Source organism: Marinobacter sp. (assembly GCF_033722735.1).
Classification (GTDB): domain Bacteria; phylum Pseudomonadota; class Gammaproteobacteria; order Pseudomonadales; family Oleiphilaceae; genus Marinobacter.
Genome location: NZ_JAWVYN010000015.1, coordinates 1 through 57,312, shown reverse-complemented (window position 1 = coordinate 57,312; position 57,312 = coordinate 1). Strand labels below are relative to the sequence as shown.

50 protein-coding genes (1 of these 50 only partly in view) are annotated in these 57,312 nt (G+C 63.0%); 36 read left to right on the top strand and 14 right to left on the bottom strand.

Annotation, left to right across the window (positions count from 1 at the left end; genetic code table 11):
- From R3175_RS12220 to R3175_RS12205, 4 genes are all read right to left on the bottom strand, one after another.
- Positions 1 to 671: the 5' portion of an ABC transporter permease gene (locus R3175_RS12220; RefSeq protein WP_318944564.1), read on the bottom strand. Its footprint begins 136 nt before the window's first position; only the first 671 of its 807 coding nucleotides appear in the window; it begins with the start codon at positions 669 to 671; the stop codon falls past the left edge of the window.
- The gene (locus tag R3175_RS12215) at positions 668 to 1,396 is read right to left on the bottom strand and encodes an ATP-binding cassette domain-containing protein (RefSeq protein ID WP_318944563.1); all 729 of its coding nucleotides are present in this window, start codon (positions 1,394 to 1,396) and stop codon (positions 668 to 670) included. The genes R3175_RS12220 and R3175_RS12215 overlap by 4 nt, the downstream gene beginning before the upstream one ends.
- A complete protein-coding gene (locus R3175_RS12210) occupies positions 1,393 to 2,367 on the bottom strand; it encodes a YVTN family beta-propeller repeat protein (RefSeq protein WP_318944562.1) in 975 nt (324 codons plus the stop codon). Before R3175_RS12210 ends, R3175_RS12215 begins: the two co-directional genes overlap by 4 nt.
- Before the next feature lie 71 nt (positions 2,368 to 2,438).
- The gene (locus R3175_RS12205; RefSeq protein ID WP_318944561.1) at positions 2,439 to 3,644 is read right to left on the bottom strand and encodes an ABC transporter substrate-binding protein; all 1,206 of its coding nucleotides are present in this window, start codon (positions 3,642 to 3,644) and stop codon (positions 2,439 to 2,441) included.
- Positions 3,645 to 3,918: 274 nt separating this feature from the next.
- Here R3175_RS12205 and pedF point away from each other — a divergent pair, with 274 nt between their 5' ends.
- The 6 genes from pedF (at position 3,919) to R3175_RS12175 (ending at position 10,731) form a co-directional block, all read left to right on the top strand.
- Positions 3,919 to 4,350, top strand: a complete 432-nt coding sequence (gene pedF, locus R3175_RS12200) for a cytochrome c-550 PedF (RefSeq protein ID WP_318944560.1) — start codon at positions 3,919 to 3,921, stop codon at positions 4,348 to 4,350.
- 47 nt (positions 4,351 to 4,397) lie between these two features.
- Complete coding sequence (locus tag R3175_RS12195; RefSeq protein WP_318944559.1) at positions 4,398 to 5,324, top strand: substrate-binding periplasmic protein; 927 nt, start codon at positions 4,398 to 4,400, stop codon at positions 5,322 to 5,324.
- A gap of 5 nt (positions 5,325 to 5,329) precedes the next feature.
- Positions 5,330 to 6,097 carry a quinoprotein dehydrogenase-associated SoxYZ-like carrier gene (locus tag R3175_RS12190; RefSeq protein WP_318944558.1) on the top strand — a complete coding sequence of 256 codons (768 nt, stop codon included), beginning with the start codon at positions 5,330 to 5,332 and terminating at the stop codon, positions 6,095 to 6,097.
- The gene (locus R3175_RS12185) at positions 6,094 to 7,035 is read left to right on the top strand and encodes a quinoprotein relay system zinc metallohydrolase 1 (RefSeq protein ID WP_318944557.1); all 942 of its coding nucleotides are present in this window, start codon (positions 6,094 to 6,096) and stop codon (positions 7,033 to 7,035) included. The genes R3175_RS12190 and R3175_RS12185 overlap by 4 nt, the downstream gene beginning before the upstream one ends.
- A gap of 176 nt (positions 7,036 to 7,211) precedes the next feature.
- Positions 7,212 to 8,984: a PQQ-dependent methanol/ethanol family dehydrogenase gene (locus R3175_RS12180; protein ID WP_318944556.1), complete on the top strand. Its 1,773-nt coding sequence runs from the start codon at positions 7,212 to 7,214 to the stop codon at positions 8,982 to 8,984.
- 226 nt (positions 8,985 to 9,210) lie between these two features.
- Complete coding sequence (locus R3175_RS12175; RefSeq protein WP_318944555.1) at positions 9,211 to 10,731, top strand: aldehyde dehydrogenase family protein; 1,521 nt, start codon at positions 9,211 to 9,213, stop codon at positions 10,729 to 10,731.
- 222 nt (positions 10,732 to 10,953) lie between these two features.
- Here the strand turns inward: R3175_RS12175 and R3175_RS12170 are convergent, their stop codons facing one another.
- Complete coding sequence (locus tag R3175_RS12170) at positions 10,954 to 11,808, bottom strand: PP2C family protein-serine/threonine phosphatase (protein WP_318944554.1); 855 nt, start codon at positions 11,806 to 11,808, stop codon at positions 10,954 to 10,956.
- Between the two features lie 244 nt (positions 11,809 to 12,052).
- Between R3175_RS12170 and pqqA the strand changes: the two genes are divergently transcribed.
- From pqqA to R3175_RS12115, 11 genes are all read left to right on the top strand, one after another.
- A complete protein-coding gene (gene pqqA, locus R3175_RS12165; RefSeq protein WP_007153157.1) occupies positions 12,053 to 12,124 on the top strand; it encodes a pyrroloquinoline quinone precursor peptide PqqA in 72 nt (23 codons plus the stop codon).
- A 101-nt stretch (positions 12,125 to 12,225) separates the two neighbouring features.
- Positions 12,226 to 13,155, top strand: a complete 930-nt coding sequence (gene pqqB / locus R3175_RS12160) for a pyrroloquinoline quinone biosynthesis protein PqqB (RefSeq protein ID WP_318944553.1) — start codon at positions 12,226 to 12,228, stop codon at positions 13,153 to 13,155.
- Entirely contained in the window at positions 13,152 to 13,913 is a 762-nt protein-coding gene (gene pqqC, locus R3175_RS12155; protein ID WP_318944552.1) for a pyrroloquinoline-quinone synthase PqqC, read from the top strand. The genes pqqB and pqqC overlap by 4 nt, the downstream gene beginning before the upstream one ends.
- Positions 13,913 to 14,176 (top strand): pyrroloquinoline quinone biosynthesis peptide chaperone PqqD, encoded by a 264-nt coding sequence (gene pqqD, locus R3175_RS12150; protein ID WP_318944551.1) that lies wholly within the window; start codon positions 13,913 to 13,915, stop codon positions 14,174 to 14,176. Before pqqC ends, pqqD begins: the two co-directional genes overlap by 1 nt.
- Positions 14,173 to 15,318 (top strand): pyrroloquinoline quinone biosynthesis protein PqqE, encoded by a 1,146-nt coding sequence (gene pqqE, locus R3175_RS12145; protein WP_318944550.1) that lies wholly within the window; start codon positions 14,173 to 14,175, stop codon positions 15,316 to 15,318. The genes pqqD and pqqE overlap by 4 nt, the downstream gene beginning before the upstream one ends.
- Positions 15,319 to 15,469: 151 nt before the next feature.
- Positions 15,470 to 17,173: a S9 family peptidase gene (locus R3175_RS12140; protein WP_318944549.1), complete on the top strand. Its 1,704-nt coding sequence runs from the start codon at positions 15,470 to 15,472 to the stop codon at positions 17,171 to 17,173.
- Positions 17,174 to 17,275: 102 nt separating this feature from the next.
- A complete protein-coding gene (ercA, locus tag R3175_RS12135) occupies positions 17,276 to 18,439 on the top strand; it encodes an alcohol dehydrogenase-like regulatory protein ErcA (protein WP_318944548.1) in 1,164 nt (387 codons plus the stop codon).
- Entirely contained in the window at positions 18,423 to 20,180 is a 1,758-nt protein-coding gene (locus tag R3175_RS12130) for a NahK/ErcS family hybrid sensor histidine kinase/response regulator (RefSeq protein ID WP_318944547.1), read from the top strand. The genes ercA and R3175_RS12130 overlap by 17 nt, the downstream gene beginning before the upstream one ends.
- 124 nt (positions 20,181 to 20,304) lie before the next feature.
- Complete coding sequence (locus R3175_RS12125; RefSeq protein ID WP_318944546.1) at positions 20,305 to 20,577, top strand: hypothetical protein; 273 nt, start codon at positions 20,305 to 20,307, stop codon at positions 20,575 to 20,577.
- A gap of 57 nt (positions 20,578 to 20,634) precedes the next feature.
- Positions 20,635 to 22,017 carry a class II fumarate hydratase gene (locus R3175_RS12120; RefSeq protein ID WP_318944545.1) on the top strand — a complete coding sequence of 461 codons (1,383 nt, stop codon included), beginning with the start codon at positions 20,635 to 20,637 and terminating at the stop codon, positions 22,015 to 22,017.
- A 36-nt stretch (positions 22,018 to 22,053) separates the two neighbouring features.
- The gene (locus tag R3175_RS12115) at positions 22,054 to 22,533 is read left to right on the top strand and encodes a CDP-archaeol synthase (protein ID WP_318944544.1); all 480 of its coding nucleotides are present in this window, start codon (positions 22,054 to 22,056) and stop codon (positions 22,531 to 22,533) included.
- 8 nt (positions 22,534 to 22,541) lie between these two features.
- On the opposite strand, the gene R3175_RS12110 is transcribed toward R3175_RS12115, so the two are convergent.
- Entirely contained in the window at positions 22,542 to 23,516 is a 975-nt protein-coding gene (locus R3175_RS12110; protein WP_318944543.1) for a metallophosphoesterase, read from the bottom strand.
- 240 nt (positions 23,517 to 23,756) lie between these two features.
- On the opposite strand from R3175_RS12110, the gene msrA reads away from it, so the two are divergent.
- From msrA to R3175_RS12095, 3 genes are all read left to right on the top strand, one after another.
- Positions 23,757 to 24,395 carry a peptide-methionine (S)-S-oxide reductase MsrA gene (msrA, locus tag R3175_RS12105; RefSeq protein WP_318944542.1) on the top strand — a complete coding sequence of 213 codons (639 nt, stop codon included), beginning with the start codon at positions 23,757 to 23,759 and terminating at the stop codon, positions 24,393 to 24,395.
- Positions 24,396 to 24,415: 20 nt separating this feature from the next.
- On the top strand, positions 24,416 to 24,841 hold the full coding sequence (gene msrB / locus R3175_RS12100) for a peptide-methionine (R)-S-oxide reductase MsrB (protein ID WP_318944541.1): 426 nt from the start codon (positions 24,416 to 24,418) through the stop codon (positions 24,839 to 24,841).
- Positions 24,842 to 25,213: 372 nt separating this feature from the next.
- Positions 25,214 to 25,978 (top strand): lysophospholipid acyltransferase family protein, encoded by a 765-nt coding sequence (locus R3175_RS12095; RefSeq protein ID WP_318944540.1) that lies wholly within the window; start codon positions 25,214 to 25,216, stop codon positions 25,976 to 25,978.
- Between the two features lie 23 nt (positions 25,979 to 26,001).
- On the opposite strand, the gene R3175_RS12090 is transcribed toward R3175_RS12095, so the two are convergent.
- The gene (locus R3175_RS12090; protein WP_318944539.1) at positions 26,002 to 26,973 is read right to left on the bottom strand and encodes a calcium/sodium antiporter; all 972 of its coding nucleotides are present in this window, start codon (positions 26,971 to 26,973) and stop codon (positions 26,002 to 26,004) included.
- A gap of 637 nt (positions 26,974 to 27,610) precedes the next feature.
- Here R3175_RS12090 and mqo point away from each other — a divergent pair.
- Positions 27,611 to 29,098 (top strand): malate dehydrogenase (quinone), encoded by a 1,488-nt coding sequence (mqo, locus tag R3175_RS12085; RefSeq protein WP_318944538.1) that lies wholly within the window; start codon positions 27,611 to 27,613, stop codon positions 29,096 to 29,098.
- 58 nt (positions 29,099 to 29,156) lie between these two features.
- On the opposite strand, the gene uvrA is transcribed toward mqo, so the two are convergent.
- Entirely contained in the window at positions 29,157 to 31,997 is a 2,841-nt protein-coding gene (gene uvrA / locus R3175_RS12080) for an excinuclease ABC subunit UvrA (RefSeq protein WP_318944537.1), read from the bottom strand.
- A 161-nt stretch (positions 31,998 to 32,158) separates the two neighbouring features.
- On the opposite strand from uvrA, the gene R3175_RS12075 reads away from it, so the two are divergent.
- Entirely contained in the window at positions 32,159 to 33,526 is a 1,368-nt protein-coding gene (locus tag R3175_RS12075; protein WP_318944536.1) for an MFS transporter, read from the top strand.
- A 78-nt stretch (positions 33,527 to 33,604) separates the two neighbouring features.
- Positions 33,605 to 34,153, top strand: coding sequence for a single-stranded DNA-binding protein (gene ssb / locus R3175_RS12070; RefSeq protein WP_318944535.1), 549 nt, complete (start codon positions 33,605 to 33,607; stop codon positions 34,151 to 34,153).
- Between the two features lie 67 nt (positions 34,154 to 34,220).
- Here the strand turns inward: ssb and glnG are convergent, their stop codons facing one another.
- From glnG to glnA, 4 genes are all read right to left on the bottom strand, one after another.
- Positions 34,221 to 35,648, bottom strand: a complete 1,428-nt coding sequence (gene glnG / locus R3175_RS12065) for a nitrogen regulation protein NR(I) (RefSeq protein WP_318944534.1) — start codon at positions 35,646 to 35,648, stop codon at positions 34,221 to 34,223.
- Positions 35,645 to 36,727, bottom strand: a complete 1,083-nt coding sequence (gene glnL, locus R3175_RS12060) for a nitrogen regulation protein NR(II) (protein WP_318944533.1) — start codon at positions 36,725 to 36,727, stop codon at positions 35,645 to 35,647. Before glnL ends, glnG begins: the two co-directional genes overlap by 4 nt.
- Before the next feature lie 333 nt (positions 36,728 to 37,060).
- Positions 37,061 to 37,585 carry a DUF4124 domain-containing protein gene (locus R3175_RS12055; protein ID WP_318944532.1) on the bottom strand — a complete coding sequence of 175 codons (525 nt, stop codon included), beginning with the start codon at positions 37,583 to 37,585 and terminating at the stop codon, positions 37,061 to 37,063.
- Positions 37,586 to 37,751: 166 nt separating this feature from the next.
- The gene (gene glnA, locus R3175_RS12050; protein ID WP_318944531.1) at positions 37,752 to 39,155 is read right to left on the bottom strand and encodes a glutamate--ammonia ligase; all 1,404 of its coding nucleotides are present in this window, start codon (positions 39,153 to 39,155) and stop codon (positions 37,752 to 37,754) included.
- 550 nt (positions 39,156 to 39,705) lie between these two features.
- Here glnA and typA point away from each other — a divergent pair.
- The 5 genes from typA to R3175_RS12025 all read left to right on the top strand — a co-directional run bounded on the left by typA (position 39,706) and on the right by R3175_RS12025 (position 45,621).
- On the top strand, positions 39,706 to 41,517 hold the full coding sequence (typA, locus tag R3175_RS12045; RefSeq protein WP_318944530.1) for a translational GTPase TypA: 1,812 nt from the start codon (positions 39,706 to 39,708) through the stop codon (positions 41,515 to 41,517).
- A gap of 149 nt (positions 41,518 to 41,666) precedes the next feature.
- The gene (gene pip, locus R3175_RS12040) at positions 41,667 to 42,629 is read left to right on the top strand and encodes a prolyl aminopeptidase (RefSeq protein ID WP_318944529.1); all 963 of its coding nucleotides are present in this window, start codon (positions 41,667 to 41,669) and stop codon (positions 42,627 to 42,629) included.
- Between the two features lie 66 nt (positions 42,630 to 42,695).
- Complete coding sequence (dtd, locus tag R3175_RS12035) at positions 42,696 to 43,151, top strand: D-aminoacyl-tRNA deacylase (protein WP_318944528.1); 456 nt, start codon at positions 42,696 to 42,698, stop codon at positions 43,149 to 43,151.
- A 555-nt stretch (positions 43,152 to 43,706) separates the two neighbouring features.
- A complete protein-coding gene (locus R3175_RS12030; RefSeq protein WP_318944527.1) occupies positions 43,707 to 44,663 on the top strand; it encodes a porin in 957 nt (318 codons plus the stop codon).
- Positions 44,664 to 44,760: 97 nt separating this feature from the next.
- Positions 44,761 to 45,621, top strand: coding sequence for a CYTH domain-containing protein (locus tag R3175_RS12025; protein ID WP_318944526.1), 861 nt, complete (start codon positions 44,761 to 44,763; stop codon positions 45,619 to 45,621).
- Between the two features lie 31 nt (positions 45,622 to 45,652).
- Here R3175_RS12025 and R3175_RS12020 read toward each other — a convergent pair whose 3' ends face one another.
- The gene (locus tag R3175_RS12020) at positions 45,653 to 46,801 is read right to left on the bottom strand and encodes an ion channel (protein WP_318944525.1); all 1,149 of its coding nucleotides are present in this window, start codon (positions 46,799 to 46,801) and stop codon (positions 45,653 to 45,655) included.
- Positions 46,802 to 46,897: 96 nt separating this feature from the next.
- Here R3175_RS12020 and glnE point away from each other — a divergent pair, with 96 nt between their 5' ends.
- The 3 genes from glnE to R3175_RS12005 all read left to right on the top strand — a co-directional run bounded on the left by glnE (position 46,898) and on the right by R3175_RS12005 (position 51,293).
- Entirely contained in the window at positions 46,898 to 49,804 is a 2,907-nt protein-coding gene (gene glnE, locus R3175_RS12015) for a bifunctional [glutamate--ammonia ligase]-adenylyl-L-tyrosine phosphorylase/[glutamate--ammonia-ligase] adenylyltransferase (protein WP_318944524.1), read from the top strand.
- A gap of 76 nt (positions 49,805 to 49,880) precedes the next feature.
- Positions 49,881 to 50,807: a branched-chain amino acid transaminase gene (locus tag R3175_RS12010; protein WP_318944523.1), complete on the top strand. Its 927-nt coding sequence runs from the start codon at positions 49,881 to 49,883 to the stop codon at positions 50,805 to 50,807.
- Positions 50,808 to 50,888: 81 nt separating this feature from the next.
- Positions 50,889 to 51,293 carry a DUF6165 family protein gene (locus tag R3175_RS12005; protein ID WP_318944522.1) on the top strand — a complete coding sequence of 135 codons (405 nt, stop codon included), beginning with the start codon at positions 50,889 to 50,891 and terminating at the stop codon, positions 51,291 to 51,293.
- Positions 51,294 to 51,691: 398 nt separating this feature from the next.
- Here R3175_RS12005 and R3175_RS12000 read toward each other — a convergent pair whose 3' ends face one another.
- Positions 51,692 to 52,750 (bottom strand): glycosyltransferase family 9 protein, encoded by a 1,059-nt coding sequence (locus tag R3175_RS12000; RefSeq protein ID WP_318944521.1) that lies wholly within the window; start codon positions 52,748 to 52,750, stop codon positions 51,692 to 51,694.
- A 158-nt stretch (positions 52,751 to 52,908) separates the two neighbouring features.
- On the opposite strand from R3175_RS12000, the gene R3175_RS11995 reads away from it, so the two are divergent.
- From R3175_RS11995 to R3175_RS11975, 5 genes are all read left to right on the top strand, one after another.
- Complete coding sequence (locus R3175_RS11995; protein WP_318944520.1) at positions 52,909 to 53,622, top strand: 3-deoxy-D-manno-octulosonic acid kinase; 714 nt, start codon at positions 52,909 to 52,911, stop codon at positions 53,620 to 53,622.
- A 35-nt stretch (positions 53,623 to 53,657) separates the two neighbouring features.
- Positions 53,658 to 54,344 carry a hypothetical protein gene (locus tag R3175_RS11990; protein WP_318944519.1) on the top strand — a complete coding sequence of 229 codons (687 nt, stop codon included), beginning with the start codon at positions 53,658 to 53,660 and terminating at the stop codon, positions 54,342 to 54,344.
- Between the two features lie 32 nt (positions 54,345 to 54,376).
- Positions 54,377 to 55,627: an O-antigen ligase family protein gene (locus tag R3175_RS11985; protein WP_318944518.1), complete on the top strand. Its 1,251-nt coding sequence runs from the start codon at positions 54,377 to 54,379 to the stop codon at positions 55,625 to 55,627.
- A gap of 5 nt (positions 55,628 to 55,632) precedes the next feature.
- Positions 55,633 to 56,949 carry a hypothetical protein gene (locus tag R3175_RS11980; RefSeq protein WP_318944517.1) on the top strand — a complete coding sequence of 439 codons (1,317 nt, stop codon included), beginning with the start codon at positions 55,633 to 55,635 and terminating at the stop codon, positions 56,947 to 56,949.
- Positions 56,950 to 57,025: 76 nt separating this feature from the next.
- Positions 57,026 to 57,312, top strand: a 287-nt coding sequence (locus tag R3175_RS11975; protein WP_413231770.1) for a cytidylyltransferase domain-containing protein, incomplete at its 3' end; no start/stop codon positions are given.

The window sequence follows — 57,312 nt, the reverse complement described above, 5'->3', positions numbered from 1 at the left end:
CGGATGGTTTCCACGGCGTGGGTGAAGGGGTTGGCCTGGCACAACCAGTACAGCCAGGGGGAGGCCTCCTGCATCTTCCACAGGGGGTACAGCGCCGAGGACAGGAAGAACATCGGGAAGATCACGAAGTTCATCACCCCGGCAAAGTTCTCCAGCTGCTTGACCCAGGTGGCGATCAACAGACCCAGGGCGCCCAGCATCAGGGCGGTCAGCATCAGCGCCGGCAGCACCGCCAGGTAGCCCCAGGCCGGCGGCTCCACGTCGATCAGCCGGGCAATCAGCAGGAACACATAGACCTGGCCTATCGAGACCAGCCCCATCGCCAGCAGTTTGGTAACCAGCAGGAACGGTCTTGGCAACGGGCTCATCAGCAACACCCGCATACTGCCCAGCTCCCGGTCGTAGACCATGGAGAGGGCACCCTGCATGCTGTTGAACAGGATGATCATGCCGCACAGGCCGGGGGCGATGTAGGTCTCGTAGGTGATGTAGGTCTGGTACGGCGGGATGATGGACACCCCCAGCACCGCGCGAAACCCCGCGGCAAACACCAGCAACCACAGCAGGGGGCGTACCAGGGCGCTGGCGAAGCGGGTGCGCTGCTGCCAGAACCGCCGCCATTCCCGGGACTGGATGGCGACAAAACAGTGTAGGTAATGCATGGGGGTCATGGCGTGGTCTCCCCGGTCAGGGCCTGGAAGGTTTCGGCCAGGGTGTGGGTGCCTTCGGACTGGCACAGGGCGTGGCCCTCGCCGTTGGCCAGCAGCTGGCCCCGGTGCAGGATCAATACGCGGTCGTCCCGCTCCACCTCCTCGATCAGGTGGGTGGCCCACAGAACCGTCAGCCCCCGGTCGCGGCACAGGTTGCGGACATGGCGGTTCAGCGCCTGCCGGCTGGGCACATCCAGCCCCACCGTGGGCTCGTCCAGTAACAGCAGGCTTGGTTGGTGGAGCAGGGCGCGGGCAATCTCCACTCGGCGCCGGTGGCCACCGTTCAGCAGCCGAACGGCGTCGTTGGCCCGCTCCAGCAGCCCGAACCGGTCCAGTTCCTGGTCACAGCGCTGACGGGCCCGGCGCCGTGACAGACCGTGCAGGCCGGCGTGGTACATCAGGTTCTGCCGCACCGTCAGGTCCAGGTCGAGGGCATTCTGCTGGAATACCACGCCAATCTGGCGCATGACCTCGGCCGGGTGCTTCTTGAGGGAACGGCCCTCCAGCAGAATGTCGCCACACTGCATTGCCAGTAGCCGGGTCAGCAGGCCGAACAGGGTGGACTTGCCGGCCCCGTTGGGCCCCAGCAGGGCGTGGAAGGCCCCCGGGATCAGCTCGAAGCTGACCTCGGAGAGCACCGGCCTGCGGCCATAGCGAAAGCTGAGGTTGCGGGCGGTGAGAGTCATGAGGTGGGATCGATCACGACGCCCCAGGGGTAGCGTCCAACCTTGATGGATTTGATCACCTTCAGGTCCTCCACATCGATCACCGACACGTCACCGGACACGCCGTTGGTGGTGTAAAGCTGGGTCTCGTCCCGGTTCAGGTCCAACTGCCACACCCGGCTGCCCACCAGCAGGTAGTCCAGCACCTCGTAGGTCTGGGCGTCGACCACCGCGACATGGTTGGCCGGCCCCAGGGCGACAAAGGCGTACTTGCCGTCGGAGGTCAGCTCGATGCCCACCGGCTGGACCTTGTCCGGGTGCACGCCACGAATGCTGAAGGTCAATTGCCTGATTTCCTCCAGGCTGTCGACATCGATGATGTGAACGGTGCCGCCAATCTCCGCCGAGGCCCAGGCGACCTTGCTGTCCCGGCTGAACTCCACGTGACGGGGACGCTGGCCTACCACGATGTTCTTCTTGATCTGGAAGTCGGTGGTGTCGATCCAGTGCAGCATGCTGGAGGTTTCGCTGGTGTTCACCGCCCACCTGCCATCCGGGCTTACCGCCATGCCTTCCGGTTCTACGCCCACATCGATCTGGGCCAGCACGTCCTTGCTGTCCACGTCCACCACGGTGACGATGGCGTCGTCCTCATTGGCGATGTACAGGTGGCGGTTGTTGGGATGCAGGGAGAACTGCTCCGGGTCCTCGCCGGAGGGCAGGGTGTCGACGATGCGGCGGGTGGCCAGGTCCAGGACCTGCACGGTGTCGTCGTCACTGGCGCAGATGTACAGCTTGCTGTGGTCCTTGGACAGCAGGATGCCCCGGGGGCGTTGGCCGACGTCGATGGTCTCCACCACCTCCAGGGAGTCGGTGTCGATCACCGAGATGCTGTTGTCCTTCTCATTGGAGACATAGGCCAGGCTGGCGGCTGCGGGGACGGACAGGCCGATCATCGCGGCCAGGGCAGTGGTTTTTACGATTGTGGTCATGGTGCGACTCTCTTTTTGTTCCAAAAAGGCGGTGGTTCTCTTTTGGGCGATGCCTCTACCGCGTACCGCGATCACCTGTCTTTGGCCGACAACGAGTTGATCCGGCACTGACTCTCGGGCTCGTCGAACCCGAGGGTGTCCATGTCCGTCCGCGGGTGCAGGAATCCTTCGATTGGCGCTTTGCCCACCAGGCCGCGGGGGTGAACCAGCGGAATGGGTTGCCGTAACTGGCCGTTCCACGACCGGTAGCTGAGCTTGCGGCCCTTGAAGGCGGCCAGCTGGAACTGCTCGGAGAACAGGAAGTCGCGGATTTGGGCGGCATCGGCGCCGTTGAGCTGGGTCACCGCGGTGCCCACCGAGCGTACCGCGGCCCAGGCGGCGTAGTCCTCGCTGTTCATGTGGCGATCCGCCAGCTCCCGGAAACGATTCTGCAGCTGGGCCGCGCCCCAGCTTTCCACCACCCGGTGCCAGGCCTCCGGGGTCATGCCCTGGGTGCCCACCACCGGCCGTGGCAGCCAGGTGTTGAAGGGCACGTACTCGCCAAAGTCCCCACGCACATCGGCCACCACCACGGCGTGGTAGTCATTGTCGGTCTGGGTAAACAGGGGCAGTTCCCGGGATGCCGTACGGCGCAGGTCGGCGTCGAAGGTCCAGGGCTTGTCGGCCACCAGCTCCAGGCCGAAGCGCTGGCTGGCGCGGCGGAAGGACTCCGCCCACTGCCGGTCCGCCTCGGTGGGACCGGTGATCATCAGCAGCCGTTTCCAGCGGCGCTGGTTCAGCCACTGGGCCAGGCCATCGGTGAGCATGGCGTAGCTGGCAAGGGTGTGCAGCAGTTGGGGACGGCAATTCTGGGTACGCAGGGCGTTTTCCCGGGCGCCGGCGTTGAACAACAGCGCGCCGTCGCCGGCCTGATCGGCCATTTGAGTCAGGGTTGCCGCCGGCACTCGCAGCACAAACAGTGCGATGCCCTGCGCCAACTGACGCTCCAGGGCGGCCATGGCCTGCGCTTCCGAGTCGGCAACGACGCTTGCCAGGGTGAAGTGCTGGCCCAGGAAGCGGCCGGTGGTGTTGTTGTCCTCAATGGCCAACTCGGCGCCCCGCAGGCCGGCATCCTCCGGTTCCGGAATCACGTTGGACAGCACCGGGCCCTGGTCCGGTGTCCACTGGATGTAGCCAATACGAACCTCCAGTTCGGCAGCCCGACCCCCGGACGACAGGAACAGTCCGAGTGCAATGGCTACGACAATGGGCAGCAGCAGGCGAAGGTTCGTGTGCATGGTGCATCCTTATTTATTTCTGGACTCACCCTGAGCTTAAAGAACGGATCTGGCCCCGGAAATATTCACAAAGTCGCAATCGGTAGGTACTAAAGAACGAAAAGCCAGTTCCTGCCACCGAGGTGATGCCTCCGGATCTACTACCAAGGAACTACTCCTAAGCCCCCAAAGTGGAATTCGATGTGCCTCTGGAGATTTCTAGACTGGGCACAGATAGCTGGCGATGTCTCAGGAGGCTCGCTCGGCACACGGATAACAACAGAGGTATCTCGCTATGGCCGTTTCATCTTCTTTTTTCAAAGCACTGGTTGCCGCTGCCCTGATGGCTGGCGCAGGCGTGGCCTGGGGCCATGGCAATGTGACACCGCAGCCGGTGGACACCGGCGCGCTGCCGGATCTGGGGACCGAGGCGCTGATGGAGAACCCGTTTCGCGAAGGTAATGAGCATGGCGATCTGAACGCCAAGGCCATCGAAATTGGCAAGAGCGGTTACGCCGGCAACTGCGCCGGGTGCCACGGCATCGAGGCGATGTCCGGTGGCCTGACGCCGGACTTGCGGGAGCTGACCGAGTGGGATGATGAGTACTTCATCGGCCGGGTGATGAACGGGACTGAGCGCGGTATGCCGTCGTTCAAGAACAGTCTGAACCAGACTGCCATCTGGTCCATTCGTACCTACGTCGAGTCCCTGCCCAAGCCGGAGTGATCCGGTTCGGCAGTGGTCCTGGCGCACATCACAGCGAGGTGATGGGTATGAACAGTCTGCGTTGCCTGTCCATTCTGGTGCTGCTCCTGTTCAGCGGGTCCGCCCTGGCGGAGCTGGTGCTCAACCGGGCGCCGGAGCGCACCCACGACATTGTGATCGACTCCGGTTACCTGAATGTCGGGGTGTATGACAATTTTCCGCCGTACTCGTTTATGCAGGATGGTGAGCCGGCCGGTGTCGATGTGGACATCGGCCGGCATATTGCCCGTGAGCTGGGGGTGGAATTCCGGGTGCACTGGATCGTACCGGATGAAACCCTGGAAGACGACTTGCGCAACAACGTCTGGAAGGGGCACTACCTGGCCAAGACTCGAGTGGCGGACGTGATGATGCGGGTGCCCTACGACAAGACCTACGCCTACATGCGCGACTCCACCGGCGAGGTGATCAACGACCAGGTGGTGCTGTTCGGGCCCTATCAGCAGGAGCAGTGGCAGATCGCCTTTGATCCCGAGGCGCTGGACGGCGTGCCGACCATGGCGGTGTTCCAGTACCACCCCATCGGGGTGGAGATCGACACCCTGCCGGACACCTACCTGACCTCGGCCTTCCGGGGCCGACTCCGCAACCAGGCCCACCACTACCGCTCCGTGGCCGACGCCTTCGACGCGATGGTGGCCGGCGACGTCAGCGCGGTGATGGGCATGCGGGGGGAGATCGACTACCTGCTGAGCCGGAACGCCGAACACGGTTTCCAGCCGGCCAGCAACGGCTTCCCAGGCATCACCAAGCAGGTGTGGGATGTGGGCATGGCGGTCAAGCACACCCATCGTCAGCTGGGCCACGCCATCGAAGCCATCGTCGACAGGCTGGTGCGAAACGGTGAAATGGCCGAGATCTTTGCCCGCTACGGCCTGCGTTACGAGATGCCGGGGTTCTACCAGGCAATTTTGAGTGCAGCCAATGAGGAGTGAATGCTGTGGGACGGATCGTTTTGCTGTTCTTTATCCTGTTGGGCGGACCGGTGCAGGGGGCGGTCCCGGAGGACCCTTTCGGTTCGCCCATGTGGGAGTACAACCTGAACCGTTACCTGGGGGAGGGCCGTGAGGTGGTCCTCGATGAGCGTGTAGTGCTCACGGTGCCGCCGTTTGCCGAGGATTCCGCCCAGGTCCCGCTGACCCTGGACCTGTCCGGGTTCCCCGGAGAGGTGGACGAGATTGTCACCTGGATCGACCTGAACCCCATTCCTCATCTGTTCACCCTGACACCGGGCGCCACGCCCACCCGTCTGATTTCCCTCAACTTCCGCGTGCAGCAGGCCACCACGGTGCGGGCGGCGGTGAGAGACCGCCACGGCGTCTGGCACATTGGCAGTGCCTATGTGGATGCGGCGGGCGGGGGCTGCACGGCGCCCAGCCTGACCGCGGCCAATCCCGACTGGGAAAGCAACTTCGGCACCATCCGCGGCGGCGCCTTCTCCCAGGTGCCCGGGGTGCGCTACAAGTTCAGCGTCATGCACCCCATGGACTCCGGCATGGTGGGAGACGTGCCCGCGTTCCATATCGAGTCGGTCAGGTTGGCGGTGCCGGGCGCCGATGAGCCCCTGTTGTCCATGACCCTGTCCCAGTCGGCGGCCGAGAACCCGATGTTCGTCTTTGAGCTGGAGCGACAGCCCGCCGGGGCCATGCTTTGGCTGCGCGACAACAACGGCAACGTGTTCGAGCGGCGCCTCGGAGGTGGGGCATGATTGTGCGGGGGCTCAGTCTGCTGTGGCTGTTGGGCTGGTCTCTCATCGGGGTGGCGGACGAACTTCGGTACGCCCTGGAGGCGACGCCGGTGGCGACCAATACCTGGGTAGTGGAGGGCAGTACCGGCAATTTTTCCCGCGACAACGGCGGCAATATCGTCAACGTCGCCTTCATTGCGACCGGCGATGGCGTGGTAGTGATCGATACCGGACCCTCCCGGTTGTACGGCGAGGCCCTGCGCGCACTGATTGAGGCCACCACTGACGAGCCCATCCGTCACGTGCTGCTGACCCATCACCACCCGGATCATGTCTTCGGCAACCAGGCCTTCGATCCGGACACCCTGTACATGCTGGACAGCGGTCGCCAGGCATTGGCCCGGGAGGGGGAGGCTTTCTCCGACAACATGTATCGCCTGGTGGGTGACTGGATGCGGGGTACCGAGGTGGTGGTACCCGCCAACACCCTGGCGCCTGGACCGCTGGTGGTGGGCGACCACCGCTTCTGGCTGATGGAGTTCAGCGGCCACACCGGCTCCGACCTGGTGGTGTTTGATGAGAACACCGGGGTGCTGTTTGCCTCCGACATGGTGTTCTACAACCGGGCCCTGACTACCCCCCAGAGCCCGGGGCTGATGGTATGGGCGAAGGAGCTGATGGCGCTGAGCGAGCTGCCCTACACCCTGGTGGTACCGGGGCACGGGCCGGTGGTGTCCGACGATTCCGCGTTCCGTCAGATGAACGACTATCTGTCCTGGCTCTACCAGACCCTGAGCAAGTCCGCCTCCCGGGGGCTGACCCTGGCGGAGGTGATGAACCTGCCGATTCCGGACCGTTTCCAGGGAATGGCCGGCACCCGCTACGAGCTGATTCGGACCACCACCCATCTGTATCCCCGTTACGAGAAAGCGGCCCTGGAGCTGTTGCCGGAACGGTAAGCCCCGGTATTGCCACTGCGTCGTCGGCGAGCGGGTCTTACTACCAAGTGATGAGAAAACCTGTGCTGGGGGGGAATTGTTGCGCAAGGCACTTCCCCCAAGAATCAGGGGCAGAGGCGGGAACACTTCCCGGTTCGTTGCTGAAACTGACAACAAGAGAATTGGAGAGCGCAACCATGAGATCGAATCGGATCGGTATGCAGTTTACTGCCAGCGCCCTGGCGCTGGCTGTCTCGTACGGGGCTCACGCAGTCACCGACGAGGACATCCTGAACGACCATTTGACCACCGACGATGTGGTCAGCTACGGCATGGGCCTGCAAGGCCAGCGCTTCAGCACCCTGGACACCCTGAACAGCGAGAATGTCCAGAACCTGCAACCGGTCTGGGCCTTTGCCTTCGGCGGCGAGAAGATGCGGGGCCAGGAATCCCAGCCGATGGTGAAGGACGGCGTTATGTACGTCTCGGCCTCCTATTCGCGGGTCTACGCCATCGATGCCAAGACCGGCGAGGAGATCTGGCAGTACGACGCCCGTCTGCCGGACGGCATCATGCCCTGCTGCGACGTGATCAACCGGGGGGTTGCCCTGTACGACGACAAGGTCATCTTCGGTACCCTGGATGCCAAGCTAGTGGCCCTGAACAAGGACACCGGCAAGGTGGTGTGGATCAAGAAAGTGGCCGACTACCAGGCCGGTTACTCGATCACCGCCGCGCCGATCATCGTCAACGGCAAGCTGATCACCGGTGTGTCCGGCGGCGAGTTCGGTATTGTCGGCAAGGTGGAAGCCTACGACCCGAATACCGGCGAAATCCTGTGGACCCGTCCCACCGTGGAGGGCCATATGGGTTACGTCTACAGGGACGGCGAAGCCATCGAAAATGGCATCTCCGGCGGTGAGGCCGGCCGCACCTGGCCGGGCGATCTGTGGAAGAACGGTGGCGCCGCCACCTGGCTGGGCGGTACCTACGACCCGGTCACCGACACCCTGTTCTTCGGCACCGGTAACCCGGCCCCCTGGAACTCCCACCTGCGTCCCGGCGACAACCTGTTCTCGTCCTCCCGTCTGGCCATCGATCCCAACGACGGCAGCATCAAGTGGCACTTCCAGACCACGCCCCATGACGGCTGGGACTACGATGGCGTCAACGAGCTGATCTCCTTCGACTACGAGGAGGATGGCGATGTCATCCACGCCGCCGCCACCGCTGACCGGAACGGGTTTTTCTACGTGCTGAACCGGGAGAACGGCGACTTCATCCGCGGCTTCCCGTTTGTCGACAAGATCACCTGGGCCGAGGGCCTGGATGAGAACGGCCGTCCGATCTACACAGAGGGCGGCCGTCCGGGGAACCCGGCCGAAGTCTCCGCCGAGAAGGGCGAGCCGGTGCTGGCACAGCCCTCCTTCCTTGGCGGCAAGAACTGGATGCCGATGGCGTTCAACCAGGAGACCGGCCTGTTCTACGTGCCCTCCAACGAGTGGGCGATGGACATCTGGAACGAGCCGGTGTCCTACAAGAAAGGGGCGGCTTACCTGGGGGCCGGGTTCACCATCAAGCCAGTGAATGACGACTACATCGGCGTGCTGCGGGCCATCGATCCCAAGACCGGCGAAGAGGTCTGGCGCCAGGAAAACACCGCTCCGCTGTGGGGCGGCGTGATGACCACCGCCGGCGACCTGGTGTTCACCGGTACCCCGGAGGGTTACCTGAAGGCGTTCGACGCCAACACCGGTGATGAACTGTACCGCTTCAACACCGGTTCCGGTGTGGTAGGCACCCCCATCACCTGGGAGATGGACGGCGAGCAGTACGTCTCCGTGGCCTCCGGCTGGGGCGGTGCGGTCCCGCTCTGGGGCGGTGAAGTGGCCCGGGTGGTCAAGGACTTCAACCAGGGCGGTATGGTGTGGACGTTCAAGCTGCCGAGTGACCGGGTAGCGAGCAACTGATCCATCCGAATCCCGCTTCAAGGGCCGCTCTGCGGCCCTTTTTTATGGGGTGTCCGGTGGGCATTTTCGTGGGTGTGAAAACTACGACCAAGGGAGGAGTTTTTCCCGTCCAAGGACCCATTGGCGCTCCCGGTGGTGGGGTCTAAAGTGGACCTGAAAGCGTAAGGGCCAGAGGAGTTTTCAAGGCTCCGGGGCCTGGCGAATACCACAACAAGAGGGCGATCTCATGATCTACGCACAACCCGGACAGGAAGGGTCCGTCGTCTCCTTCAAATCCCGTTACGACAACTACATCGGAGGCGAATGGGTGGCTCCGGTCAAGGGCCAGTACTTTGAAAACATCACCCCGGTCAACGGCGAGGTGATCTGCGAAATTCCCCGCTCCACCGCCGAGGACATCGAGCTGGCGCTGGACGCCGCCCACAAGGCCGCACCGGCCTGGGGGCAGACATCGGTGACCGAGCGCTCCAACATCCTGCTCAAGATTGCCGACCGCATCGAGGCCAACCTGGAGAAGCTGGCGGTGGCCGAGACCTGGGACAACGGCAAGGCGGTTCGTGAAACCCTGAACGCCGACATCCCGCTGGCGGCCGATCATTTCCGGTACTTCGCCGGCTGCATCCGGGCGCAGGAAGGGCACATGGGTGAGATTGACCACAACACCGTGGCCTATCATTTCCACGAGCCGCTGGGGGTTGTCGGCCAGATCATTCCCTGGAACTTCCCGCTGCTGATGGCGGCCTGGAAGCTGGGTCCCGCCCTGGCCGCCGGTAACTGCACCGTGCTGAAACCGGCGGAGCAGACGCCGGCCAGCATCCTGGTGCTGATGGAACTCATCGGTGACTTGCTGCCGCCCGGCGTGCTCAACGTCGTCAACGGCTACGGCATCGAGGCCGGTCAGGCCCTGGCCACCAGCAAGCGCATCGCCAAGATCGCCTTCACCGGCTCCACCCCGGTCGGTTCCCACATCCTCAAGTGCGCGGCGGAGAACATCATCCCGTCCACCGTGGAGCTGGGTGGCAAGTCGCCGAACATCTACTTCCCGGACATCATGAATGCCGAGCCCGAGTTCATCGACAAGGCCGTGGAAGGTGTGGTGCTGGCCTTCTTCAACCAGGGTGAGGTATGCACCTGCCCGTCCCGTGCCCTGGTCCACGAGGACATCTACGACGACTTCATGGCCAGGGTGGTAGAGCGCACCAAGGCCATCAAGCGTGGCAACCCGCTGGATACCGACGTCCAGGTCGGCGCCCAGGCCAGCAAGGAACAGTTCGAGAAGATCATGTCCTACCTGGAGATCGGCAAACAGGAAGGCGCCCAGGTGCTGACCGGCGGTGACTGTGAGCAGTTGGGCGAAGGCTTCAACAACGGTTTCTACATCCAGCCGACCCTGTTCAAGGGCGACAACAAGATGCGGGTGTTCCAGGAGGAGATCTTCGGCCCGGTGGTGGGGGTGACCACCTTCAAGACCGAGGACGAAGCCCTGGCCATCGCCAACGATACCGAGTTCGGCCTGGGCGCCGGTGTCTGGACCCGGGACACCAACCTGGCGTACCGCATGGGCCGTAACATCCAGGCCGGTCGGGTGTGGATGAACTGCTACCACGCCTATCCCGCTCACGCGGCGTTCGGCGGCTACAAGAAGTCCGGTGTTGGTCGCGAGACCCACAAGATGGCGTTGGAACACTACCAGCAGACCAAGAACATGCTGGTGAGCTACGACACCAACCCTCTGGGCTTCTTCTAAGAACCTGTCTGGGTTCCTGAACGGATTCTGAGTCAAGCGTTTATTAGGTGTTGTTGTGCCCGGGCTATCGCGGAGTCAGCCCGGTGACGAGTCGGCGCACGGACGTGCACTGAGTTCCCGGCGCCCTGCCGGGCCCGCAACGGTTCTGCGTTGCGGGGATCAATGGGTCTTCCTGCCATCGCTTACGGTCCTGTCCCAGGGCCGTTTTTTTTTGCGTATCGGTCAGGCTCTGTCCTCAAAGAATCCAATGGTGACGATGGTGCAATTGTCCTGGAAGGGCGCCTCGGCTTCCTGCAGCCGCTCGAACAGGTGATTGCGACAGTTGACGATGGCCTGGCCTGCCTGCTCGGCGTCGCCGGCCCGTGCCAGTGCCGCCTGTGACCTTACCAGCGCGGCCGCCAGTTCATCGTGAGGCAGGGTTTCCAGGCCGTCGCTGGCCAGGATCACCAGGTCCCGGTCCTGCAGGGGCAGGGGGTGATCGGAGCGGTCGACTTCCCGGATCGGCCTGCCATCCACGGCACTGAACAGCACATTGCCCATCATGCGCAGCTCGTCGGCGTGGGCGGCATCACCGGCGGCCGCATACCGCTCGGCCAGGTAGCGGCCATTGTGCTTCTCGTTCAGCGGTAACAGGCGGCCGTCCCGGTAGAGGTACAGCAGGGAATCGCCCACCGACAGCCATTCGATGGTGTCTTCGGCCTGGTGCCAGAGCAGGGCAATCAGGGTGGTCCCCATGCCGGTCTTCTCCGGTTCCCGTGTGATCAGTTGGGTCAGTCCCTGATTGGCCGCCTCCAGCGCGCGCGCCAGTCGCGCCGCCGGGGGCGTGGAGACTGGCGGCGGCTGCCGGTAACTGGCGATGAAGTGCTCCACCACCGTGTCCGCGGCCAGATCGCCATGGCCCATGCCCCCCATGCCGTCGGCCAGCAGGAACAGGGTGTCCTTGGCCGGGGTTAGCGGGGTGGGGAGCCGTCGTACGTCACCGCCGACCGTGGCGGTTTGCTTTTCCACCACGGCGTAGCGGTCTTCCTGGTACTTGCGGCGACCCTGGATCTGGCCACCGCTCCATCCGGCGATCATGGCTTGTTCTCCGTTACCACCACGGCGGGTGGTTCGCTGTCCTGTGTCGGGCACTACTATGATTAAGTCGAGGTGCCGTAAAAATTGGGCCAGAAGGCTCCGCCATAAGTTCCATGGCCCGGGACTGAAATTGCTTCCAAAGTACCATGTTGGCACCGGCACTCCGGCGTTAGCATCGAAGTTGAGTTACCGGCAGAGCCGCTAACCAAACCCTGCTTACGACAACAATGAAGAGGAAAGCAACATGTGGACCAAACCAGCGTATGAAGATTTGCGGATTGGCTTCGAAGTGACCATGTACTTCGCCAACCGCTGAGTACTGTGCCATTAGTACTTTGCCATTAGCCAAGTATCGGCCAATCGCCCACGGGTGACGGCCAGCTGTGAGGCTGGCCGTTCCCGCCCTGGAGTTCCGCCATGCACATTCACGTCCTGGGATCCGCCGCCGGTGGTGGCTTCCCGCAATGGAACTGCAACTGCCGCAATTGCACCGGGGTGCGCAACGGCACCATCAACGCGGTTCCCCGTACCCAATCCTCCATTGCCATCAGTGAAGATGGCACACACTGGATATTGTGCAACGCCTCGCCGGATATCCGGGCCCAGCTGGCGTCGTTTGCGCCCATGCAGCCGGCGCGTCGGGTACGGGATACCGGAATCAGCGCGATCCTGCTGATGGACAGCCAGGTGGACCATACCACCGGCCTGCTTTCGCTGCGTGAGGGCTGCCCGTTCGATGTCTGGTGTACCGAGCAGGTGCACGCCGACCTCAGCTCCGGCTTCCCGCTGTTTACCATGCTGTCCCACTGGAACGGCGGCCTGAACTGGCGCCCCATGCCCTGCCAGGACGATGAGTCCTTTACCATCGACTGTGCCCCGTCGCTGCGGTTCACTGCCATTCCCCTGCTGAGCAATGCCCCGCCGTATTCGCCCCGTCGGGACAAGCCCCATCCGGGGGACAACGTCGGCCTGTTTGTCGAAGACGCCCGAACCGGCAAGACTCTGCTCTACGCGCCGGGGCTCGGTCAGCCGGACGAGCGTATCCTGAGCTGGATGACCCGGGCCGACGTACTGCTGGTGGACGGCACCGTGTGGCGGGACGATGAGATGCAGCGCTGCGAGGTCGGCGCCAAGACCGGTCAGCAGATGGGGCACCTGGCCCAGAGCGGCCCCGGTGGCATGATCGAGGTGCTCGATGCACTGGATGCCGAGCGAAAGGTCCTGATTCACATCAACAACACCAACCCCATCCTCGACGACGATTCCCCGGAGCGGGCGGAACTGACCCGCCATGGCATCGACGTGGCCTGGGACGGGATGCACCTGGATATGTCGGAGGCGCCATGAACGCTGCGGTTGAGACACCCATGAGCCGGGTGGATTTTGAACAGGCCCTGCGGGCCAAGGGCGAGCTGTACCATATCCACCATCCCTATCATCGGGCCATGTACGGCGGCCAATGCACCCCGGAGCAGATCCGGGGCTGGGTGGCCAACCGCTACTACTACCAGGTGAATATCCCCCGCAAGGATGCCGCCATCATGGCCAACTGCCCGGACGCCGAGGTTCGCCGGCTATGGCTGCTGCGGGTACTGGACCATGACGGCCATGACGGCGATCAGGGCGGTATCGAGGCCTGGCTGCAGTTGGGCGAGGCGGTCGGCCTGAGCCGCGAGGAGCTGATCGACCAGCGCCATGTGTTGCCCGGCGTGCGGTTCGCGGTGGACGCCTACCTCAACTTTGCCCGGCGGGCGAGCTGGCAGGAGGCCGCCTGTTCCTCGCTGACCGAACTGTTCGCCCCCGAGATCCATCAGAGCCGTCTGGACAGCTGGCCCCAGCATTACCCCTGGATTGAGGAACGCGGTTACTGCTACTTCCGCAAGCGGTTGGCCGAGGCCCGGCGGGATGTGGAGCACGGCCTGGCCATCACCCTGGATCACTTCACCACGGTGGGCCAGCAACAGCGGGCCCTGCAAATACTACAATTCAAGCTGGATATCCTATGGTCTATGTTGGATGCCCTGACTATGGCTTATGTGCACCAGACGCCGCCGTACCATACCGTGACCGATCAGCCCGTCTGGCACCGGGGGCTGGGGCTGTGATGGGCGGGGTCCCCAAGCTCCGCCCGGGCTTCCGCTTCCAGTGGGAACCGGCGCAGGATTGCCACGTGCTGCTGTACCCGGAGGGCATGGTGCGGCTCAATGGCAGTGCCGGGGCGATCCTGGCGGAAGTGGATGGCCAGCGCTCGGTAGCCGACATCGTCCGCGTCCTGGAACAGAAATTTCCGGACGCGGGCTCCCTGGCCGAGGATGTGGAGGAATTCCTGCAGGACGCTCAACGGCAACACTGGATCTTGCTGTCATGACACCGCTAGCCGATGGACAGGACCGGGTGGGACCGCCGTTGTGGTTGCTGGCGGAACTGACCTACCGCTGTCCGTTGCAGTGTCCCTACTGCTCCAACCCGCTGGACTATGCCCACCGCGAGCAGGAGCTGACCACCGAGCAGTGGCTCAGTGTGCTGCGCCAGGGACGGGCGATGGGGGCGGCACAACTGGGGTTCTCCGGCGGCGAGCCGCTGGTGCGCCAGGACCTGCCCGAGCTGATCGCCGAGGCCCGTCAGTTGGGTTATTACAGCAACCTGATCACCTCCGGCCTGGGGCTCACCGAGACCAAGGTCAACCGGTTCCGGGACGCCGGTCTGGACCATATCCAGGTCAGTTTCCAGGCGTCCGATCCGGAGTTGAACAACGCGGTCGCCGGCTCCCGCAAAGCCTTCGAGCAGAAACTGGCCATGGCCCGGGCGGTGAAGGAGGCCGGCTACCCCATGGTGCTCAACTTCGTCATCCATCGTCACAACATCCACCAGATGCGGGACATCATCGACCTGTGCCACCGGCTGGGGGCGGACTACGTGGAACTGGCCACCTGCCAGTACTATGGCTGGGCCTTCCACAACCGGGAGGGGCTGATGCCGTCCCGCAGCCAATTGGAGGCCGCCGAGCGGGAAGTGAACGAGCAGCGGGCGCGGCTGGCGGATGCCGGCTCGACGATGAAGCTGATCTTCGTCACCCCGGATTACTACGAGGAACGCCCCAAGGCCTGCATGAACGGCTGGGGCAGTCTGTTCCTGACCGTGGCACCGGATGGCACCGCCTTGCCCTGCCACAGTGCCCGGCTGTTACCCATCGACTTTGCCAATGTCCGCGACGAGTCGTTGCGGAGGATCTGGTACGACAGCCCCGGCTTCAACCATTACCGGGGTGATAGCTGGATGCCCGAGCCTTGCCGCTCCTGCGACGAGAAGGACAAGGACTTCGGCGGCTGCCGTTGCCAGGCCTACCTGCTGACCGGCAACGCCGACAACGCCGACCCGGTGTGCAGCAAATCCCCCCATCACGATCGTATCCTGGCGGCCCGGCGCGCGGCGGATCACGCCACCGCCGGCCTGGAGGAGTTGACCTATCGCAACCCCAGCAATTCCCGGCTGTTCTACCGCAGCGGCTGAGGGAACCGTCCTCACGCCGGATCAGGCTGCGGCCGCCCAGGGCCAGCGCGAGGCCCTGCAGGTCAGTGCCGCCGGAGTCTTCTGGCTGGAACTGGATGCCTCCACTGGGGGCTGCGCCCTCTGGTGTCACCGGTCCGGGGGCACCCGCTGTGTGACCCCGGCAGGCTACAGCCTGCGTTCCCAGGTTAACGGCTACGGTGGCGGCGCGTTGTGCGCCTTCGAGACCGAACTGTTTGGTGTGAACGCCGAGACCCAGCAGATTGACCGCATCGACCCGGAAACCGGTGCCATTGCCCCGCTGACCCGCACCGACGGCGCCCGCTACGGCGGCCTGGTGGCCGACCCGGTGGGGACGCGGGTGCTGGCCGTGCGGGAATGGCTGGCAACGGCCGGCAGGGAGCCGGGTCAGGAACTGGTGGCGGTGGCGCTGGATGGTCGGGTGACCGTCTTGCACGCCGGCGCCGACTTCTATTCTGCGCCGGCGGTCTCCGCCGATGGTCGGCATCTGGCCTGGGTCAGCTGGGCGCTGCCCGCCATGCCCTGGCAGGTATCCACCCTGTGGCTGGCGGAGGTGGGTCGCCGCGGCGAGCTGTTGGCCCCCATGCCGGTGCCGACTCCGGAACCAGCCTCGGTCCAGCAGCCCACCTTTGCCGGTAGCCGGTTGTGGGTGCTGTCAGACCACGGAGGCTGGTGGCAGCCCTACGAGGTGGATGGGCAGGGGCGGGAGCCTGGCTGGTTGCCATTGACCGAACGACCGGCGGATCATGCCAACGCCCCCTGGCAGCTGGCCGAGTCCCATCACCGGGCCCTGCCCGATGGCGGCTGGGCCCGGGTGTGTTACCACCAGGGCGTGGGCGAACTGTGGCTGAGCGCTCAGGCGGGCGCCACTCCGCGTCGGGTGGCGCCGGAGTGTGTCGATTTCCGCGGCCTGCAGGTCTACCGGGGGCGGCTCTATGCCCTGGCCAGCCGCGTCGATACCGCAACCTGTGTGGTAGCACTGGACACGCGGCACCCGGATCGGCCCGAAGTGATGGTGCTGGCGGGAGGCGAGCGGCTGGTGCCGGCGACCTCGCTCAGCCGCCCCCGGCCGTTCCAGCTGCCGGGTGAGCGGGACGTCAACGGGCCGGTGGCGTCCGGTTTTTACTATCCACCGGCGACCCCGGCTTCGTCCGACCCGCCACCGCTGATCGTCAACCTGCATGGCGGCCCCACCTCGGCGGCCTACCCGGCGTTCAACCCCCAGATCCAGTTCTGGTGCCAGCAGGGCTTTGCCGTGGCGGAGGTGAATTACCGCGGCAGCAGCGGGGCCGGCCGGGCCTGTCGGCTGGCGCTGGCGGGGCAGTGGGGGTGTCTGGACGTTGAGGACGCCATCGCTGCCGCCGATCACCTGGTGGACCGTGGGCTGGCTGATCGCCGGCGACTGTTTATCCAGGGCCGCAGCGCCGGCGGCTACACGGCGCTGATGGCCATGGTCCGCAGCAACCGGTTCCGGGCCGGCGCCAGTCTGTTCGGAGTCAGCGACCCGGGCCCCTTGCGAGCGCAGACCCACCGATTCGAATCCGGCTATCTCGACTGGCTGCTGGGGGATCCGCGGCAGCACCCTCAACGCTGGCGGGCGCGAACGCCGGTATTGCAGGCCCACCGGATCCGCGGGCCGGTGGTGTTTTTCCAGGGCGGTCGGGACTCGGTGGTGGTGCCGGAGCAGACCGAACGCATGGCCGCCGCCATGGCACAGGCGGGCGTGCCGGCCGAGGTCCATCTCTTTCCCGAGGAAGGTCACGGCTTCCGTCTCCGGCGTAACCAGGCGGCTATGTTGGCGAAACTGCTGGCGTTCTACCGTCAGCAATGGGCGTGACCAATGAACCCCATGACAACATGAGTTAAACTCTGAAGGGTACCGCGCAAGGCCAGGGACTGGGGCGCATCGATTGACAATAATAATTATCAGAGAGCACCCATGAGTCACGATATCTCGTCTCTGCGCAAGTTTGTCTCGCCGGAAATCGTCTTCGGTGCCGGTGCCCGCAAGTCGGTCGCCAACTTTGCCAGCAACTATGGCGCTCGCCATGTGTTCCTGGTGTCTGATCCGGGGGTGGCCGCCGCAGGCTGGGTGGCGGAGATCGAAGGGCTGCTGCGGGAGGAGGGCTTCGAATGCACCGTCTTTACCGATGTTTCGCCCAACCCGCGGTCGGAAGAGGTGATGACCGGGGCCGAACTGTACCGCTCCAGGCAGTGTGACGTCATTGTGGCGGTTGGGGGGGGCAGCCCGATGGATTGTGCCAAGGGCGTCGGCATTGTCATCGCCCATGATCGCAACATCCTCGAGTTTGAGGGGGTGGACACCATCCGGATGCCATCGCCGCCGTTGATCCTGATTCCCACCACGGCCGGTACGTCGGCGGACGTCTCTCAGTTTGCGATCATCTCCGACCGGGCGCGGCGCTTCAAATTCTCCATCATCAGCAAGGCGGTGGTGCCGGATGTATCGCTGATCGACCCGGAAGTGACCCAGACCATGGATGACTTCCTGACCGCCTGCACCGGTGTGGATGCCCTGGTGCACGCCATCGAGGCGTTCGTCTCCACCGGCAGCGGCCCGCTCACCGACAGCCACGCCCTGGAGGCCATCCGCCTGATCAACCGGCACCTGGAACCGCTGCTGCAGCGGCCCACCGACGCCCAGCTGCGGGAACACATCATGCTGGCTTCCATGCAGGCGGGGCTGGCGTTCTCCAATGCCATTCTCGGGGCGGTGCATGCCATGTCCCACAGCCTGGGGGGGTATCTGGACCTCCCCCATGGCCAGTGCAACTCGCTGCTGTTGGAGCATGTGGTGGCCTACAACTTCCAGTCCGCGCCGGAGCGCTTCCGGCTGGTGGCCGACACCATGGGCATCGATACCCGTGGCATGAACTCTGCCGAGGTCAAGAAGCGGCTGATGGCGCGGATTGTCGAACTCAAGCGGGCGGTGGGGCTGGAAGGCAAGTTGGGGCAGTTGGGGGTGTCCAATTCCGACATCCCGTACCTGTCCCAGTTCGCCATGAAGGACCCCTGCATCATGACCAACCCTCGCAAGTCATCCCGGCGGGATGTTGAAGTGGTCTATGAAGAAGCACTCTGACGAGCACAGCGACTACGATGTTGGCGACCTGCTGGGGCTGGGGTCCCACTCGGTTCGCAAGAATTACTACCCCGAGCTGCAGGCACGGATCGACGAGCTGGAGCGGGAGAAAAACCGCTACAAGTGGCTGTTCGAGAATGCCCTGCACGGCATTTTCCAGGGCGACCTGCGCGGCGGGTTCCTGGTCCTGAACCCGGCCATGGCCAAGATTTGCGGGTACGCCGGGCCGGAGGATCTGAAGAAACGGGTACGCCGACTGCGGGAACAGCTGTTCTACACCATCGGCGAGTTTGACGGCCTGCGCGAGGAGCTGATGGACTTCGACCGGGTGGTTGCCCGGGAAGTACGGCTGCGTCGGGCCGATGGCCAGCCGGTGGATGTGGCCGTCACCCTGCTGCGTCGCCCCGATCTGGGGGCGGAAGTGGTGGAAGCCTTTGTACTCGACATCACCGAGCGGGTGGAAGCCCGCAAGCGCCTGGAACAGCTCAACGCCGAGCTGGAACACCGGGTGGATGAGCGGACCCGGGCGCTGAAGTCCGCCAACGAGGACCTGCGCTACCAGATTGCCGAGCGGAAAAAGGTCGAGCAGGAACTGGTGGTGGCGGTGGAAGCCGCCAAGGAAGCCAACCGCAGCAAGGACAAGTACCTGGCCGCCGCCAGCCATGACCTGCTGCAGCCGCTCAATGCCGCCCGCCTGCTGGTGTCATCGTTGCAGGACAGTGACCTGCCGGACCGGGAGAGCCACCTGGTGGACCGGGTCCATCGGGCGCTGGAAGGGGCCGAGGATCTGCTTGCCGATTTGCTGGACATCTCCAAGCTGGATCAGCAGGCGATGAAACCGGACCTGGTCCCTGTCGACGTTGGCGAGCTGGTGCAGGGACTGGGGGAGGAATTCGAGCCCGTGGCCCGGGATGCCGGCCTGGCCTTCCGGGTCCGGCATCGTGCGGTTACCGCCCGTACCGATCCCCGCATGATGACCCGGATTCTGCGCAACCTGCTCAGCAATGCCCTGCGCTATACCCCGCAAGGTCGGGTGCTGCTGGCCATGCGCCGACGCCGGGACCGACTCGACCTGGAGGTCTGGGATACCGGGGTAGGCATTGCGCCGGACAAGCTGGAAGACGTTTTCACCGAGTTCCACCAACTGCCCCAGGCGGGCAAAGGCCGCAAAGGCGTCGGCCTGGGGCTGGCGATTGTCGATCGCATGGCCCGGGTTCTGGGCTGCCAGATTCAGGTGACCTCGACCCCCGGCAAGGGCTCCCGTTTCCGCTTGTCCCTGCCCATAGACAGTACGGCCCAGCAACTTGCTACCCCGGCGGCACCGGCCAGGGAAGCGGTGCTCGCCCATACCCTGGAAGAGACGGTGGTGCTGGTCATCGACAACGAGCCGGATATCCTGGTGAGTATGCAGGCCCTGCTCGAACGCTGGGGCTGTCGGGTGCTGTTGGCGACCGATACCGACGAGGCGCTGACGCAGTGCCGTGACGAAAAGGTGGTGCCGGACGCCATACTGGCGGACTTCCACCTGGATAACGACCTGACCGGTTGTGAGGCGATTTATGCGGTCCGTCACCACTGCCAGACGGGCATCCCCGCGGCCATCATCACCGCAGACCGCAGCGATGCCTGTCGCCGGCTGCTGCAGGCCCAGTCCCTGCCGGTGCTGAACAAGCCGGTCAAGCCCAATCGCCTGCGGGCGCTGCTCACCAGCCTGGTATCCTCGCCAGTCGCCGCCGAATAGGCCTTTCCGGCGATATGCCGAGGTGCCCCGAGCTTCCTCCCAATTCTGACCTACACTGTAGAAACCACAGGAGCCTTTGGGGTTCCTGAAGGGTGACTGTCGAGAATGTGTGGAGGAGAGTGTAATGCCGACTTCGGAAAACGCCCTGACCAATCATGAAGTGACCGTCTGCCTGGCCGGAGGCGCTGTCCTGGGACCCTTCAACGCCACCTGGACCCGCGATTCCGGTGGTGACGTCCGGGAACTGGTGCGGGAGTATGATGCCTTTTTGCAGGGGGAGCCCCAGAAACGCTTCAAGTTTCACCTGCACGATACCTACACCAATACCGTGCATACGCTGATCCTCAATTTCGAGCAGATCACCGGGATCTGTGACCACGTCCGGCTCAAACACTAGTGTCCCCAACCCGCCATCGGGCCGACGGCGGATAGCGGTGGCGAAAGGGAGGTTGTCATGACCGATTACAGAACCGAGTCCGACAGTCTGGGGGAGGTGCAGGTCCCGGCCCAGGCCCTGTGGGCGGCCCAGACCCAGCGGGCGATTGAAAACTTTCCAATCAGCGGCCAGCCCATGCCGGCCGCCTTCATTCACGCCGTGGTGCAGGTCAAGCGGGCCGCGGCGGAAGCCAATACCAGCCTGGGCCTGCTGGATGTGGCGTTGCGGGATGCCATCCTGGCCGCCTGTGACGAGGTGCTGGAGGGCCTGCACGCCGACCAGTTTCCGGTGGATCGCTACCAGACCGGTTCCGGCACCAGCACCAACATGAACGTCAACGAAGTGCTCGCCAACCTGGCCCGGGGGCAGGGGCACAGTGTGCACCCCAACGATCACGTCAACATGAGCCAGAGCTCCAACGACGTGATCCCCACCGCCATTCACGTCAGCGCGGTCACCGAGGCCCAGCACCGGCTGCTGCCGGCCCTGTCCCACTTGCGGGGGGTGATCTACGAGCGGGAGGCGACGTTCAACGACCAGGTCAAGACCGGCCGCACCCACCTGATGGACGCCATGCCGGTTACCCTGGGCCAGGAGCTGCGTACCTGGCGGGAGCAACTGTACGCCGCCGAGAAACGGGTGGAACACGCAATCGAGGACCTGCTGGCGATCCCCCAGGGCGGAACCGCCGTGGGCACCGGGGTGAACGCGCTGGCGGAGTTTCCGGAGCAGTTTGTCCGCTTCCTGCGTGCCGCCACCGGCTTTTCCTTCTCTGCGCTGGAGCACAAGTTTGTCGCCCAGAGCGCGGTGGATGCCCCGGTGCACCTGTCGGCGCAGCTGCGGGGGGCGGCGGTGGTGATGGCCAAGATCGCCAACGACCTGCGCTGGATGAACAGCGGGCCGATTCATGGCCTGGCGGAAATCAGCCTGCCGGCGTTGCAACCGGGCAGCAGCATCATGCCGGGCAAGGTCAACCCGGTGATCCCGGAGTCGGTGGCCATGGTGGCCGCTCAGGTCATGGGGCTGGACAGCGCGGTGGTGGTGGCTGGCCAGTCCGGCAATTTCCAGCTCAATGTCATGCTGCCGCTGGTGGGGGCCAACCTGCTGGAGATGATCGGGTTGCTGACCAACGCTGCCAGCAACCTGGCGGACAAGGCGCTGCGGGATTTCACCGTGAACGCCGAGACGCTGGAGGCCGCCGTGGGCAAGAACCCGGTGCTGGTAACGGCGCTCAACCCGGAGATTGGTTATGAACTGGCCGCGGATATCGCCAAGGAGGCCTACCGGACGGGGCGGCCGATCATCGACGTGGCGGAGGAACGGTCCGGCTTGGACCGGGCTCGCCTGGAACAGTTGCTGGATCCGCTGAAGCTGACCCGCGGCGGAGTCGCCGAGGGCTGAGGTTCCAGCCGGGCTGCCAGCGCTGGAGGACTGCGGGTGTTACTGCTAACCCTGTTCGCGATGCTGGTGCTGGCCAATGGCGTGCCAGTCCTCGCCCATCGTCTGCTGGACGGGCGTTGGTCGGCGCCGTTGGATGGCGGCCGGCCCTGGCGGGACGGGCAGCCTCTGTTCGGCAGCAGCAAGACCTGGCGGGGCCTGGTCACCGGCAGCCTGGCCTGTACCCTGTTGGCCGTGCTGGTGGGGCTGGGCGTCGGCTTTGGACTGGTGTTTGGGTTGCTGGCCCTGGGAGGGGATCTGCTCAGCAGCTTCATCAAACGCCGGATGGGACTGGCCTCCAGTGCCCGCGCCCTGGGGCTGGATCAGCTGCCCGAGGCCGCCCTGCCGATGGTGTTTGCGGTGCTGGTGCTGCCGGTCACCTGGTTGCAGGCGTTGCTGGTGGTGGCGGTCTTCAGCGGCGCCAATATCGTCTTCTCGCCGTGGCTGTACCGGCTCGGCATCCGCCGTCACCCTCACTGAAGGTCTTTTCAGACTGGGCCGCGGGTGAGGGTGTGCAGGGTGATCTCCGGTGGGCAGTTGAGGCGGACGTTGACCACCGAGGTGCCGCAGCCGGGGGAGGTATAACCCTGCATGCCGTTATAGTGCCAGTAACCCCGTCCGAGGGACCGCGGACAACTGGAATCGAGGGTGACCGGTATGCCCCCGGGCAGGCAGATCTGACCGCCGTGGGTATGCCCGCACAGGAACAGGTCGTAGCCGGCGTGGGCGGCTTCCCGCCAGATTTCCGGGGTGTGGCTGAGCAGAATGCTGACCGCCCCGCTGGGAATGTCGTCACCGGCCTTGTGCAGGTTGTGCACCTTGAAGAAATGGGCATCGTCCACGCCGGCGACAAAAAGGGAGGCGCCGTCCCGCTCGATTTCCGTATTCTCGTTGAGCAGCATGCAGTAGCCCATGTCCTCCATGGGCGGCAGCATGCGGATGCTGTCATGATTGCCCAGCACGGCCAGCGGGGTACCGCGAATTGCCTCCCGCAGTCGAGCCATGCCTTCCAGGGCGGCGTCGACGGGCCCCCAGGTGAGCTTGCGGTAGTCGCCGGTGAGGACGCACAGATCGTAGTCCAACTGGCTGATCCGTCCGATCACCGCCTTCAGGTTGAGTTCGTCCATGTCGACATGGAGATCGCTGAGATGCAGGATCCGGAAGCCCTCGAACGCCGGTGGCAGGTCGGGCACCCGGAAGCCATGCTCGACCACCGTCAGCGCCCGGCTGTTGTCCTGGCCCCGGTGCAGCAGGCCGGACACCCTCAGGCAAAAACGGATCAGGCGAGGGGCTGAGGCCCAGTTTTCCAGGTGGAAAGAGTGATGGTCCTGGCCGAAGACATGGGCTTCGTACTCCCGTTCAATACCCAGACGCTGGCGGGCATGGACCGGACCCAGCCGCAAACTTAACCGGTAATCCAACAGCTCATCCTGCGAGACAGGAGACGGGGCTCGGGCAGTCATACGCATTCCCGGAGTTGCTCTGGTTCTTTTTTTAGTATGGTTGGCTCTCGCCTCGGTGCAACCGAGATGAGGGAATGTTCATGTTCCCCGGCCCAGACCGTCCGGAACTTTGCCTGGGATCGCGGGTCCTCCCTGTGAACATCGACCGGCGTGGAGCGCCCTGGGGAAAGCTGGTAAGGGGCCGTCAGGGCGTTCACACTGTCACTCCCACGATCACCCACATAGGCAAGTGAGGCGGATATGAGTACTTCCTGCAGCATTCCCGGAATGAATGTACCCCGGAGCCGGTTTCCCGACCCCGAGCTGGATCTGCCGGCCGGCTCGGGCGAAGCGCAAAGCGTGGTGCTGGCGGGGGGCTGTTTCTGGTGTGTGGAGGCGGTGTTCCTGGCGTTGGATGGGGTGGTGAGTGTCGCCTCCGGCTACGCCGGCGGCAGCGCGGACACGGCCAATTACGAGGCGGTCTGTTCGGGCACCACCGGCCACGCGGAGGCCGTGGAGGTTCGCTACGACCCGGCCGTCGTCAGCTTTGGCCAGCTGTTGAAGGTGTTCTTCTCGGTGGCCCACGATCCGACCCAACTCAATCACCAGGGCAACGACCGGGGCCCCCAGTACCGGTCTGCCGTATTCTATGGCTCGGAGGAGGAAAAGCGGGTTGCTGAGGCCTACATCCGCCAATTGGACGCGGCGGGCGTCTACCCGGCGCCCATCGTGACCAGCCTGGAGCCCCTGGAGACCTTCTATCCGGCGGAAGGCTATCATCAGAACTTCGTGGCCCGGAATCCACATCAGCCCTATGTGTTGGCGGTGGCGGCGCCCAAGGTGGAGAAGCTGAAGGAAGCCTTCGGGGCCCAGCTGAAACCGGACTTTCGAGACCAGTGAACGAACAAGAGGAGACCGATATGGCAACTTCCGCCGCAGGGTACGACCTGACGCCCCTGGATGACAGCGAGATAGCCCGACGAGCCGCCGGGCTGACTCCCGAGGAGCGGGCCGTGTTGCTCGACCACGGTACCGAGCGGCCCTTCTGCGGCACTCTGCTCGATAACAAGACGCCTGGGGTCTACTACTGCCGGCTGTGCGAGCTGCCCCTGTTCAGCTCGGAGGCCAAATTCGACTCCGGCACCGGTTGGCCAAGCTTCTTCCAGCCGTTTGACCCGGAGCACATCCGCTACCTGCAGGACCGTACCCTCGGCATGACCCGTACCGAGATCCGTTGCCCCCGCTGTGACAGCCACCTGGGCCATGTATTTCCCGACGGACCGCCGCCAACCGGCCAGCGTTACTGTCTGAACTCCATTGCCATGGAATTCCGGGCCAGCGAGTGACGGGCTGTCATACGGTTGTCATCATTGATCCCTAGTCTTGACCGTGAGTTTAGTGACTGCGTTGTTGTCGTGCTTGGCCCTCCGGGGCGCACGTTACTCAGGCAGGAAGCCTATGGACCGCCACGGATGGCGGTTTTTTCTTTATCACTTCCCCCATCCTTTCCGGTAACCCGTGGCGTTTGGCAGCGCTGAACGGCCACGAGGTAATCCTGTTCAAGAGACGATGTCCGCGCGCCTGCCGCTACCGGTGCTCCTGGCACCCTTTTCAAGTGGCGATTCTATTCGTCCGGATGATCTATCGACGTTATAATCCAGCGTATTTGCTCAGAACTGCCCGGATCTGGGCGGAAGTCTCCGAGAAAAGGGAAGTACATGAACCGACTCAATATGAGCCCGTTGGTGGAATCGGCCACGCTGTTGCGTCGTGCCGGGGTGGTGCTGGGGTCCGTTGGCCTGACCGCCCTCTATTGTCTGTTGGTGCTGTTGCGGGCGCTGTTTGGTCAGCTTAACCGGCCGATTGTGGACCAGTACTGCCGGGAATGGTCGGCGGCCCTGCTGCGGCTGGTGCGGATCAGCCTGGCGGTTCGCGGCGAAGTACCGGATTTCGGGGATGGGCGTCGTTATATCGTCATGTCCACCCACGCCAGTCACTACGATATCCCGGTCAGTTTTGTCTCCCTGCCCGGGTCCATCCGCATGCTGGCCAAGAAGGAACTGTTCCGGATTCCCCTGCTGGGGACGGCAATGAGAGCCGCGGAATTTCCCTCCATTGACCGGGCCGATCGCCAACAGGCCATGAAAGACCTGAACAAGGCGCGGACGATGATGGAAAGCGGCATCGTGCTGTGGGCTGCGCCGGAAGGAACCCGGTCGCCGGATGGGCGCTTGCAGTCGTTCAAGAAAGGCTGCTTTCACCTGGCCCTGGACACCGAAGCAGTGATTGTGCCGGTGGCCATCCGCGGGATCCACCGGGTGCTGCCGGCACGCACCTGGCAGATCAACCTGGGCCAGCCGGTGGATGTGCGGGTCGGCACGCCCATCGACACCGCCGGCAGGTCCAAGCAGGACCTGGAGCGGGTGATGACGGAGGTCCGTGACAGTATGGAAGGGCTGCTGGGCGACGGCGAGGCGGCCTGAGCTGGCCGCCCCTGCGGCAGGGCTTACAGGATGACCGTGGACACCAGGTAGCTGGTATAGCCCACATAGGTCAGTAACAACAGCGCGCCCTCCAGGCGGCTGATGCTGCGCTCCGAGCTGAATACCCGGAGGCTCATGAACATCAGCGCGGCGGTCAGCACGGTCATCAGGGTCCAGTCCCGGTAGAGGACCTCCATATCCACCGTCAGCGGGTGAATGGTGGCCGCCAGACCCACGACGGCCAGGGTGTTGAAGATGCCGGAGCCGAGAATGTTGCCCAGGATCAAATCGTGCTCATTCTTCTTCACCGCCGCAATGGACGAGGCCAGTTCCGGCAGCGAGGTGCCGATGGCGACAATGGTCAGGCCGATGATCAGGTCGCTGACTCCCAGCCCCTGGGCAATGGTGACCGCCCCCCAGACCAGCAGGCGGGAGCTGGCGATCAACAGCACCAGCCCAACCGCCAACCAGGCCAGGGCGGCGTTCAGCGCCATGGGATGTTCCACCAGCTCCGCCTCGGTTTCCCCACCGAAGGGGTCCTCCTTGCCGCGGAGGCCCTGGACAATGGACCAGCCCATCACTGCCGTGAACACCGCCAACAGGATGCCGCCGTCGAGTTGGGTGAGCTCTCCGTCCAGCAGTTGGAAGCCGGCAATGGCGCTCAATCCCAGCAGTAGAGGCAGTTCCTTGCGCAGCACCTGGGAGTGCACGGCGATGGGGCTGATCAGGGCGACCAGGCCGATGATCAGGGCGATGTTGGTGATGTTGGAGCCGTAGGCGTTACCCAGCGCCAAGCCGGGATTGCCATCGGAGGCCGCCATGGCGGACACCGCCAGTTCCGGCGCGGAGGTGCCGAAGCCGATGATCACCATGCCGATCAACAGGGTGGGCATGCCCAGGTGTTTGGCGGTTGCGGCGGCACCGTCCACAAATCGGTCGGCGCTCCAGACCAGAAGTACCAGGCCTGCCATCACGGCGGTTATTGCCAGCAGCATTCGTTACGCCTCAGTTGTGAAAGTTAGCGGGGTGGCACCCCCGGTTGCAGCGCGGGGGCCGAAATTGGTGGCCAAGATACCGCATATCGGTGGCAAAGGTCAGCCCCAAACGGGCTGTTTGCAGTCTCAAACCGCTTCTCGAGGGCCTCGTGGTGGGGGCGTGGGCGACCGTTGGCGCGATGTTGGCGAGTGGACACCAAAGTGGCAGTGAAATTCTTTGTCAGGGATGACAAAATAGCGCGCAGTCGCCTGGATGGGAGTGCTCTCCCGTAGTCCGGGCCCGGTGTGATCCGGCGTAGGGATGCTGCGAGAGTCGGTGCCTTCCCGGGTCATGCCGTTCTTGTTCTGGTATGCCATTGTCTTCATTGCCGTGATGCGAGCTAACCCTAGCGCGGCAATTTCTGCGATACTGTCCGACAATCCGACGGCAACGGCGCTGGTCCCGGATTCTCCGGATATCGGTGTACCCTCGGCATTGGGCACAGTGCTACAGGGCGATTCGCGCATGAACGCCTTGGCTGAAGACCCAATTTTATTATCTCGCCAAAAAACGGGATAATGAGCCGATTTGTTTATCTGCCCCCAACGCAACCCCCCGGGGGCGACAGGTTCAAAAACTTGTTAAGGTGAATTACCCATGGCCGCAAGACAGGCAGATGTAGTGCTGGTCGGCGGTGGTGTCATGAGCGCCACCCTCGGCATGATGCTCCGGCAGCTTGACCCCTCCCTGGACATCATCATGGTGGAACGTCTTGATCACGTTGCCCATGAGAGCACCGACGGTTGGAACAACGCAGGGACCGGCCACGCCGGCTACTGCGAGCTGAATTACACCCCGGAAACCGAGGACGGCGACGTCGCGGTCGATCGCGCCCTGGCGATCAACGCCCAGTTTGAAGTGTCCCTGCAGTTCTGGTCCTACCTGGTGGAGCAGGGCATGCTGCCCGATCCCGCCTCGTTCATCAACCGGACCCCGCACCAGAGCTTTGTCTGGGGCGAGAAGGACGTTGCGTTTTTGCGTCGTCGCTGGGAGAAACTCAAGGCCCATCACCTGTTCCGGGAGATGGAATACACCGAATCCACCGATGAGCTGGCACAGTGGATGCCCCTGATCGTGAAGAACCGGGCTCCGGATCAGCCGGTGGCCGCCACCCGTATCAAGCACGGGGCGGACGTGGATTTTGGCTCCCTGACCCGCAGCATGGTCAAGTACCTGCAGAGTCAGCCCAACTTCGAGCTGATGCTGAACAGCCCGGTGCATTACCTGGCCCAGCGCGACAATGGCCGCTGGAAGGTCCGGGTCCGTAACCAGAAGACCGGTGAGCTGAAGAAGCTGGAAGCGGGGTTCGTGTTCCTCGGCGCCGGCGGCGGTGCCCTGCCACTGCTGCAGAAATCCGGCATTGAAGAAGCCCGGGGCTATGGTGGTTTCCCGGTCAGCGGCCAGTGGCTGGTGTGCCAGAACCCGGAGGTGGTGGCCAGACACCATTCCAAGGTGTATGGCAAGGCGCCCATCGGCGCGCCGCCGATGTCGGTGCCGCACCTGGACACCCGCATCATCAATGGCGAACCGGCCCTGCTGTTTGGTCCCTTTGCCGGCTTCACCACCCGTTTCCTCAAACAGGGGTCGGCGTTTGACCTGTTCGGCTCGGTCAAGCCCACGAACCTGCGGCCCATGCTGTCGGTGAGCAAGGACAACATGGATCTGACCCGTTATCTGATCAAGGAAGTGTTCCAGTCCCACAGCGAGCGGGTAGCGGCTCTGCGTAACTTCTTCCCCGACGCGGAAGAGAAGAACTGGAAGCTGCAGAACGCCGGTCAGCGGGTCCAGATCATCAAGAAGGATGCGAACGGTCGCGGCAAGCTGGAATTCGGCACCGAAATCGTGGCCGCGAAAGACGGCTCACTGGCGGCGCTGCTGGGCGCTTCCCCCGGTGCCTCCACCGCCGCCAACGCGATGATCAACGTGCTCGAGCGCTGTTTCGCCGACAAGTTGCACTCCCCGCAGTGGGCGGAGCGCATGCGCGATCTGGTGCCCTCCTACGGCCGCTCTCTGGTGGACGACGAGGCACTGCTCAATAGCGTGCGCGAGCGAACGTTGTCGACCCTGAAACTGAACGAAGACTAGCCAGCGCTGAATCCTGGCTTTGGCCGGGGACGGAATTCGATTCCGTCCCCAAGGCTCTCTAGGCACTGACCGCGGTGCCTTTCTCCAGCATTGGCCTCAGGTAACGGCCGGTGTGGGAGCCATCAACACGGGCCACCTCTTCCGGGGTGCCCTCGGCGATGATCTGGCCGCCACCGGAGCCCCCTTCCGGCCCCAGATCGATGATCCAGTCCGCCGTCTTGATCACATCCAGGTTGTGCTCGATCACCACGATGGTGTTGCCGTGGTCTCGTAAACGCTGCAGTACGTTGAGCAGTTGCTGGATGTCGTAGAAGTGCAGGCCGGTGGTGGGCTCGTCGAGGATGTACAGGGTCTTGCCGGTGTCGCGCTTGGACAGTTCCTTGGCCAGTTTGACCCGCTGGGCCTCGCCGCCGGACAGGGTGACCGCGCTCTGGCCGAGGCGGATGTAGGACAGGCCCACGTCGATCAGGGTCTGCAGCTTGCGGGCGATGAAGGGCACCGCGTCGAAGAACTCCCGGCCTTCCTCCACGGTCATTTCCAGCACCTCGTGGATGTTCTTGCCCTTGTAGCGCACCTCCAGGGTTTCGCGGTTGTAGCGCTTGCCCTTGCAGACGTCGCAGGGCACGTAGACATCTGGCAGGAAATGCATCTCCACCTTGATCACGCCATCGCCCTGGCAGGCCTCGCAGCGCCCGCCCTTGACGTTGAAGCTGAAGCGGCCGGGCTTGTAGCCGCGGGAGCGGGCCTCCTGGGTACCGGCGAACAGCTCACGGATGGGCGTGAACAGGCCGGTGTAGGTGGCTGGGTTGGAGCGCGGGGTGCGGCCAATGGGGCTCTGGTCGATGTCGATCACCTTGTCCAGCTGGTCCAGGCCGGTGAGCTTGCCGTAGGGCTCGTGATTGAGGCTGGTGGCCTTGTTGAGCCTGGCGGCCGCCACTGGGTACAGGGTGCCGTTGATCAGGGTCGACTTGCCGGAGCCGGACACCCCGGTCACGCAGGTCATGATGCCCAGCGGTATGTTGAGGGTCACGTCGCGCAGGTTGTTGCCGCAGGCCCCGGTGAGGGTGAGCGTCTTGCCGTTGCCGCTGTGACGGCTGTCGGGCACCGCGATTTCTTTCTCCCCGGACAGGTACTGGCCGGTCAGGGACCGCGGCGCCTCGATGATCTGTTGGGGCGTGCCCTGGGCAATCACCTGGCCCCCATGGATGCCGGCGCCGGGCCCGATGTCGATGACGTGGTCGGCGGCGCGGATAGCGTCTTCGTCATGCTCCACCACGATCACCGTGTTACCCAGGTCCCGCAGGTGGGTGAGGGTGGCCAGCAGGCGGTCGTTGTCCCGCTGGTGCAGGCCGATGGAGGGCTCGTCCAGGATGTACATCACCCCCACCAGGCCGGCGCCGATCTGGCTGGCCAGGCGGATGCGCTGGGCCTCGCCCCCGGACAGGGTGTCGGCGCTGCGCTCCAGGGTCAGGTACTCCAGGCCCACGTTGACCAGGAACTTTAGCCGCTCCCGCACCTCCTTGAGGATCTTCTCGGCGATCTCGCCCTTGCGGCCGGGCAGGCTCAGCTGTTCGAAGTAGCGGTGGGCGTCGCCCACCGGTAAGTGGGTGACGTCCGGCAGGTTGCGGCCTTCGATAAAGACATGGCGGGCGCTGCGGCGCAGGCGCGAGCCCTGGCAGTCCTTGCAGGGCTGCTGGCTGAGGTTGCGGGCCAGTTCCTCGCGCATGCTCTGGGAGTCGGTCTCCCGGTAGCGCCGCTCCAGGTTGGGCAGAATGCCCTCGAAGGGGTGGGCCCGCTCCATCACATGGCCGCGGGAGTTGACGTAGCGGAAGGGAATGTCCTCGCCCCCGGAGCCGTGCAGGAGGGTCTGGCGGAAGTCCTCCGGCAGGTCGACAAACGGGGTGTCCAGGTCAACGCCATAATGCTCCGCCACGCTGGTCAGCAGCTGGAAATAGTAGACGGCGCGTCGGTCCCAGCCCTTGATGGCCCCCTCCGCCAGGGTGGCTTCCGGATGCTGGATGATCTTTTCCGGATCGAAGAACTGTTTCACCCCCAGGCCATCACAGGTCGGGCAGGCCCCAGCCGGGTTATTAAAGGAGAAGATGCGCGGCTCCAGTTCGCTCAGGGCGTAGCCGCACTGGGTGCAGGCGTAGCGGGCGGAAAAGGTGTGCGCCTCGCCGCCGCCGCTCATGGGGGCCACCAGGGCGATGCCATCCGCCAGCTCCAGCGCGGTTTCGAAACTTTCCGCCAGGCGCTGTTCCAGGCCGGGTTTGACCTTGAACCGGTCGACCACCACGTCGATCTGGTGCTTGCGTTTCTTGTCCAGGGTGGGCACGTCGTCGATGTCATACACGGTGCCGTCGATGCGCAGGCGAATGAAGCCCTGGCTCTTCATGGTATCGATGACCTGAAGGTGTTCGCCCTTGCGGTCGCGGATCACCGGCGCCAGGATCATCAGTTTGCTCTCTTCCGGGAACGCCAGCACCTGATCCACCATCTGGCTGACGGTCTGGGCTTCCAGGGGCAGGTCGTGGTCCGGGCAGCGGGGTTCCCCGGCGCGGGCAAACAACAGACGCAGGTAATCGTAGATCTCGGTGATGGTGCCGACGGTGGAGCGGGGGTTGTGGGAGGTGGACTTCTGCTCGATGGAGATCGCCGGCGACAGCCCCTCGATGTGGTCCACGTCGGGCTTCTCCATCATCGACAGGAACTGGCGGGCGTAGGTGGACAGCGATTCGACGTAGCGCCGCTGGCCCTCGGCATAGAGGGTGTCGAAGGCCAGTGAGGACTTGCCGGAGCCGGACAGGCCGGTGATCACGATCAGCTTGTCCCTTGGCATATCCAGGTCGATGTTCTTCAGGTTGTGGGTCCGCGCCCCCTTTACTTGGATATGATCCATAACGCCCCTCGGGATAAACAAAAGCGGAAGTATAACGTGTTCCGCTGGCTGCCGTGCAATGCCCAGTCAGCCGGCCATCTGATACAATGCGCGCTTTCCGGCCTGGCGGCCTGCCCAGGGCTGCCTGCCACTAGAGACCGTGTTCGAGGAATCACTGCTGTATGAATGCCTTGGAAAAGCGATCCGTTGTCGCACTGGCCTCCGTCTACGCCATGAGGATGCTGGGCCTGTTCATGGTGTTGCCGGTGTTCGTCCTGCTCGCCGACGACCTGGAGTCTGCCACGCCGGCGCTGATCGGGCTGGCCATCGGCGCCTATGGCCTGAGCCAGGCGTTGCTGCAGGTGCCGTTTGGCCTGCTGTCGGACCGGGTGGGTCGCAAGCGCATGATCTACATAGGGCTGGTGCTGTTCGCCGCCGGCAGCTTGCTGGCCGCGGGCTCGGATTCCATCTACGGCGTCATTGCCGGGCGGGTACTCCAGGGATCTGGCGCCATTGCCAGTGTCCTGATGGCCCTGCTCAGCGACCTCACCCGGGAGGAGGAGCGCACCAAGGCCATGGCCACCATTGGCATCTCGATCGGGCTGTCGTTCTCGATTTCCCTGGTGCTGGGACCGCTGCTGGGGTCGGTATTTGGCCTGTCCGGCATTTTTTACATCACCGCCGCCCTGGCGCTGTTGGCGCTGGTGATTGTTCACCGGCTGGTGCCCACGCCCCACCAGCATCACGCCAGCGCCGATACCCGGCCCGCCAGGGCCATGCTGGGCCAGGTGTTGACGGACAACCGCCTGCTCCGGCTCGATTTTGGCATCTTTGCGCTGCACCTGGTGCTGACGGCGATTTTCCTGGTGGTGCCGCTGTTGCTGCAGGACGAACTGGGCCTGCCCAGCGAATCCCACTGGTGGTTCTACCTGACGGTGGTGGTGACCTCCTTTTTCGCCATGGTGCCGTTCATCATCATTGGCGAGAAGAAACGCAAGATGAAGCCGGTGCTGGCCGGCGCCATCGGCCTGCTGACCCTGGCCACCGCCGGCCTGAGCCTGGCTAACGCCGGTCTGGGTGTGGCCTGGGGCATCCTGTTCCTGTTCTTCATGGCCTTCAACCTGCTGGAGGCGAGCCTGCCGTCGCTGATCAGCAAGGAGTCGCCGGCAGCGAGCAAAGGCACGGCGATGGGGGTCTACTCCACTTCCCAGTTCCTCGGCGCCTTCGCCGGCGGCGCCGTGGGCGGGCTGCTGCTGGAGCAGGGCAGTCTGACCGGCGTGCTGTGGCCGATGGTGGCCATCCTGCTGGTCTGGCTGCTTCTGGCGGTCACCATGCCGGCGCCAAGCTATACCACCAGTTTCGTGTTAAAGTTGCGGGAAAGTGCGCGCAGCCGGATCGATACGGTGGATGAACTGTTGCGAGACCTGCCCGGCGTGCAGGATGTGGTGATTCTGGAAGGTACGGACACCGCCTATCTCAAGGTTGATCGCGCCCAGTTTGAAGAGGATGCCCTTGCGGAGTTTGACTTTGTCCGGCAGGGTACTTCCTAACCCAATCCGCTTTTCTATGAACCCCCACGCCGGCCACGGATGGCTGGCGGATCAAGCAGACAGACTCAGGAGCGAAACATGGCACGAGGCGTTAACAAGGTTATTCTCATTGGCAATCTGGGCCAGGACCCGGAAACCCGCTACACCCCGAATGGCAACGCGGTGGTTAACCTGAACCTGGCGACCGACGAAAGCTACAAGGATCGTCAGACCGGCCAGATGGTGCCCAAGACTGAATGGCACCGGATTGTCATGTTCGGCAAGATTGCTGAAGTGGCGGGGCAATACCTGCGCAAAGGCTCCAAGGTCTACATCGAGGGCAAGCTGCAGACCCGCAAATGGCAGGGGCAGGACGGCCAGGACCGCTACACCACGGAAGTGGTGGTGGATATCAACGGCCAGATGCAGATGCTCGACAGTCGTGGCGGCGAAGGCGGCATGGGCCAGGGTGCGCCGGCCGGCCGTCCCCAGCAGCAGTCCTACAACCAGCCTGCGCCGCAGCAGCAGGGCGGCGGTTACCAGGGCGGCCAGTCCGGTGGCTACAGCCAGCCCCAGCAGCAACAGCAACCGCAGCCCGGTGGCATGCCGGAGCCGGTGGACGACTTCGACGACGACATTCCGTTCTGATCGAGAGCGATTTGTCGGAAAAAGGCCCCCAATGATTGGGGGCTTTTTTTATGCAACTAGGGCCAGCCTACTCATCCGAATGCCCCTCGCTGTCCATGCCCAGCTCGTTGATCTTGCGAGTCAGGGTGTTGCGGCCCCAGCCCAGCAGGATGGAGGCGTCGCGGCGGCGGCCGCCGGTGTGCTTAAGGGCGGTTTCGATCATGATGCGCTCGAACTCCGGCACCGCCCTGTCGAGAATGCCCTTGTGGCCCCGCTTGAGTTCCTGCTCGGCCCAACCCCGCAGGCCCTCCTGCCAGGTTTGGCCGGTTGTGGGGGTGTCGGCCTGCTGCAGCAGCTCCGGCGGCAGGTCGTCGATGTGAATCTCCCGGCCGCTGGCCATCACCGTCAGCCAGCGGCAGGTGTTTTCCAGCTGGCGGACGTTGCCCGGCCAGGGCAGGGTGGACAGGTATTCTTCGGTTTCCGGCCGGACCAGCTTGGGTTCCACCGCCAGTTCCCGGGCGGCCCGCTGGAGGAAATAGTCCATCAACCGGGGAATGTCCTCCCGGCGCTCGGACAGTTTGGGCAGGTGGACGCGGATGACGTTCAGGCGGTGGAACAGGTCTTCCCGGAACGAGCCGTCCTCCACCAGTCTTTCCAGGTCCTGGTGGGTGGCGGCGATGATCCGCACATCCACCTTGATGGGGGTGGTGCCGCCGACCCGGTAGAACTCGCCGTCGGCCAGGACCCGCAACAGACGGGTCTGGGTGTCGGCGGGCATGTCCCCGATCTCGTCCAGGAACAGGGTGCCGCCGTTGGCCTGCTCGAAGCGCCCCTGGCGGGCAGCGCCGGCTCCGGTAAAGGCGCCTTTCTCATGGCCGAACAGCTCGGATTCGATCAGATCCTTGGGGATGGCGGCCATGTTGAGCGCGATGAACGGGTGGCTGGCGCGGGGACTGTGATTGTGCAGCGCCTGGGCGACCAGCTCCTTGCCGGTTCCGCTCTCGCCATTGATCAGCACGGTGATGTTGGAGTGGGACAGCCGGCCAATGGCCCGGAAGACCTCCTGCATGGCCGGCGCCTCGCCGATAATCTCGGTGTTGCGCTGAGCGGCATCGGCCTGGGGTTCACTGGTGGCCCGACGTTCATGGCTGTGGGCCACGGCGCGCTTGACCAGGGCCACCGCTTCGTCCACGTCGAACGGTTTGGGCAGATACTCGAAGGCACCGGACTGGTAGCTGGTCACCGCGCTCTCCAGGTCGGAATGGGCGGTCATGATGATCACCGGGATGTCCGGGTGCCGCTCGACGATGTTGGAGAGCAGGGTGATGCCGTCGACGCCGGGCATGCGGATGTCGCTGATGATGGCATCCGGCTGCTCGTGGTCCAGACGCATGATGATGCTCTCGCCGTCCTCAAATACCCGTGGCTGCATGCCGGCCTGGCTCAGGGCCCGCTCCAGCACCCAGCGGATGCTTCGGTCATCGTCGATAATCCAGACGTTTGCCGATTGGGTCATTGCTTTTCCTCCAAAGGCAGGAAGATGATGAAGTCGGTTTGGCCGGGTTCGCTCTCACATTCCACAAGTCCGTGATGCTGGCCAACAATACTTTGGGTGATGGATAACCCCAGGCCGGTGCCACTGGCGCGGCCACTGATCATGGGGTAGAAAATGTTCTGCAGCAGCTCCGGCGGAATGCCCGGTCCGTTGTCGATGACATCCACGCGGCAGACCAGCCGATGACGCCGGTGGCCGATGGTAAACTGGCGCAGGGCCCGGGTTCGCAGGGTAATGGTGGGGCGTGCCGAGTCCGGCTCCTTCTGCTGATGTTCGAACGCCGCCTCCATGGCATTGCGGGCGATGTTGAGGAAAGCCTGAATCAGCTGCTCCTTGTCGCCCGGAAATTCCGGAATGCTGGGGTCGTAGTCCCGCCGGAACAGGATGCGCCCCCGACTCTCCGCCTCCAGCAGGGATTTGACCCGTTCCAGCACCTCGTGAATGTTGGTCTGGGCCAGGGAAAGGGCGCGGTTCGGTCCCAGCATGCGGTCCACCAGGCTGCGCAGGCGGTCGGCTTCGTCGATGATGATCTGGGTGTACTCGCGCTGGTCCTCGTTGTCCAGTTCCCGGTCCAGCAGTTGTGCCGCGCCACGGATGCCCCCCAGCGGGTTCTTGATCTCGTGGGCCATGCCCCTGACCAGGATTCGGCTGGTCTCCTGCTGGGATATCATGTCCTCTTCACGGCTGATCCGGAGCAGCCGGTCCCGGGGCTGGATCTCCATCAACAACTCCCCCGGTTCGTGGCCGATGGGTGAGATGGAGTAGTCCACGGTCAGGCGGGAACCGGTGGGCAGCAGGAACTCCGCCTCCCGTTTGGTGTAGGACTGGCCATTGAGGGCGGCGGCGTGGAGGGTGTCCAGCGCCTCTTCGGATTCCACCAGCAGGTCGACAACGGGGGTGCCCTGTACCCGGGTCATGCTGGTTTCAAACAGGCTTTCCGCGGACGGATTGAGGTATTGCACGTTCAGTTTTGGGTCAAGGACCAGAACGGCGGTGGTGAGGTTGTCCAGAAGCTGCTTGTAGCCTGTCGATGTTGCCATGTAGTTCCCCTTGCGATGAGAAACAAAGTTGCAAAAAGCGAACCACTTTGGGGGGTGGGAGCAATTCGGTGCGTAAAACTTCGCTCTTGGGCCCTGAAACTGCGCTGGTCTCGCGATTCATTGGTGCAGCAGGGCGGTAAGGTCTGCGTCCGGGCGTCGGTTTCGCCCTCTGCCTGACCAAAGTATGGCTTTTATTCGGTGCGAGCGCACCAAAATGGTGCCAGTGTTCCGTCCGGTGAATTCATCGATCGGCTGGGACTCCGGGAGAATGGGTCGAAACAACCGGGCGGGGCACTGGGCGGCTGCGCCCGGAAGGGCAGCCGCGAGGGAGGATCAGTTCAGGACGGAGGGACGGTGTACGGTGAAGGTTACGCTGTCGCCGGTTTTCACCCGTACGCCATTCTCGTCAATGATGTGCACCTGGGCGGTGTGGGTCCCGCGAAAGACGTTCCGCACCATCACGCTGCCGGAGTGACTCTGGCCAACCGGTTGACCATCCAGGGTGATTTCATACAGGTGGCCCTGTTTTAGGGCGGGGGCACTGGAAACCCTGAACTCCACGTCGCCGCTGCCGCTGTGGAAGGCGGCGTTGTTGGCGGGGGCCTCAAAGCGGATCTGGCTGTAGCTGTCGCTTTCGGCCTCCGGGGGCCGGGTTTGACCACCTGGGGTGGTGACATCCTCCAGTTTGGGCAGGGTGATGGTGGTGGTGGGCTGAACCTCGACGGTTTCTGCCCCGGAGCTGGGTTCATCCGAATAGGTCACATTGCCCTGGGCGTCCACCTGGCGATAGATCTCGGCGGTGGCTGGGGCTGTGGCGAAGGCCAGCAGACTGGCGAGAACTCCGAACCTGAGTGTCATAGTGTCTTGTCCGTTGTGATGGTCTGATTCGATTATCGGCAGCGGTCAGAGACAATGCAATGTCGGCTAATTTCTTAATGGTTACAAAGCGTTAATGGCCTTTGGCGGGCGCATAAAAAAGCCCCGCACGGGGCGGGGCTTTCGGGGCTGACTGAGTCCCGAAGGATCAGACAGAGTAGTACAGGTCGAACTCAACCGGGTGAGTGGTCATGTTCAGACGCTCTACCTCACCGCGCTTCAGGTCGATGTAACCGGCGATCATGTCTTCGGTGAACACGCCGCCACGGGTCAGGAACTCGTGATCCTTCTCCAGGCAGTCCAGGGCTTCCTGGAAGGTCTCGGCTACGGTCGGGATGTTCAGCGCCTCTTCCTTCGGCAGGTCGTACAGATCCTTGTCCATGGCATCGCCCGGGTGGATCTTGTTCTGGATACCGTCGAGGCCGGCCATCATCATCGCCGCGAAAGCCAGGTACGGGTTGGCAGAGGCATCCGGGAAACGAACCTCAACACGACGTGCTTTCGGGCTGTTCACGAACGGGATACGGATGGAAGCGGAGCGGTTGCGGGCGGAGTAGGCCAGCATAACCGGTGCTTCGAAGCCCGGTACCAGGCGCTTGTAGCTGTTGGTGGAGGCGTTGGTGAAGGCGTTGATGGTCTTGGCGTGCTTGATGATACCGCCGATGTAGTACAGGGCGGTCTCGCTCAGGCCCGCGTAGCCGTCACCGGCGAAGATGTTCTTGCCGTCCTTGTTCAGGGACATGTGAACGTGCATGCCGGAACCGTTGTCGCCAACCACCGGCTTCGGCATGAAGGTCGCGGTCTTGCCGTAGGCGTGGGCCACGTTGTGTACGCAGTACTTGAGGATCTGTACTTCGTCAGCCTTCTTGACCAGGGTGTTGGCGCCAACGCCGATTTCACACTGACCAGCGGTGCCCACTTCGTGGTGGTGAACTTCGATGTCCAGGCCCATGGATTCCATCGCGGCACACATGGCACCACGCAGGTCGTGCAGGCTGTCGACCGGCGGCACCGGGAAGTAACCACCTTTAACGCCCGGACGGTGACCGATGTTGTTGCGGTCGAAGTCTTCGCCGGATACCCAGGCGGCTTCTTCGGAGTGGATGCTGTAGCCAGCACCTTTCATGTCCACTTCCCACTTCACGGAATCGAACACGAAGAACTCGGGCTCCGGACCAAACAGGGCGCCGTCGGCGATGCCGGTGGACTTCAGGTACTCTTCGGCGCGACGGGCAACGGAGCGCGGGTCACGCTCGTAGCCTTGCATGGTGGAAGGCTCAACAATGTCGCAAGTGATGTTCAGGGTGGTTTCTTCGGTGAACGGATCCAGAACAGAGGAGCTGTCGTCCGGCATCAGGATCATGTCGGATTCGTTAATGCCCTTCCAGCCAGCAATTGAAGAGCCGTCGAACATCTTGCCGTCAGCGAAGAAATCTTCATCCACTTCTGAGGCGGGCAGTGTTACGTGTTGCTCTTTACCACGGCTGTCAGTGAATCGAAGGTCGACCCATTTAACTTCGTGCTCTTTGATCAGATCAATCGTCTTGGACATTGTGCAAGCTCCGTTGGTTTACCCGCAGGGCGGGATTTCGGTGTTCATTGTGCCGGGGCATAGCTGCAGTTAAACCGACCCCAGAGTCGGGTTCCTGATCCCGGCCTTTGTGCTCAGGTTCGCGCAGCTTAGCAGAAGCGGCATCAGCATACCTGCAAAAAAAGCTGGCGGCTATAATTGGTCGCAGAACTGCTAGCAATCGGCTTGCCAGTTTTTCGTGGGTGCTCCAGAACGGCGCAGTGACGCGGTTTTTGGCCAGTTTTGGCGCGACACTGGTCCAGAAAGTCGCCATAATGCAAGCTAGCAAAGATCCAAAATAGTGCAAAAACACTCTGCGCGCACCAAATAGGTGCGCTTTGGGTTGTCTGGCAAGCGATGGGGTTATTCTTCATATTCTCAACCGGCACTTTCAGCTATACTGCGCCGGCTTTCTTGGCCCATGTCGGGCCCCCTTTTTATTTCACGGATTTGAGACGGCGTGCGTGAGGTTGGTGGCGTCCACCTCCCCGATGACCCTCTCAGGCCATTACGCATGTCGCAGGATACTGTTGTGATTGAGAAACTTCGTAATATCGCCATCATCGCCCACGTTGACCACGGCAAGACGACTCTGGTCGACAAGCTGCTGCAGCAGTCCGGTACCCTGGACCGCAAGAGCTCGGGGGACGAGCGGGTCATGGACTCCAACGATCAGGAGAAGGAGCGGGGGATTACCATCCTCGCGAAAAACACCGCCATCAACTGGCAGGATTACCGGATCAATATCGTGGATACTCCGGGGCACGCAGACTTCGGTGGTGAAGTGGAGCGGGTGCTGTCCATGGTGGATTCGGTGCTGCTGCTGGTGGACGCCCAGGACGGCCCGATGCCGCAGACCCGGTTCGTGACCCAGAAGGCCTTCGATCAGGGGCTGCGTCCGATTGTGGTGGTCAATAAGGTCGACCGCCCGGGCGCCCGTCCGGACTGGGTCATCAATGAGGTCTTCGACCTGTTCGACAGCCTTGGCGCGACCGACGAGCAGCTGGACTTCCCGATTGTGTACGCGTCGGCGTTGAACGGGGTCGCCGGTCCGGAAGCGGACCAGCTGGCCGACGATATGATGCCGTTGTTCGAGGCCATCCTGGAGAATGTCCCGGCGCCGGATGTCGACCTGGAAGCGCCGTTCCAGATGCAAATCTCCCAGCTCGACTACGACAGCTACGTGGGTGTGATCGGCATCGGTCGCATTACCCGTGGTCGTCTGCGCCCCGGGCAGCAGGTGGCGGTGGTGGACCGTGACGGCAACAAGCGCAATGGCAAGGTGCTGGAAGTCAAAGGCTTCCATGGCCTGCAGCGGGTACCGGTGGAAGAGGCCACCGCGGGTGATATCGTTTGCATCAGCGGTATTAGTGAGCTGTTCATCTCCGATACCCTGTGCGATCCGCAGAATCCGGAGGGCTTGCCGGCGCTGACTGTGGACGAGCCCACCGTCAGCATGACCTTCCAGGTCAACGACTCGCCCTTTGCCGGCAAGGAAGGCAAGTTCGTCACCAGCCGCAACATCAAGGAGCGCCTCGACAAGGAGCTGTTGCACAACGTGGCGCTGCGGGTCGAGCCGGGGGATACCGCCGAGAAGTTCAAGGTGTCCGGGCGGGGCGAGCTGCACTTGTCGGTACTGATTGAAACCATGCGCCGGGAAGGCTTCGAGCTGGGGGTATCCCGGCCGGAAGTGGTGCAGCGGGAAATCGACGGCGAGATCCAGGAACCGTACGAGTTTGTGGTCATCGATGTGGAGGACCAGCACCAGGGGTCCATCATGGAGGTTATGGGTGAGCGCCGCGCAGAGCTGAAGAACATGGTGCCGGACGGTCGCGGTCGTACCCGCATGGAATTCGTCATGCCGGCCCGTGGGCTGATCGGTTTCCGCAGCCAGTTCCTGACCATGACTTCCGGTACCGGGATTCTCACCAACGTGTTCGACCACTACGGACCGGTGAAGGGTGGGGATATTGAACACCGCATCAACGGCGTCCTGGTGTCCATGGTGGATGGCAAGGCGCTGGGTTATGCCCTGTTCACCCTGCAGGACCGGGGCCGTCTGTTCATCGATCCGGGCACCGAGGTCTACGAGGGCATGGTGATCGGAATCCACAGCCGAGACAACGACCTGGTGGTGAACCCGACCAAGGCCAAGCAGCTCACCAACATCCGGGCCTCCGGTTCGGACGAGAACATCCTGCTGACGCCGCCGGTGCGCATGACCCTGGAGCAGGCGCTGGAGTTCATCGACGATGACGAGCTGGTGGAAGTGACGCCGGAGTCGATCCGGGTGCGCAAGAAGCTGCTCAAGGAAAACGAGCGTCGCCGGGCCTACAAGAAGTAAGGTTCCGCGAATGGGAAAGGGGGCTTCGGCCCCCTTTTCTGTTTCTGGCTCTTTGGCCGGCGGTGGGCTGGCTCAGGCGGCTTCGGCGGAGTGCGGGTTTTCGTGCCATACTCCAGACAGATTCGCTCACTGGTTGGTTGAATGGCGCCATGCTCAATCTCTATCCTGAAATTCAGCCCAATGTCCGGCACCGGTTAAAGGTGGACCCTCCCCACGAACTCTACCTGGAGGAGTGCGGCAACCCGGAGGGCCTTCCCATCCTGGTGGTGCACGGCGGCCCCGGGGGCGGCTGCGAGGAGTACTACCGCCGCTTCTTCGATGCCGAACGCTACCGCATTATTCTCCTGGACCAGCGTGGGGCCGGGCGGTCCACGCCGCTGGCGGAACTGGAAGGCAACACCACCGCCGATCTGGTGGCCGACATGGAACGGGTGAGGGAGTTTCTGGGGATCGATCGCTGGTTGCTGTTCGGCGGCAGTTGGGGCTCCACCCTGAGTCTGGTGTACGCGGAAACCCACCCGGACCGGGTCATGGGGCTGGTGTTGCGAGGCATCTTTCTATGTCGGCCCCAGGATGTTCGCTGGTTTTATCAGGAGGGGGCCAGCCGGGTGTTTCCGGACTACTGGGAGGACTTCCTGGCGCAAATCCCGGCGTCGGAACGGGACGATCTGGTGTCCGCCTATTATCAGCGGTTGACCAGCAGCAACGAGCTGGAGCAGATCCAGGCGGCCAAGGCCTGGTCGGTGTGGGAAGGGCGCTGCGCCACCCTGCACCCCAACCCTGCGGTGGTCGACCATTTCGGCCATCCCCACGTGGCCATCGCGCTGGCACGTATCGAATGCCACTACTTCATGAACCATTGCTTTCTGGAGCCCGATCAGATCCTTCGAAATGCGCCGGCCCTGGAGGGGCTTCCGGGGATCATCGTGCATGGCCGCTACGATATGGTCTGTCCGCTGGACAATGCCTTGGCCCTGAGCAAGGCGTGGCCGGCGGCCGACCTGAGAATCATTCGGGATGCCGGGCATTCGGCTTCCGAGCCGGCCATTGTGGACGCCCTGCTAAGAGCGGTCGACGAGGTGGCGGCCAAAGCAGTAAACGATTCTCAGTGAGATCTGTTGCGGGCGTTGGGGGTGACGGTTAGAATCGCCGGATCCAACAACTGCAACAGGGGTGGCATGAAAGGCCTTATCCAGCGCGTGACCCGGGCGAGTGTCGATGTTGACCAGCAGACCATCGCCGAGATTCCCACCGGACTTTTGTTGCTGTTGGGCGTGGAGCGTAACGACAGCGAGCGGCAGGTTGCGGACCTGTGCCGCAAGGTCCTGTCCTATCGTGTCTTTCCGGACGACCAGGGACGAATGAACCGCAGCCTGCGTGATGTTTCCGGCTCCCTCCTGGTAGTGCCCCAGTTCACCCTCGCCGCCGACACCGGTTCCGGCACCCGCCCCGGTTTTTCCACTGCCGCCTCACCCGATCGGGCCAAGTCGCTGTACCTGAGTTTCGTTGAGCGGGCCCGTTTGGAGCTGGGGCCCGAGCGGGTTGGGGAAGGGCAGTTCGGGGCGGATATGAAGGTGTCACTGGTGAACGACGGTCCGGTGACCTTTCTGCTTGAGACAACCCGTGACCCTTGATGGGGCGTGACAGTCATTAGGGGACAGAAGTGGTGCACAAGTCAGCGGCCCTTTGCGCTGTATTTCGGCAGCGTCGAGTTTTTTGTTATTCATCTTTATGAAAGTAAAGGAAAAAGATCAAGGTGGCCTTATGTTTGAATGAGGTGATTGGCTGAACAGACGCTATAAAAGCCTTGGTTGGTGTCACAAAACGGACTAAAAAAGCTGTTATAAATATTTGCAAATTTGAAAGCGTTGTATTAAAACACTTTCATCACGCTTGGCTTTAATTAAGCCTTGTAAGTGACTGACCTTTAAGGGAACGGTGCTGTCGCGCCAGCGGAGTGTTCGGTCAGGGGCGGTCGGTGGTATCCGGAAGTCCAGGCTGGCGACCAGGCCCTGCCCCGTTTCAGGTCGGCATAAAACTTAAGTCGTCATTTACTATTTGTCATCAAAATGACATCTTTACGACACACAATCGGGCGCGTTCCTGGCTTGATTGTTGAAGTCACTAAAAAAACGGGTCGAACCCGAAGAAGCTAAAACCTGAGTTAACTCAAAAAAGGAAGACGCAACATGAAAAAGACGCTCATCGCATCTGCTATTGCAGCTGCTTCTGTCGTTTCTGCAAACGCAGCCGCCGCTGAAGCCACTGTTTACGGTAACGTTCAGCTGGCAACTTCTTACGCCGATGTTGAAACTACCGTTGGCGGTGTTTCCTCCAAGGCTCACGGCTACGAGTTCGCCGACAACGGTTCCACCATTGGCCTGAAAGGCAGCCACGAGATCGCTCCGGGCCTGGAAGGTTTCTTCAAGGCCGAGCTGGAATTTGACGCGGACGACAAGTCCAGCAGCGATGGTCTGGGTTCCCTGGACGAAGCCTACGTTGGTCTGAAAGGCGACTTCGGTAAGGTGTGGGCCGGTTCCGACGACACTGTTTACGAAGATGCCATCAACATCAACGACTACTTCGAATTTTACGGTGTCAGCGATCTGGGCGGCACTGGCGAAGGCGACATGATTCAGTACTCCTCTCCGTCCTTCGGTGGCCTGGTGCTGAGCGGTGGTGTTCAGATCAACGGCGAAGGCGACAGCAAGGGTAAAGGCGATGCCAACCTGCCGTACGTCCTGACTGCTGCTTACTCCCTGAGCGAAGATACTACTGTAGCACTGGGTGTTGACTCCAACGACGGCGGTGCTTCTGCCGACAACGAGAATGCCTACGGCATCTCCGTTTCCCAGAGCCTGGACGCGCTGACTGTCTCTGCTGCCTTCGAAACTGTTAAGGACAGCGTCGACAAAGCCTCCCTGCTGGGTGTCTACAGCATGGGTGCCAACAACTTCGCACTGGCTTACGAGTTCGCCGACTTTGACGACGATACCGAAGTCAACCGTGTTCTGGCCCAGGCTCTGCACAACCTGTCCGACAACATGTACGTGTATGTTGAAGGAGAGTGGGCTGACGCTGAAGTTGACAGCGACAACAGCGTTGAAGGCACTGGCGTAGCCCTGGGTGCTACCTACGTATTCTAAGCGTGAGCTGAACGCGGATACGTAACGGGACGGCGACCTTCGGGTCGCCGTTTTTTTTGTGTATGCTGGCGGCAAATTCCACTCCGACAGGTTTGCCATGCCCCAGGAACTCGAAATCAAGCTGACCCTCACCCCCGCAGCCCAGGAATCCGCCTACCAGTGGTTGACGGCCTTGCCCACGGCAACGGTCGGCAGCGCCAAGACGCTGATTAACACCTACTTCGACACGCCAGCGGCCGCTCTGAACCGGCAGCGCGCCGCCCTACGGGTGCGTCAGACCGGTGACGGTTATATCCAGACCCTGAAAACCCAGGGGGAATTCGTCAACGGGGCTCATCGCCGGCAAGAGTGGGAGTGGCCGCTCGGCCGAGCGGAGCTGGAGCTTGACTTGCTGGCGGACACACCCTTGGTCCGCAACATCGACCTGACCGAGCTGTCGCCGGTCTTCGAGACCAATTTTGAGCGCCGGGTGGTGATGCTCGATGACGGCGATGCGGTCATCGAATGCGCGTTCGACACAGGGCAGATCAACGCTGGCGACAAGGTCATGCCGCTATGCGAACTGGAATTCGAGCTGAAGTCGGGGGATGAAACGAGGCTGCTGCATTGGGCCTGCCAACTGGCGGCGCAGGTGCCGTTTTTCCTCAACCTGATCAGCAAGGCGGAGCAGGGCTATCACCTGGCGGGGCTGCACGAGCCGGAGCCGTTACCGCGGGATGCCGAGCCGGTTAACCGTTTCTTCCATGGTCTCAGTGTGTTGTGGCTGACCGGCGAGGCGACCGGGGAATTGCGGGGTGCCATGGGTGACGTCGCCAGCCTGTTGGTTGACTTGGCCGCGTCGGAGCTGAAAGAACGGTTTGAAGCATTCCGGGCCAATCCTGATCCGTCATGGGTGGGGCAGATGGGGGCGCTGCAATTGGGCTTGTTGCAGTCAGTGAGTGGGAGGGGGCAGAACTGAATCCTGTCTCCGGATGGCGCAGCCGCGTTGACTACCCGGCGTTGCCGGCCTTCTCCTGCATACTGTGCCATTTCGCCACGAATTCCCGATAGCGTTCCAGAGCCTCCCGGACCACCTCCACCGTCGGCGTGTCCTGGGACTTCACCAGTACAATCAGTCCCTTGCCTTCGATTTCCTTGTCCACTTCCGGGTGACAGACCACCTCGTTCTCGTGATCGATGTAGGCCAGGGCGGTGCCGATGCCGTGGCGAATCAGGGCGCTGACGATGTCCGCCCAGTTGAGGTCGTCCAGGGGGAGGTCGTAGCGGTGAGGGTGGTCCTGCTCATAGTTGAACAGGTCTTCCAGCACCCGCTCCGAGCCCGGCGCCACCACCGCCTTGACCATGATCTCCGGGTAGGTACGCACCGGCCGGATCACGGTGCGGATGCCCAGCGGTTTGAACCGTGACCGGTTCTCGTCCCGCACCACTTCCGCCGTCACTCGGCTGCCGAGGTTGGCCTCGCTCAGCCGGTGGGCGATGTCGAAGGTGAGGCTGTCGGAGTGAGGGTCGGATTCGTCGGCGGCCAACAGCAGGATGTGTCGGGCGTCGGCCGCGTGGACGGCCTTCAGGGCATCGGGGTCGCTGCCGGAGCCGTGGTAGTGGATGATGCCCATGTCGGCCAGTTCCGGGGGCAGGCCATCGGGATACTGGCGGGTTAGAATCTGGATGGGCGTGGTTTCATAGCCCGGCACGGCGCGAATCTGCGAGGCGATGCGCAGGAAATACTGTTCCCCGCCATGCCGGGGCGTATTGATGATGACGATGTGGTCTTTCATGTTATAGATCCAGCGTCCGGTTAAGATGCGTTCCCGTCGGTAGAAGCGGTACTCGATAAAGTCGCTGACGATCAGCGTCAGCAGGGTGATCGCCGCGATGAACATCACCAAAATGGTGCTCAGCCGGCCGATCACGGTTTGTGGCGCGTAGTCGCCGTAGCCCACGGTCACCACGGTGGTCATGGTCAACCAGCCCGCCTCGAACAGCGACAGCTCCTCCACAGTCCACAGAACCAGCGTCTGGGACACCAGCAACAGCGCCAGGATAAGGAACAGGCGTTTGAGCCTGGCCTTGATCATGCCCGACATGGGCAGGTGGGGGAACTGGTGCTGCGGATTCAGTGGCAGGCGGTCGCGTCGCATCGATCAGTGGTTCAGTCCGGTGAAAGTTCGGTATAGAGTACCAGTAACGGTGTCCGTTCATCGTGGAAATATAACACTGATACAGGGGTTTGCATTATGTCCGAGCCATGGGAAGGGCTTCCTGGCAGTTTGGCCGACGAGGTGGCCGGCGAGTGGTCGACGGTTTTTCCTGACGGTTTGCCCGGCTGGGTGGGGGCGGATGCCGAGATCTCCGAACGGGAGGTTGCCCAGGCCCTGGCCCGCAGTGAGTTCCTGCGCCGGACCCTGCAGGGGGATGCGGCGCTGGTGGCCGCCTCCCAGGCGGTGTTGTCCCTGCGCCAGCCCACGACGATGGCGTTCTTCGAGCAGCGTTGGCAGACCTACCTGGCCGCCGTCACCGATGAGCCTTCCCTGCACCAGGCGTTGCGGCGTTTCCGCAAGGAATGCCAGTTCCGGATTATCTGGCGGGACCTGTTGCAGTGGGCGGACCTGGCCGAAACCATGGCCGCCACCAGCGCCTTTGCCGATGTCAGCATCGGTGCTGCCCTGGACTGGTTATACGCCGATGCCTGCGAGCAGATCGGCATCCCCTACGGCAAAGACCCCGTCAGTGGCGAAGACGCTCCCCAGCGGATGGTGGTGCTGGGCATGGGCAAGCTCGGTGGCCGCGAACTGAACGTCTCCTCGGACATCGATCTGATCTTCGCCTTCCCCAGTAACGGCGAAACCCGTGGCGGGCGCCGCTCGCTGGATAACCAGCAGTTCTTTGTCCGCCTGGGCCAGCGCCTGATCCAGGCCCTGGACCAGATCACCGCGGATGGCTTTGTCTTCCGGGTCGATATGCGGCTTCGCCCCTACGGCCAGAGTGGCGCCCTGGCCCTCAGCTTTGCTGCCCTGGAAACCTACTACCAGGACCAGGGACGGGACTGGGAGCGCTACGCCATGGTCAAGGCCCGGGTGGTGGCTGGCGATCAGCGGGCCGGTGCCGTGCTGATGGAAAGTCTGCGTCCGTTTGTCTACCGCAAGTACATCGACTTCAGCGCCTTCGAATCGTTGCGCACCATGAAGTCCATGATCAGCCGCGAGGTGCGACGCAAGGGCCTGGAGAGCGACATCAAGCTGGGCGGTGGCGGCATTCGCGAAATCGAATTCATGGTGCAGGCCTTCCAGCTGATCCGCGGCGGGCGGGACCGGGAGCTGCAACAGCGGGAACTGCTGACCATCCTGCCCGAGCTGGAAAAGCTGGAACTGTTGCCGTCGCCGGTGGTGGCCGAACTGATGGCGGCGTATGTCTTCCTGCGCAACCTGGAACATGCCCTTCAGGGAATCGCGGACAAGCAGACCCAGTTGCTGCCGGAGGATGAACTGAATCGGGCCCGGGTGGCGTTGATTCTCGGCTTCGATGGCTGGCGCCAGTGTCTGGAGGCCCTGGATGAGCACCGGGCGAAGGTGGCAAAGCATTTTGCCGACATCATCACCCTGGACGAGGAGGAGGGCGAGTGTGCCGAGATTGCCGAGGGCTGGCAATCCCTCTGGCTGGGGGAACTGGAGGAGGCGGCTGCCCTGGCCTGGTTGTCCGATCACGACTTCGAGGCGCCGGCCGAGACCCTGACATCGCTGGTTGAGCTGCGTAGCGGTCGTCAGGTTCAGACCATGCAGACCCAGGGGCGTCAGCGCCTGAACCAGTTCATGCCGGTGCTGCTGGAGGCGGTCACCCGGGTGGATAACCCCTCCGAAACCCTGTCCCGGGTCATGCTGTTGGTGGAGGCGGTGCTGCGCCGGACGGCCTACCTGGTGCTGTTGCTGGAAAATCCCGGGGCCCGGGGGCAGTTGGTCCGGCTGTGCAGTGAGAGCCCCTGGATTGCCAGTCAGTTGGCGGAAACCCCGCTGTTGCTGGATGAGCTGCTGAATGCCGAAAGTCTCTACCATCCGCCGACCAGGTCCGAGCTCGAGGACGACCTGCGTCAGCAGATGCTGCGCATTCCCTACGAGGATTTGGAAGAGCAGATGGAGTCGCTGCGTCATTTCAAGAAAGCTCATGTGCTGCGGGTGGCGGCCTCGGAGTTGCGGGGCACCTTGCCGCTGATGAAGGTCAGCGACTATCTGACCTGGATTGCCGAGGTGGTGCTGGATCACGTGGTGGACGTGGCCTTTGCCAACCTGGTCAGCCGCCACGGTTACCCCCAGCGCGACGACGGCACCGTCAGCGATACCGATTTTGCGGTGATCGGCTACGGCAAGCTTGGCGGCATCGAACTGGGGTATACCTCGGACCTGGACCTGGTGTTCGTGCACAAGGCCGATCCGGGGCTGGCCACTAACGGCGAGAAACCGATCGACAACGCCGTGTTCTATACCCGGCTGGGCCAGCGCATTGTGCACATCCTGAGTACCCAGACACCCGCCGGCCAGCTCTACGAAGTGGACATGCGGCTGCGACCGTCCGGCAATTCCGGCCTGCTGGTCAGTACGCTGTCGGCGTTCGAGCGCTATCAGCGCAACGACGCCTGGACCTGGGAGCACCAGGCGCTGGCCCGGGCCCGTGGGGTGGCCGGTTGCCCGGACACCGTGGCTGCGTTCGAAACGTTGCGACACGAGATCCTCTGCCAGTCCCGCGACCGCCAGGCCCTGCGAAGCGAAGTGGTGGAAATGCGGGAGAAAATGCGGGCCAACCTGGGAACGCCTGTCAACTCCGGCAAGGCGCCGCCGGTCTTTCACGTCAAGCACGACCCGGGCGGCATTGTGGACATCGAGTTCATGGTGCAGTACCTGATGCTCGCCTACAGCAGCGACCATCCGGAGCTGACCCAGTGGTCGGATAACATTCGCCAGATGGAGGAACTGGGTCGTGCCGGGGTGTTGCCTGTGGCTGATGCCGAACGGTTGCGGGAGGCGTTCATCACCCTGCGTTCGACCATTCATCGGCGAGCCCTGCAAAACCTGACCAGCCGGGTGGAGGTGGGTGCCTTCCCCGACGAACGGGGCTATATCCAACAGGTCTGGCAGCGGGTGATGTTGGCATGATGGCGCGCTTCGTACCGGCGGTTTTTCCTGCTAGAATGCCTCCCTTTGAGCAATTGCCTGTTTAGGAGCACCTACAATGTCGATGGCGGATCGCGATGGCCTGATCTGGCTGGACGGTGAAATGGTTCCCTGGCGCGAAGCCAAAACCCACGTCCTGACCCACACCCTCCACTACGGACTCGGTTGTTTCGAGGGCGTGCGCGCCTACAACACCGACCAGGGGCCGGCGATTTTCCGACTGCAGGAGCACACCGACCGGCTGTTCCGCTCCGCCCACATCCTCAACCTGAAGGTGCCGTTCAGCAAGGACGAGCTCAACGAGGCGCAGCGTGCGGCGGTGCGTGAGAACAACCTGGACGAGGCCTACCTGCGGCCGATGGTGTTCCTGGGCTCCGAAGGCATGGGGCTGCGGGCGGACAACCTCAAGGTGCACGTGATGGTGGCGGCCTGGAGCTGGCCGTCCTACATGTCGCCGGAAGCCAAGGAGATGGGCATCAAGGTGCGGACGTCCTCCTACACCCGTCACCACGTCAACATCACCATGTGCAAGGCCAAGGCCAACGGCAACTACATCAACTCCATGCTGGCCCTGAACGAAGCCATTGCCAGCGGGTGTGAAGAGGCGTTGCTGCTGGACAACGAGGGCTACGTGGCCGAAGGCTCCGGCGAGAACATCTTCATCCTGCGCGACGGCGTGCTGCACACCCCGGAACTGACCTCCTGCCTGGAAGGCATTACCCGTCAAACCATCATCGAGTTTTGTCAGGAGCTGGGCGTGCCGGTGCGCGAGCGCCGGATCACCCGGGACGAGGTCTACATCGCCGACGAAGCCTTCTTCACCGGAACCGCGGCGGAAGTGCTGCCGATCCGTGAGCTGGATGGTCGGGTCATCGGCGCCGGCAAGCGCGGGCCGCTGACCGAGAAGCTGCAGAGCATGTATTTCGACGCCGTGAAGGGCAAGCGCGAGACCAACAACGGTTGGCTGACGCTGGTGAACGGCTGAACGCCGATGCCCTTTGACGTGGCCCTCTGGGGCCGCGTCGGTCCCTTCTTTCCGACTTATTCAACACTCCAGGACGACAACATGACTGACGTTATCAAGGTGCCGGTCTCTTTCGGCGAGGTTCTCGACAAGATCACCATCCTTGAAATCAAATCCGAGCGAATCGCGGACGAAGCCAAGGTGAAGAACGTCCGCCTCGAGCTGGACGAACTCAGCCGTACCTGGGACCAGGCGGTGCCGGATCAGTCGGCCATTGCCGAGCTCCGTCAGCAGCTCAAGGCGGTGAACGAGCAGCTCTGGGAGATCGAGGACGATATCCGCGATCAGGAAGCGGCCCAGGACTTTGGCGACCGGTTCATCGAGCTGGCCCGGTCGGTCTACTTCACTAACGATAAGCGTGCTGCCCTCAAGAAGGACATCAACCTGGCCCTGGGGTCCCGCTTTGTGGAAGAGAAGTCTTACCAGGATTATACCGCCAAGAAGTAGAACCTAGGGAGCCTCTGATTAACCCCGGATCAGCTCTGGCCATCAGGGCGGTTCACACTCAAGGCGAGACTTTGCAGGAAGGCTGGTTGCCTTTCAAAACGTCGCAACGCCGAGTGTGGATCGCTCTGAAGGCCCCGCAGGGCGCGCTCTGAGGGCTGCATTTGCGGCGTTGCGGCTCTTGCCAAGGGCTACGGCCATTGGCTGCGAACCGCGCCTTGCAGCTACAGCCCTCAGATCGCGCAGAGGCGATACGGAGATAATCGGAGGCTCCCTAGCCTGTAAGCGCCTGCCTGCGGCCAGCGGAGGCGCTTTCTCCACCGCCCGCCAAGGTACGTCCATGTACCTGTAGGGCGCCGCGGCATCCCTGCCGCTGTTGCGAAAGCGCCTCCGCTGTCCGCTTACCCCTCGCTTACCTGCTCGATACTGGCCTCCTGCTCGGCCACCCACTTGTCCAGCATCGCCACCACGTCCTCCACCGTCACCAATTCCATCGCCCCCTCGAACTCCGCCTTGGCTCCCCAACGGGCCTGCTCCACACTTTTGCCGGTAAACTTTTGCAGGGCTTCCGGGTAACGGTTCACGCACCAGCGCAGGGAATTGTATGGCCCTGATCGGTAGGGGTTGCTGGCGGCGAACAGGCCCAGGACGTCGGTGCCGACGGCGCTGGCAATGTGGGCCGGGCCGGTATCCGGGGCGACCACCAGGTCGGCCTCGGTGAGCAGGGCGGTCAACTGCTTGAGCGTGTCCTTGCCACAGATGTTGTGCACCGGCTGGGTCATGGCCCGTTCGATGTCCGCGCAATACTCCAGCTCGAACGGTGCCGGGCTGCCCACCAGGGTGACCTGCATGCCGTGGTGGCGAACCGCGTAGTCCGCCAGTTGAGCGTACCGCTCGGCCGGCCAGTTCCTCAGGGTGTGGCTGGCGCAGGGGCTGATCACCAGGTTCTGGCGGTCGGTCGCCAGATGTGAACGGGCAAAGGCCCGGTCCTCTGGCGACACGGGAATGGTCCAGCGCGGTGGCGCCGGTGGCAGGCCCAGGGGTTCGAGGAAACTGGCCAGGCAGTCCCGCACATGCTGTTGCGGCGCCGGCGCAATGCGTCGGTTGATAAACAGGCTGTGCAGGTCCTTGCTGCGGGCCCTGTCGTACCCGATCTTGACTCTTGCCGGGATGCAGCGGGCGGCCAGGTTGGCGCGAAAGGCCACCTGCATGTGCAGTAGGGCATCAAAATGACGGCCCTTCATGGCCTGGCGCAGTTGGGCATAGCCCTGGCGACCGGCCTTCTTGTCAAAGATCACGAACTCAACCCCGGGCAGGTCGCCAATCAGCTTGGCCTCAACTTTGCCGATCACCCAGGTGATGCTGACCTCCGGCCACCGCTCCTGCAAACTGAGCACCACCGGAATTACGTGGGTCACATCGCCAATGGCGGAGAGGCGGAGAATACAGATGGACTTCATGCGGGTGGGTTCCGTGTCGAGTGCTGGCCGCTCTGGTGGCGATAGGCCGGGGTTCATTGATAAACTTGGCGCCATTCTAACGTACTCCCCGGCGAACGTCCTCAGGCCTCCCGGGACAGACTCACTACCCGGTAGGGACTTTTTAGTGGCACTTTTTCATGGCTGAGACCGAGGTTTATCTGCCGGGAACCAATTACGCACTGCTGACCAGCCCCACCTTTGGGGAGACCGCTCGTCCGGACTGGTTTGAACCCGGCTGGTGGAACAGCCGGGCGAGGCCCGTGGGAGAGGGCGGTCGTGGCGGCGCCTGGTTTATCCATCGCGAGGACGGGGACTGGGTGTTGCGGCATTATCGCCGTGGCGGCTTGCCCGCGAAGGTGTCGGAACGTACCTACCTGTATTCGTCCGAGCGCCGGTGCCGGTCCTTCGCCGAGTTTCGCCTGCTGACCCATTTGCGGGCACGGGGGCTGCCGGTCCCGGAGCCGGTGGCGGCCTATTACCACAGGCCGTCGCCCTGGCTCTATCAGGCGGCGATCCTGGTCAGGCGGATTCCACGGGCACAACCCCTACCGGCGAGCGACCGTTACCGGGAGGCCGCTTTGTGGGTGCAGGTAGGCCGGATGATCCGGACGTTCCACGATGCCGGGCTGGACCATGTCGACCTGAACGTCGATAACATCCTGGTGGCCGGGGATTGCGTCTACCTCATCGACTTTGACCGCTGCCGCCTGCGCGATCCGAAGGGACGCGATGGCTGGCGGGCCAGCAACCTCCGTCGGCTGAGCCGGTCGGTGGAGAAACGCTGCCGGTCCCTGCCCGACGTGGAACGGGCGCATCTGTGGCAATGTCTTTTCAACGCCTATCAGGGATAATGCGGCCGTGAAACCCTTCGTACAACGGTAACCCGATGACCGAAATCGAGTTGATCTCCGAGCTTCATGCCAATACCCGGCGCACCCGAATTACCTACCGGGGGCGGATCGCCGGGCGGGATGTGGCCATTAAGTGTTATCGCCGTCCCCTGTTCGGGCTCATCCACTGGATCCGGGCCCAGCGTCGGGGGCTAAAGATTCGCCGCGCCGGCGGCCCGGTACCGGAGATAGTGTATTCCGGCTGGCTGGCCCAGCGCCGGTGTTTCTGTTTTGCCACGGCCTTTCTGGATGGCTACCGGCCGATGCGCCAGGTGCTGCGGGAGGAGGCTTCCGAGGAGCGGCAGTATCAGTTGATCCGGTTGCTGGGGACCCGGATGGCGGACATCCACCGTTGCGGTATCGAGCAGCCGGACGGCAACCTGACCAATTTCCTGGTCAACCCGCAGGATGATCTGGCCATGGTGGACGAGGATGATATCCGGGTGTACGCAAACCCGTTACCGGTCGGGGTCGCCATCTCCAACCTGGCCAACGTGGCAGCACGACTGCCGGACAAGAGCATGGTAGAGGCGTTGTTGTCGGCCTATCTCGAGCGCGCGTTCCCCTCGGCTCCGGAGCAACTCGACCAGGGGCAGTTCTGGAAAAGCGTGATGGGCTGGAAGAATCTTCTGGAGCGTAAGCGTGCAAAACGTAACATCAGCGCAACCCGGCGATTCGATTAGGCGGTTAAGCAATGTTTGTTCAGGACGCAGTTATGGTCAATGAATCCCAGAGCGGTACTTGGGACCGCATCCTGTCGGCCCTGTCTCAGCTGGCAGTGGCGAGTTATGTGGGATGCTACATCCTGGTTCCCGGTGCCTACGTGGTGGGCCCGGCAGTCTTGTTGTTGTTGGTACTGGCGGGGTTTCGCTGGTCAGCTGTCGCTGGTGCCGTCGATCGCGAGAGCCTCGGGTTCATGCTCGCCTTCGTGGCCTACTTTGCACTGGTTGGCTTGACCCTGTTGCTGCACGGCGAGGATGTGTCCGAGTTTGACCTGCTGTCCCGATGCCTGGCAGCGGCGCTTGTTTTGGCCTTTGTGCTCAAGTATCCACCGTCCATGACGGCGTTTTACCTCGCCGCTGCGATCGGGTGTATAGCGGCAGGCCTGTTCGCCCTGTACCAGGGCGTGCTGCACGATGTGTCCCGGGTCTCGTCCTTTGATAACCCGGTCCATTTTGGCAACGGCGCCATGGTCCTGGCGGTGGTGTCGTTGTCCGGGCTGATTTGGGGCAGGGCGGCACCGATGCCCGGGTTCTGGGCCGCGTTGATGGTTGCCGGGTTCCTCGGCGGCCTGACGGCATCCCTGCTTTCCGGCACCCGCAGCGGTTGGGTTGCCCTGCCGTTGTTCATTGCGGTCTGGCTGGCGGCCTACTGGCCTGAAATCAGGGCTCACAAGCGTTGGGCCGCGATCGCGCTGGTCGCGACCTCGGCACTGCTACTGTTTGTGGTCAGTTTGCCGGGTGTTCAGTTCCGGATTGATCGGGCGCTGGATGAATTCCAGGGTTATGTCCAGGATGGTCGTAATGCGACTTCGGTGGGCCTTCGTCTCGATATGTGGAAGACCGGTCTCACAGCCTTCCAGCAAAGCCCATTCATTGGCGTCGGTCCCACGGCTTACGAATCGATCGAACGCGAGATGATTGATGCAGGCGAAGTACACCCGAATATTGCAGACTTCCGTCATTTGCATAACCAGTTTATCGATGTGCTGGCCAAGGCCGGTTTGGTTGGCTTGATTGGGTATCTGCTGATGCTGGCCATTCCGTGCCTGCTGTTCCTGCGCCATTTGCGCTCGCCGTCGTCCGCAACCCGGGCACTGGCCGTCGCCGGGGCTTGCTTCATGCTGGGGCATGGCGCCTTTAACCTGACCCAGAGCCTGTTGGAGCGGAATATCGGTGTGATGATGTTTGCGTTCATGCCGGTGTTTATCTGGAGTCTGCTGGCCCGGCAGGAGGTCGCCAGGTGATGGGAGTGAAAAACGCAGTCTTTGCCCGTGAACGGCTGCTGCCGTACCTGCAGCGTCGGGCCCTCAGGAAAACAGATCGCCGCATGGATCGGTGGCACCGAGGGTTGCGGAAGGCATTCCGGACTGCACATCCGGGCTTGCCGGCCGCTCATCAACTGCAGCGGGTAGCGGTCCGCACCGGCCACCGGGCATTGCTGGCATTACCGGAGCACTGGTGGACAGCCTATGCGGGTGCGGTCAAGGCGACGGTGGCTGAATTACCGGCGTTCGAGGCGCGGTTGCTGGAGAGCACACGGCAATTGTCGGCCGAGCGACTGGACACTTCTCAGTGGCTGGAGCTTTACCGGGTCTGTCTGATTTCCGGACTCTACGTGGCGGCTCTGGCTGTCCGGCAACTCGCGGAAAACCGGGCACGGGACGAGGCGGCGCGCCCCGGTGCATCTCTGGACCAGCTCCGTACCGGGTTTGCCGTCGCCCTGGAAACCGGCGATGAGGCCGGGGCCCGGGACTTGCTGGGTCGGCTGGCCCAAGTGGGGGAGTCCCACGAGCATCTTGAGCACGCCGCCTGGCTGGTGGACCTTGTCACCGTTGGCGAGGTCGCGCCATTCGCTGACGGGAGCCATGCCGACAACCCCGTGACGCAGCTGCGGGCGGCCCTTGAGGGGAATACGGTGGCGCTGGTGGGGCCGGTGCCTGTGGAGGCGGCTCAGGGGGCTGAAATCGACCGCTTTGACCTGGTGGCCAAGTTCAATTACCGGGGGGGCGGGCTCGGCTGCGATCCTGAAACCCAGGGGCGGCGGGTCGACATCGCCTACTACAACATCCAGCAGTCCAAATACATTGCCCGTAAACTGGACCCCGGGTTTCTCGCCCACCTGGCTTTTCCGGTCTTCATCAAGGACAAGGGGCTGCGGCTCCTGAGCCCCTGGGCGCCGTCTGGGCGGGTGCTGAGAAATCTGCAGTGGCTGTTGCTGGACAGCGAGTTCAACGCCGGCCCCAATGCGGTGTACGATCTGCTGCGTTTCGCGCCCGCGCGGTTGAAGGTCTTCAATACCGACCTGATGCTCACTGCCGGGCGTTTTCAGGGCTATGCCCAGCCCGGGGGCGAGGAGATCAATTATTCGTTTTCATTCGCCAAGACTCACGATCCGGTCATCCAGTTCCGGTTCCTTCAATGCCTTTGGCGAACTGGACGGATTGAAGGCGATGAGCGGTTCGATAAGGTGATGAAACTTTCATTGGATGACTACATCCGTAAATTGCAGGATGGTCATGGCGAGATCGCCAGGGAGTCTCTGAACGGCTGCGAGCGTCGCAATTGAGGTCACCGCAGGTTATAGTCACACGCTACGTATGGATCGGCGTCAGTTACTGTCGTTGCAACTCTGGGATTGAATTTTGAGCATTACCTGTTTCCTGCCATGCCGAAAGGGAAGTCAGCGGGTTCCCCGCAAGAATCTGCGCCCATTGGGGGGAAAGCCCTATGGTCTGTTGCAGATCAAACTTGACCAACTGCTGGCCACTCGGCAGATTGACCGCATCGTGCTGTCAACCAATGACGATGAGATCATACAGTTTGCCCAGGGGCTGGCCGACGAGCGATTGCAGATCCATCACCGCGACGACCGGCTGGCCTCCAGCGATACCAGCACGGACGACCTGGTGGGGCATGCCGCCGGCCTGAT

Bases quoted from the DNA above. Each gene is read 5' to 3' on its own strand.
- R3175_RS12025 (WP_318944526.1), top strand. From the start codon at position 44,761: ATGCCCCAGGAACTCGAAATCAAGCTGACCCTCACCCCCGCAGCCCAG.
- R3175_RS12090 (WP_318944539.1), bottom strand. From the start codon at position 26,973: ATGCTGCTGGCAATAACCGCCGTGATGGCAGGCCTGGTACTTCTGGTC.
- R3175_RS12170 (WP_318944554.1), bottom strand. From the start codon at position 11,808: ATGATCGCCGGATGGAGCGGTGGCCAGATCCAGGGTCGCCGCAAGTAC.
- R3175_RS12020 (WP_318944525.1), bottom strand. From the start codon at position 46,801: ATGCGACGCGACCGCCTGCCACTGAATCCGCAGCACCAGTTCCCCCAC.
- R3175_RS12000 (WP_318944521.1), bottom strand. From the start codon at position 52,750: ATGAAGTCCATCTGTATTCTCCGCCTCTCCGCCATTGGCGATGTGACC.
- R3175_RS12075 (WP_318944536.1), top strand. From the start codon at position 32,159: ATGAATGCCTTGGAAAAGCGATCCGTTGTCGCACTGGCCTCCGTCTAC.
- R3175_RS12195 (WP_318944559.1), top strand. From the start codon at position 4,398: ATGAACAGTCTGCGTTGCCTGTCCATTCTGGTGCTGCTCCTGTTCAGC.
- glnL (WP_318944533.1), bottom strand. From the start codon at position 36,727: ATGGCAACATCGACAGGCTACAAGCAGCTTCTGGACAACCTCACCACC.
- glnE (WP_318944524.1), top strand. From the start codon at position 46,898: ATGTCCGAGCCATGGGAAGGGCTTCCTGGCAGTTTGGCCGACGAGGTG.
- R3175_RS12005 (WP_318944522.1), top strand. From the start codon at position 50,889: ATGACTGACGTTATCAAGGTGCCGGTCTCTTTCGGCGAGGTTCTCGAC.
- R3175_RS12175 (WP_318944555.1), top strand. From the start codon at position 9,211: ATGATCTACGCACAACCCGGACAGGAAGGGTCCGTCGTCTCCTTCAAA.
- R3175_RS11990 (WP_318944519.1), top strand. From the start codon at position 53,658: ATGACCGAAATCGAGTTGATCTCCGAGCTTCATGCCAATACCCGGCGC.
- pqqC (WP_318944552.1), top strand. From the start codon at position 13,152: ATGAACGCTGCGGTTGAGACACCCATGAGCCGGGTGGATTTTGAACAG.
- R3175_RS12130 (WP_318944547.1), top strand. From the start codon at position 18,423: ATGAAGAAGCACTCTGACGAGCACAGCGACTACGATGTTGGCGACCTG.
- R3175_RS12030 (WP_318944527.1), top strand. From the start codon at position 43,707: ATGAAAAAGACGCTCATCGCATCTGCTATTGCAGCTGCTTCTGTCGTT.
- R3175_RS12205 (WP_318944561.1), bottom strand. From the start codon at position 3,644: ATGCACACGAACCTTCGCCTGCTGCTGCCCATTGTCGTAGCCATTGCA.
- mqo (WP_318944538.1), top strand. From the start codon at position 27,611: ATGGCCGCAAGACAGGCAGATGTAGTGCTGGTCGGCGGTGGTGTCATG.
- uvrA (WP_318944537.1), bottom strand. From the start codon at position 31,997: ATGGATCATATCCAAGTAAAGGGGGCGCGGACCCACAACCTGAAGAAC.
- pip (WP_318944529.1), top strand. From the start codon at position 41,667: ATGCTCAATCTCTATCCTGAAATTCAGCCCAATGTCCGGCACCGGTTA.
- R3175_RS12210 (WP_318944562.1), bottom strand. From the start codon at position 2,367: ATGACCACAATCGTAAAAACCACTGCCCTGGCCGCGATGATCGGCCTG.
- R3175_RS12010 (WP_318944523.1), top strand. From the start codon at position 49,881: ATGTCGATGGCGGATCGCGATGGCCTGATCTGGCTGGACGGTGAAATG.
- msrB (WP_318944541.1), top strand. From the start codon at position 24,416: ATGGCAACTTCCGCCGCAGGGTACGACCTGACGCCCCTGGATGACAGC.
- R3175_RS12125 (WP_318944546.1), top strand. From the start codon at position 20,305: ATGCCGACTTCGGAAAACGCCCTGACCAATCATGAAGTGACCGTCTGC.
- msrA (WP_318944542.1), top strand. From the start codon at position 23,757: ATGAGTACTTCCTGCAGCATTCCCGGAATGAATGTACCCCGGAGCCGG.
- pedF (WP_318944560.1), top strand. From the start codon at position 3,919: ATGGCCGTTTCATCTTCTTTTTTCAAAGCACTGGTTGCCGCTGCCCTG.
- pqqE (WP_318944550.1), top strand. From the start codon at position 14,173: ATGACACCGCTAGCCGATGGACAGGACCGGGTGGGACCGCCGTTGTGG.
- R3175_RS12110 (WP_318944543.1), bottom strand. From the start codon at position 23,516: ATGACTGCCCGAGCCCCGTCTCCTGTCTCGCAGGATGAGCTGTTGGAT.
- R3175_RS12055 (WP_318944532.1), bottom strand. From the start codon at position 37,585: ATGACACTCAGGTTCGGAGTTCTCGCCAGTCTGCTGGCCTTCGCCACA.
- glnG (WP_318944534.1), bottom strand. From the start codon at position 35,648: ATGACCCAATCGGCAAACGTCTGGATTATCGACGATGACCGAAGCATC.
- glnA (WP_318944531.1), bottom strand. From the start codon at position 39,155: ATGTCCAAGACGATTGATCTGATCAAAGAGCACGAAGTTAAATGGGTC.
- R3175_RS11985 (WP_318944518.1), top strand. From the start codon at position 54,377: ATGGTCAATGAATCCCAGAGCGGTACTTGGGACCGCATCCTGTCGGCC.
- R3175_RS12120 (WP_318944545.1), top strand. From the start codon at position 20,635: ATGACCGATTACAGAACCGAGTCCGACAGTCTGGGGGAGGTGCAGGTC.
- pqqB (WP_318944553.1), top strand. From the start codon at position 12,226: ATGCACATTCACGTCCTGGGATCCGCCGCCGGTGGTGGCTTCCCGCAA.
- R3175_RS12215 (WP_318944563.1), bottom strand. From the start codon at position 1,396: ATGACTCTCACCGCCCGCAACCTCAGCTTTCGCTATGGCCGCAGGCCG.
- R3175_RS12095 (WP_318944540.1), top strand. From the start codon at position 25,214: ATGAACCGACTCAATATGAGCCCGTTGGTGGAATCGGCCACGCTGTTG.
- R3175_RS12180 (WP_318944556.1), top strand. From the start codon at position 7,212: ATGAGATCGAATCGGATCGGTATGCAGTTTACTGCCAGCGCCCTGGCG.
- pqqD (WP_318944551.1), top strand. From the start codon at position 13,913: ATGGGCGGGGTCCCCAAGCTCCGCCCGGGCTTCCGCTTCCAGTGGGAA.
- ssb (WP_318944535.1), top strand. From the start codon at position 33,605: ATGGCACGAGGCGTTAACAAGGTTATTCTCATTGGCAATCTGGGCCAG.
- R3175_RS12185 (WP_318944557.1), top strand. From the start codon at position 6,094: ATGATTGTGCGGGGGCTCAGTCTGCTGTGGCTGTTGGGCTGGTCTCTC.
- R3175_RS11995 (WP_318944520.1), top strand. From the start codon at position 52,909: ATGGCTGAGACCGAGGTTTATCTGCCGGGAACCAATTACGCACTGCTG.
- dtd (WP_318944528.1), top strand. From the start codon at position 42,696: ATGAAAGGCCTTATCCAGCGCGTGACCCGGGCGAGTGTCGATGTTGAC.
- ercA (WP_318944548.1), top strand. From the start codon at position 17,276: ATGAGTCACGATATCTCGTCTCTGCGCAAGTTTGTCTCGCCGGAAATC.